Origin of the sequence: Streptomyces sp. NPDC092370 (genome assembly GCF_044755265.1) — a bacterium.
Classification (GTDB): domain Bacteria; phylum Actinomycetota; class Actinomycetes; order Streptomycetales; family Streptomycetaceae; genus Streptomyces.
This window is the reverse complement of record NZ_JBIVQO010000002.1, coordinates 730,060-787,730: the sequence shown is the minus strand read 5'-3', so window position 1 is coordinate 787,730 and position 57,671 is coordinate 730,060. Positions and strand designations below refer to the sequence as shown.

General features: G+C 72.4%; 48 protein-coding genes (1 of these 48 running past the window's edge). 29 read left to right on the top strand and 19 right to left on the bottom strand.

Features of this window, described 5'->3' with window-relative positions; translation table 11 throughout:
- Positions 1-34 precede the first annotated feature (34 nt).
- The 4 genes from ACIQHQ_RS10125 to msrB all read left to right on the top strand — a co-directional run bounded on the left by ACIQHQ_RS10125 (position 35) and on the right by msrB (position 3,518).
- Positions 35-838, top strand: coding sequence for a pyrimidine reductase family protein (locus ACIQHQ_RS10125; protein WP_402611347.1), 804 nt, complete (start codon positions 35-37; stop codon positions 836-838).
- Positions 839-1,088: 250 nt separating this feature from the next.
- Entirely contained in the window at positions 1,089-1,562 is a 474-nt protein-coding gene (locus ACIQHQ_RS10120; RefSeq protein WP_402611346.1) for an indole-3-glycerol phosphate synthase, read from the top strand.
- 142 nt (positions 1,563-1,704) lie between these two features.
- Entirely contained in the window at positions 1,705-3,096 is a 1,392-nt protein-coding gene (gene murC / locus ACIQHQ_RS10115; RefSeq protein ID WP_402611344.1) for a UDP-N-acetylmuramate--L-alanine ligase, read from the top strand.
- A 14-nt stretch (positions 3,097-3,110) separates the two neighbouring features.
- Complete coding sequence (gene msrB, locus ACIQHQ_RS10110; protein ID WP_352120283.1) at positions 3,111-3,518, top strand: peptide-methionine (R)-S-oxide reductase MsrB; 408 nt, start codon at positions 3,111-3,113, stop codon at positions 3,516-3,518.
- A gap of 8 nt (positions 3,519-3,526) precedes the next feature.
- Here the strand turns inward: msrB and ACIQHQ_RS10105 are convergent, their stop codons facing one another.
- The 4 genes from ACIQHQ_RS10105 to ACIQHQ_RS10090 all read right to left on the bottom strand — a co-directional run bounded on the left by ACIQHQ_RS10105 (position 3,527) and on the right by ACIQHQ_RS10090 (position 9,208).
- Positions 3,527-6,385: an ABC transporter substrate-binding protein gene (locus ACIQHQ_RS10105; RefSeq protein WP_402611342.1), complete on the bottom strand. Its 2,859-nt coding sequence runs from the start codon at positions 6,383-6,385 to the stop codon at positions 3,527-3,529.
- A 303-nt stretch (positions 6,386-6,688) separates the two neighbouring features.
- Positions 6,689-7,426, bottom strand: a complete 738-nt coding sequence (locus tag ACIQHQ_RS10100; RefSeq protein WP_402611340.1) for an FAD:protein FMN transferase — start codon at positions 7,424-7,426, stop codon at positions 6,689-6,691.
- 5 nt (positions 7,427-7,431) lie between these two features.
- Positions 7,432-7,854, bottom strand: a complete 423-nt coding sequence (locus ACIQHQ_RS10095; protein ID WP_402611339.1) for an FMN-binding protein — start codon at positions 7,852-7,854, stop codon at positions 7,432-7,434.
- A 13-nt stretch (positions 7,855-7,867) separates the two neighbouring features.
- Positions 7,868-9,208 (bottom strand): ferric reductase-like transmembrane domain-containing protein, encoded by a 1,341-nt coding sequence (locus ACIQHQ_RS10090; RefSeq protein WP_402611338.1) that lies wholly within the window; start codon positions 9,206-9,208, stop codon positions 7,868-7,870.
- Positions 9,209-9,360: 152 nt separating this feature from the next.
- Here ACIQHQ_RS10090 and ACIQHQ_RS10085 point away from each other — a divergent pair, with 152 nt between their 5' ends.
- The 7 genes from ACIQHQ_RS10085 (at position 9,361) to ACIQHQ_RS10055 (ending at position 16,476) form a co-directional block, all read left to right on the top strand.
- Positions 9,361-10,059 carry a response regulator transcription factor gene (locus ACIQHQ_RS10085; protein WP_402611337.1) on the top strand — a complete coding sequence of 233 codons (699 nt, stop codon included), beginning with the start codon at positions 9,361-9,363 and terminating at the stop codon, positions 10,057-10,059.
- Positions 10,056-11,513, top strand: coding sequence for a sensor histidine kinase (locus ACIQHQ_RS10080; RefSeq protein WP_402611336.1), 1,458 nt, complete (start codon positions 10,056-10,058; stop codon positions 11,511-11,513). The genes ACIQHQ_RS10085 and ACIQHQ_RS10080 overlap by 4 nt, the downstream gene beginning before the upstream one ends.
- A gap of 414 nt (positions 11,514-11,927) precedes the next feature.
- Positions 11,928-13,052, top strand: a complete 1,125-nt coding sequence (locus ACIQHQ_RS10075) for an ABC transporter ATP-binding protein (protein ID WP_402611640.1) — start codon at positions 11,928-11,930, stop codon at positions 13,050-13,052.
- On the top strand, positions 13,049-13,750 hold the full coding sequence (locus ACIQHQ_RS10070; RefSeq protein WP_402611335.1) for an ABC transporter permease: 702 nt from the start codon (positions 13,049-13,051) through the stop codon (positions 13,748-13,750). The genes ACIQHQ_RS10075 and ACIQHQ_RS10070 overlap by 4 nt, the downstream gene beginning before the upstream one ends.
- A complete protein-coding gene (locus tag ACIQHQ_RS10065) occupies positions 13,747-14,412 on the top strand; it encodes an ABC transporter permease (protein WP_402611334.1) in 666 nt (221 codons plus the stop codon). The genes ACIQHQ_RS10070 and ACIQHQ_RS10065 overlap by 4 nt, the downstream gene beginning before the upstream one ends.
- 78 nt (positions 14,413-14,490) lie before the next feature.
- The gene (locus ACIQHQ_RS10060) at positions 14,491-15,447 is read left to right on the top strand and encodes an ABC transporter substrate-binding protein (RefSeq protein WP_402611333.1); all 957 of its coding nucleotides are present in this window, start codon (positions 14,491-14,493) and stop codon (positions 15,445-15,447) included.
- Between the two features lie 123 nt (positions 15,448-15,570).
- Positions 15,571-16,476: a hypothetical protein gene (locus tag ACIQHQ_RS10055; RefSeq protein WP_402611332.1), complete on the top strand. Its 906-nt coding sequence runs from the start codon at positions 15,571-15,573 to the stop codon at positions 16,474-16,476.
- A gap of 11 nt (positions 16,477-16,487) precedes the next feature.
- Here the strand turns inward: ACIQHQ_RS10055 and ACIQHQ_RS10050 are convergent, their stop codons facing one another.
- The 7 genes from ACIQHQ_RS10050 to ACIQHQ_RS10020 form a co-directional block, all read right to left on the bottom strand.
- The gene (locus ACIQHQ_RS10050; RefSeq protein WP_402611330.1) at positions 16,488-17,072 is read right to left on the bottom strand and encodes a GTP-binding protein; all 585 of its coding nucleotides are present in this window, start codon (positions 17,070-17,072) and stop codon (positions 16,488-16,490) included.
- Entirely contained in the window at positions 17,059-17,418 is a 360-nt protein-coding gene (locus ACIQHQ_RS10045; protein WP_402611329.1) for a DUF742 domain-containing protein, read from the bottom strand. The genes ACIQHQ_RS10050 and ACIQHQ_RS10045 overlap by 14 nt, the downstream gene beginning before the upstream one ends.
- Before the next feature lies 1 nt (position 17,419).
- Positions 17,420-17,851, bottom strand: coding sequence for a roadblock/LC7 domain-containing protein (locus ACIQHQ_RS10040; protein ID WP_010034179.1), 432 nt, complete (start codon positions 17,849-17,851; stop codon positions 17,420-17,422).
- A gap of 14 nt (positions 17,852-17,865) precedes the next feature.
- Positions 17,866-20,379, bottom strand: coding sequence for a nitrate- and nitrite sensing domain-containing protein (locus tag ACIQHQ_RS10035; protein WP_402611327.1), 2,514 nt, complete (start codon positions 20,377-20,379; stop codon positions 17,866-17,868).
- 191 nt (positions 20,380-20,570) lie between these two features.
- Positions 20,571-21,575, bottom strand: a complete 1,005-nt coding sequence (locus ACIQHQ_RS10030) for a substrate-binding domain-containing protein (RefSeq protein WP_402611326.1) — start codon at positions 21,573-21,575, stop codon at positions 20,571-20,573.
- Between the two features lie 599 nt (positions 21,576-22,174).
- On the bottom strand, positions 22,175-22,621 hold the full coding sequence (locus ACIQHQ_RS10025) for a DUF6114 domain-containing protein (RefSeq protein WP_402611325.1): 447 nt from the start codon (positions 22,619-22,621) through the stop codon (positions 22,175-22,177).
- A complete protein-coding gene (locus tag ACIQHQ_RS10020; RefSeq protein ID WP_402611324.1) occupies positions 22,621-23,292 on the bottom strand; it encodes a DUF6230 family protein in 672 nt (223 codons plus the stop codon). The genes ACIQHQ_RS10025 and ACIQHQ_RS10020 overlap by 1 nt, the downstream gene beginning before the upstream one ends.
- Positions 23,293-23,951: 659 nt before the next feature.
- Here ACIQHQ_RS10020 and ACIQHQ_RS10015 point away from each other — a divergent pair.
- Positions 23,952-24,593: a Tat pathway signal sequence domain protein gene (locus ACIQHQ_RS10015; RefSeq protein ID WP_402611323.1), complete on the top strand. Its 642-nt coding sequence runs from the start codon at positions 23,952-23,954 to the stop codon at positions 24,591-24,593.
- Positions 24,594-24,611: 18 nt separating this feature from the next.
- Here ACIQHQ_RS10015 and ACIQHQ_RS10010 read toward each other — a convergent pair whose 3' ends face one another.
- Complete coding sequence (locus tag ACIQHQ_RS10010; RefSeq protein WP_402611321.1) at positions 24,612-25,538, bottom strand: lytic polysaccharide monooxygenase; 927 nt, start codon at positions 25,536-25,538, stop codon at positions 24,612-24,614.
- A 362-nt stretch (positions 25,539-25,900) separates the two neighbouring features.
- Here ACIQHQ_RS10010 and ACIQHQ_RS10005 point away from each other — a divergent pair, with 362 nt between their 5' ends.
- From ACIQHQ_RS10005 to ACIQHQ_RS09975, 7 genes are all read left to right on the top strand, one after another.
- Positions 25,901-27,700, top strand: coding sequence for a S8 family peptidase (locus ACIQHQ_RS10005; protein ID WP_402611320.1), 1,800 nt, complete (start codon positions 25,901-25,903; stop codon positions 27,698-27,700).
- Between the two features lie 290 nt (positions 27,701-27,990).
- A complete protein-coding gene (locus ACIQHQ_RS10000; protein ID WP_402611319.1) occupies positions 27,991-28,638 on the top strand; it encodes a ScbR family autoregulator-binding transcription factor in 648 nt (215 codons plus the stop codon).
- A gap of 56 nt (positions 28,639-28,694) precedes the next feature.
- Positions 28,695-29,885: a damage-control phosphatase ARMT1 family protein gene (locus tag ACIQHQ_RS09995; protein WP_402611318.1), complete on the top strand. Its 1,191-nt coding sequence runs from the start codon at positions 28,695-28,697 to the stop codon at positions 29,883-29,885.
- Positions 29,886-30,054: 169 nt separating this feature from the next.
- Positions 30,055-32,253 carry a germacradienol/geosmin synthase Cyc2 gene (cyc2, locus tag ACIQHQ_RS09990; protein WP_402611317.1) on the top strand — a complete coding sequence of 733 codons (2,199 nt, stop codon included), beginning with the start codon at positions 30,055-30,057 and terminating at the stop codon, positions 32,251-32,253.
- Between the two features lie 236 nt (positions 32,254-32,489).
- The gene (locus ACIQHQ_RS09985; RefSeq protein WP_402611316.1) at positions 32,490-33,050 is read left to right on the top strand and encodes a PDZ domain-containing protein; all 561 of its coding nucleotides are present in this window, start codon (positions 32,490-32,492) and stop codon (positions 33,048-33,050) included.
- Between the two features lie 792 nt (positions 33,051-33,842).
- Positions 33,843-34,970 carry a M24 family metallopeptidase gene (locus ACIQHQ_RS09980; protein WP_402611315.1) on the top strand — a complete coding sequence of 376 codons (1,128 nt, stop codon included), beginning with the start codon at positions 33,843-33,845 and terminating at the stop codon, positions 34,968-34,970.
- A gap of 46 nt (positions 34,971-35,016) precedes the next feature.
- A complete protein-coding gene (locus ACIQHQ_RS09975; protein ID WP_402611638.1) occupies positions 35,017-36,000 on the top strand; it encodes an aminoglycoside phosphotransferase family protein in 984 nt (327 codons plus the stop codon).
- 557 nt (positions 36,001-36,557) lie between these two features.
- Here ACIQHQ_RS09975 and treZ read toward each other — a convergent pair.
- Positions 36,558-38,303, bottom strand: coding sequence for a malto-oligosyltrehalose trehalohydrolase (gene treZ / locus ACIQHQ_RS09970; protein WP_402611314.1), 1,746 nt, complete (start codon positions 38,301-38,303; stop codon positions 36,558-36,560).
- 173 nt (positions 38,304-38,476) lie between these two features.
- Here treZ and ACIQHQ_RS09965 point away from each other — a divergent pair, with 173 nt between their 5' ends.
- The gene (locus tag ACIQHQ_RS09965) at positions 38,477-39,028 is read left to right on the top strand and encodes an FHA domain-containing protein (protein ID WP_402611313.1); all 552 of its coding nucleotides are present in this window, start codon (positions 38,477-38,479) and stop codon (positions 39,026-39,028) included.
- A gap of 176 nt (positions 39,029-39,204) precedes the next feature.
- Entirely contained in the window at positions 39,205-40,536 is a 1,332-nt protein-coding gene (locus tag ACIQHQ_RS09960) for a M14 family zinc carboxypeptidase (protein ID WP_402611636.1), read from the top strand.
- 58 nt (positions 40,537-40,594) lie between these two features.
- On the opposite strand, the gene ACIQHQ_RS09955 is transcribed toward ACIQHQ_RS09960, so the two are convergent.
- The 3 genes from ACIQHQ_RS09955 to glgX form a co-directional block, all read right to left on the bottom strand.
- Positions 40,595-41,848: a M14 family zinc carboxypeptidase gene (locus ACIQHQ_RS09955; protein WP_402611312.1), complete on the bottom strand. Its 1,254-nt coding sequence runs from the start codon at positions 41,846-41,848 to the stop codon at positions 40,595-40,597.
- A gap of 457 nt (positions 41,849-42,305) precedes the next feature.
- Entirely contained in the window at positions 42,306-44,672 is a 2,367-nt protein-coding gene (treY, locus tag ACIQHQ_RS09950; protein ID WP_402611311.1) for a malto-oligosyltrehalose synthase, read from the bottom strand.
- A 103-nt stretch (positions 44,673-44,775) separates the two neighbouring features.
- Entirely contained in the window at positions 44,776-46,908 is a 2,133-nt protein-coding gene (gene glgX / locus ACIQHQ_RS09945) for a glycogen debranching protein GlgX (protein WP_402611310.1), read from the bottom strand.
- A gap of 177 nt (positions 46,909-47,085) precedes the next feature.
- On the opposite strand from glgX, the gene ACIQHQ_RS09940 reads away from it, so the two are divergent.
- The 4 genes from ACIQHQ_RS09940 to ACIQHQ_RS09925 all read left to right on the top strand — a co-directional run bounded on the left by ACIQHQ_RS09940 (position 47,086) and on the right by ACIQHQ_RS09925 (position 51,492).
- The gene (locus ACIQHQ_RS09940; protein ID WP_402611309.1) at positions 47,086-47,916 is read left to right on the top strand and encodes a Tat pathway signal sequence domain protein; all 831 of its coding nucleotides are present in this window, start codon (positions 47,086-47,088) and stop codon (positions 47,914-47,916) included.
- A 58-nt stretch (positions 47,917-47,974) separates the two neighbouring features.
- Positions 47,975-49,294 (top strand): copper amine oxidase, encoded by a 1,320-nt coding sequence (locus tag ACIQHQ_RS09935; protein WP_402611308.1) that lies wholly within the window; start codon positions 47,975-47,977, stop codon positions 49,292-49,294.
- A gap of 73 nt (positions 49,295-49,367) precedes the next feature.
- Positions 49,368-50,639 carry an SAV2148 family HEPN domain-containing protein gene (locus ACIQHQ_RS09930; protein ID WP_402611306.1) on the top strand — a complete coding sequence of 424 codons (1,272 nt, stop codon included), beginning with the start codon at positions 49,368-49,370 and terminating at the stop codon, positions 50,637-50,639.
- Positions 50,640-50,769: 130 nt separating this feature from the next.
- Complete coding sequence (locus ACIQHQ_RS09925; protein WP_402611304.1) at positions 50,770-51,492, top strand: 3'-5' exonuclease; 723 nt, start codon at positions 50,770-50,772, stop codon at positions 51,490-51,492.
- 16 nt (positions 51,493-51,508) lie between these two features.
- Here ACIQHQ_RS09925 and ACIQHQ_RS09920 read toward each other — a convergent pair whose 3' ends face one another.
- Together ACIQHQ_RS09920 and ACIQHQ_RS09915 are read right to left on the bottom strand one after the other, a co-directional pair.
- Positions 51,509-52,372, bottom strand: a complete 864-nt coding sequence (locus tag ACIQHQ_RS09920; RefSeq protein WP_402611302.1) for a phosphotransferase enzyme family protein — start codon at positions 52,370-52,372, stop codon at positions 51,509-51,511.
- A gap of 173 nt (positions 52,373-52,545) precedes the next feature.
- The gene (locus tag ACIQHQ_RS09915; protein WP_402611300.1) at positions 52,546-54,798 is read right to left on the bottom strand and encodes an MMPL family transporter; all 2,253 of its coding nucleotides are present in this window, start codon (positions 54,796-54,798) and stop codon (positions 52,546-52,548) included.
- Between the two features lie 341 nt (positions 54,799-55,139).
- On the opposite strand from ACIQHQ_RS09915, the gene ACIQHQ_RS09910 reads away from it, so the two are divergent.
- Both ACIQHQ_RS09910 and ACIQHQ_RS09905 read left to right on the top strand, forming a co-directional pair.
- Entirely contained in the window at positions 55,140-55,685 is a 546-nt protein-coding gene (locus ACIQHQ_RS09910; RefSeq protein ID WP_402611298.1) for a DUF1697 domain-containing protein, read from the top strand.
- The gene (locus tag ACIQHQ_RS09905; protein ID WP_402611296.1) at positions 55,678-56,052 is read left to right on the top strand and encodes a DUF4440 domain-containing protein; all 375 of its coding nucleotides are present in this window, start codon (positions 55,678-55,680) and stop codon (positions 56,050-56,052) included. Before ACIQHQ_RS09910 ends, ACIQHQ_RS09905 begins: the two co-directional genes overlap by 8 nt.
- Here the strand turns inward: ACIQHQ_RS09905 and ACIQHQ_RS09900 are convergent.
- Positions 56,033-56,890 carry a transglutaminase-like domain-containing protein gene (locus ACIQHQ_RS09900; protein ID WP_402611294.1) on the bottom strand — a complete coding sequence of 286 codons (858 nt, stop codon included), beginning with the start codon at positions 56,888-56,890 and terminating at the stop codon, positions 56,033-56,035. The genes ACIQHQ_RS09905 and ACIQHQ_RS09900 overlap by 20 nt on opposite strands.
- A 156-nt stretch (positions 56,891-57,046) precedes the next feature.
- Between ACIQHQ_RS09900 and ACIQHQ_RS09895 the strand changes: the two genes are divergently transcribed.
- Together ACIQHQ_RS09895 and ACIQHQ_RS09890 are read left to right on the top strand one after the other, a co-directional pair.
- Positions 57,047-57,367, top strand: a complete 321-nt coding sequence (locus tag ACIQHQ_RS09895) for a GvpL/GvpF family gas vesicle protein (protein ID WP_402611292.1) — start codon at positions 57,047-57,049, stop codon at positions 57,365-57,367.
- On the top strand, positions 57,336-57,671 hold the 5' portion of the coding sequence (locus ACIQHQ_RS09890) for a GvpL/GvpF family gas vesicle protein (protein ID WP_402611290.1). 204 nt of this gene lie beyond the right edge of the window; the window shows 336 of its 540 coding nt (coding positions 1-336); it begins with the start codon at positions 57,336-57,338; its stop codon lies beyond the right edge, outside the window. Before ACIQHQ_RS09895 ends, ACIQHQ_RS09890 begins: the two co-directional genes overlap by 32 nt.

The window sequence follows — 57,671 nt, the reverse complement described above, 5'->3', positions numbered from 1 at the left end:
TCACCATGCTACGGCGCGTGGAACACTGCACGGCATGCGACGTCTGTTCCCTGTGACCGATGAAACAGCAGCTCCGGCCCCGGGTGGCGCGTCCGGTGGGGACGCCGGACGGGAGTGGAGCCTGGACGAACTGGCGGCCGCGTACGCCTACCCCGAGCCGGGGCCCGGGGGCCGGGTGCCGTGGCTGCGCGCCAACATGGTGTCCACGCTGGACGGTGCCGCCCAGCACGACGGCCGTTCGCAGCCCATTTCCAGCGCCACCGACATGCGGATCTTCGGCACCCTGCGGGCGCTCGCCGACGTCGTGGTCGTCGGCGCCGAAACGGTGCGCAAGGAGGGGTACCGGCCGGCCCGCGCGCGGGAGGACTTCGCGGCGATGCGGGAGGCGGCCGGGCAGCGGCCCGCACCCGCGATCGCGGTGGTCACCGCCGGCCTCGACCTGGACTTCTCGCTTCCGCTGTTCACCTCGCCCCTGGTGCCCACCCTGATCCTCACCGGTGCCGCGGCCGCCCCGGACCGGGTCGCCACCGCGGAGAAGGCGGGCGCCAGGGTGGTGACCGCGGGGGACGGCATCGGCGTCGATCCCGCCCGCGCCGTCCGGGCCCTCGCCGACCTCGGCCACACCCGCTTGCTGACCGAGGGCGGCCCGCGGCTGCTGGGCCAGCTGGTCGCGGCCGGTGTGCTCGACGAGCTGTGCCTGACCGTCTCCCCGATGCTCACGGCGGGCGACGCGCAGCGCATCGCCGGGGGGCCGGCGGTCACGGTCCCGCACCGCTTCGAACTGGTGTCGATGCTGGAGGAGGACGGTTTCCTGTTCACGCGCTACGGGCGTGCCTGACGCACTGAACCGCCGGTCGCGGGGTACAAGGTGTCGACGGTCGGACCATCACACCGGCTGGTGCGTCCGGAAACGGGGCCGAGGTCGCCGTCGGGCCGTTCGTGGCGGAATGTGCGATTCCGTTTGCTGTGCGGAGGGCACACTGGGTCCGCAGTACCCGTGGGAACACGGGGCAGGATGGTTTCCGCAGGGCCCGGCGCGGCCCGCGGAGGAGCGGGGCCACGGGCCCCCGGAGCAGAAGGGGCGCCTGGTGTTCACCAGCGTATTGATGATCGAGAAGGCGCTGACGTCCGCCGACGTGGAGTTCGTCACCACCTTGCACGGCGAGGAGCAGGTCTCCTTCCACGTGCTGCTGCAGCCGCGCGGAGAGCAGGCGGACCGCCTGCTGCGGGCCATCGACGACGTGGCGCTCGGCGAGCTCGACGAGGCCGTCCGCGAGGGGGAGACACCGGAGGGCGAGGAGGCGCTGACCGTGGGGCAGCGGGCCCTGGAGGTGTCACTCGCCGCGCTGCGCGCCTCGGGCAGTACGGCGGAGGGGCGGCTGATCGAGGATCACCCGCTGGACGCGCTGAAGTCCCTGGTGGAGGAGGTCGGGGCGGACGAGGTCATCGTGCTGACCGATCCCCACTACGTGGAGGAGTTCTTCCACCGCGACTGGGCCTCCCGGGCCCGGCACAAGGTGGGGGTGCCGGTGCTGAAGCTGTTCTCGCACAGCAAGGCGTAGTGCCGGGCTGTGATGTTCGTCGGGTGCGGGCCGCTCGTGGCCGCTCGCGCGGCTCCCCGCGCCCCTGATGGGCACGGCGGCCCCGCGCACGCAATAGGCTTGGCCCCGCTCACCCTCGTCACCCGAACTTGGAGACACACGCATGGCAGCCGGCCTTCCTCCCGCCATGGACCGACCGCACTTCATCGGGATCGGTGGGGCCGGAATGTCGGGGATCGCGAAGATCCTGGCGCAGCGCGGGGCCGCCGTGGCGGGCAGCGACGCCAAGGAGTCGGCCACGGCCGAGGCGCTGCGGGCGCTGGGTGCGACCGTGCGCATCGGGCATGCCGCCGAGCACCTCGCCGATGACGCCAGCTGTGTGGTCGTGTCGTCGGCCATCCGGCAGGACAACCCCGAGCTGGCCCGCGCGGCCGAGCTGGGCATCCCCGTCGTGCACCGCTCCGACGCGCTCGCCGCCCTGATGGACGGGCTGCGGCCGATCGCCGTCGCCGGGACCCACGGCAAGACGACCACCACGTCGATGCTGGCGGTATCGCTGAGCGAACTGGGCCTGAAGCCCTCGTACGCGATCGGCGGGGACCTGGACGCGCCCGGCTCCAACGCGCTGCACGGCGAGGGCGAGATCTTCGTCGCCGAGGCGGACGAGTCGGACCGCAGCTTCCACAAGTACGCGCCCGAGGTCGCGATCGTCCTCAACGTCGAACTCGACCACCACGCCAACTACGCGTCCATGGACGAGATCTACGAGTCGTTCGAGACGTTCGTGGGCCGGATCGCCGAGGGCGGCACGCTGGTGATCGCCGCCGACCACGAAGGCGCCCGGGAGCTCACGCGCCGCGTCCGGGCCCGCGACGTGAGCGTGGTGACGTACGGCGAGTCCGAGGACGCCGGCGTGCGCATCCTGTCCGTCGTGCCGCAAGGGCTGAAGAGCGAGGTCACCGTGGTGCTGCAGGGTGAGGAGCTGACCTTCACGGTCTCCGTGCCCGGCCGGCACTACGCGCACAACGCGGTCGCCGCGCTGGCGGCGGGCGTGGCGCTCGGAGTCCCGGCGGCCGAGCTGGCCCCGGCGATCGCCGCGTACACGGGCGTGAAGCGGCGGCTCCAGCTGAAGGGCGAGGCCGCGGGCGTGCAGGTCATCGACTCCTACGCGCACCACCCCACCGAGATGACCGCCGACCTGGAAGCCATGCGCGCGGCGGCCGGGGACGCCCGGATCCTGGTCGTCTTCCAGCCGCACCTCTTCTCGCGCACGCAGGAGCTCGGCAAGGAGATGGGCCGGTCCCTCGCCCTCGCGGACGCCTCGGTCGTGCTGGACATCTACCCGGCCCGTGAGGACCCGATCCCGGGTGTGACGAGCGAGCTGATCATCGAGGCGGCCCGGGCCGCGGGCGCGGACGTGACCTCCGTGCACGACAAGGCGGACGTTCCGTCGGTCGTCGCGGGAATGGCGAAGCCCGGGGATCTCGTTCTCACCATGGGAGCGGGCGATGTCACCGACCTCGGCCCGCTGATCCTGGACCGTCTGTCGAACTGAGGGGCTGGAGGCTCATGCCGTACGACGTGGAGAAGCCGGACGAGCAGTGGCGTGCGGAGCTGTCCCCGGGGGAGTACGCGGTCCTGCGGCAGGCGGCCACCGAACCCGCCTTCACCGGTGAGTACACCGACACCAAGACCCGGGGCGTCTACTCCTGCCGCGCCTGTGGCGCGGACCTGTTCACCTCGGACACGAAATTCGAGTCCCACTGCGGCTGGCCGTCGTTCTTCGACCCCAAGGACACCGACGCGGTGGAGCTGATCGAGGACCGTTCGCACGGCATGATGCGGACCGAGGTGCGGTGCGCCCGGTGCGGCTCGCACCTCGGGCACGTGTTCGCGGGCGAGGGGTATCCGACGCCCACGGACCAGCGGTACTGCATCAACTCGATCGCACTGCGCCTGGCCCCCGAGGAGGGCTGAGGCGCCGCTCAGCGGATGCGGCACTCCTTCTGGGTGAGGGGTGCCGTTTTCCCCGCGGGGCGCCGGCACACCACGCGCGGCGCGGAGGTGCCGTCGTCGGTGCGGCGGACCTCCTTGAGGACGATGCTGTGCCCGGTGCGGTCGCCGTACAGCGGGGCGCCGGTGAAGTCGATGGTGCCGGTGGCCATCCCCTCGATCTTGACGTTGCGCAGATTCACCCAGGTCGAGGCGCGGCTCTGCGGCCGGTCGTCGCGGGTGGCCGCCCAGAACAGGGCACGGGTCGCGTCGTGCGCGAGGGCGGTCTGGCCGCTGGCCAGGGCGGGGCTGTCGTAGCGCAGACGGCGGCCTCGCATCCCGGGCAGGTGCTTGGCGGCGTCCAGGTAGAAGCCCGTTGTGGTGGCGGCCGTGCGCAGCTCGGCGAGCGCCGCGTGGTACAGCGTGACCTTCGGCGCGACGGACTGGCCGCCGCCTGCGAAGTCGGCCTTGGACAGGTCGTCGCCGGTGAGGATGGCCAGGGGCTTGCCGGCGCAACCCGGCTCGGTGCCCAGCTGGGTCATCAGGGGGTCGATGTCCTCCACCCGGCCCGCGAAGTAGACCACGGACGGGACCCGTGCGCCCCGGCAGATCTCTTGGGCGTGCGAGCGCAGTTCGGGCTTGCCGCCCCGCAGGGTGTAGCGGCGCTGGCCGAGGAGGGTGAAGCCCTGCCGTCGCAGCATCCGCTGGCCGTAGCGCGCCTGCTCGTCGGTGTAGAGGTCGTCGCTCTTCGCCGTGTCACGGGCCAGCACGAGGGCGTACTGCCGTCGGCCGGGGGTGCGCAACTGGGCCGCGATCAGACCGAGTTGCCGAGTCTGCCACTCGTCCGTGGCGGCCAGGCTGAACCAGTTGGCGAACTCGCGGGGCAGATAGGTCGCGGAGTTGGTGCCGGAGACGATCGGCAGGCCGGCCTCCATCAGGATGCGGGTCGTGGCCCGGCTCGACTTCAGGTCACGGCCGGTGCCGACGACCCCCACCACCGTCGGATCGTGGGCGGCGTACGCGGCGATCGCCTCGGCCATCTCCTCCTGGTGGCCCAGGTCCACGCCGCCGTTGGCGACCAGGACGCGCAGCTTCACGCTGGAGTTCTCGTTGACGACGGCCTGCGCCAGGTACACGCCCGCCAGCTCCTCGGCGCCCTTCACGAGGGAGGAGCCGGCCGCGGCGTCGGCGCTGAGCGGACCGGCGTAGACGACGGTGACGTACCTGCCGGCGTGGTCGGCGAGGACGTCCTCGTTCTGCCGGGCGATGCGGTCCTCCAGGTCGGCCACCGTCCAGGGGGTCTGGTCGTCGACCGTGAGCGCCTTGACGTCGTCGCCGGGCTCGGGCGCGGGCAGCCAGTCGGCGAAGCGGACGCCGTCCGTCGCCACGCCGATGCACTCCGTGCGGCCGTCGGGCGCCGCCTCGCGCCGGGTGTCGCGGTTGGCGGTCAGCACGGACGCCGAGCAGTACCGGTCGTGCAGGGCGTCGGCCCGCATGACGGTGCCCGCGGCCAGCAGGGCGATCACCAGAACCAGGGTGTGCAGGGCCCACACCAGCCGGGCGGGCGTCGGCCGGGTGGAGGCCCGCAGATGGTGACGGCCCTCCTCGGCCGGGCCGAGCTGGTCGTGCGGCAGCGGGACCTTCATCACCCACGGCAGGACGGACCGCTCCCGGCTGGGCGACTGCTCGGCGCGCAGGTTGCGGCCCCACTCCCGGTACCAGGTGCGCAGCCTGGCGCCGAACGTGGGCGGCACCACCTCGGGCGCGGGCGCCGTCCGGACGACGCTGCGCTCCAGGCGCGGCACGTCGTGCGTGCGCACCGCGGCCACCACGAGCAGCGGGTCGAGCTCGCTGCGCCGGCTGCGGACGTCGCTGATGGCCCGGATCAGTTCGATGCCGCCGTTGCGGTCGTCGGCGTGCGGCAGGAACAGCATCGGCGGGCGCGGCCGTTTGAAGCCGCGCAGGTCCCAGCTCCAGCGGCGGTGGTTGTCCCGCAGGTCCTCGCGCAGCGCCAGCACGTACAGCTGGAGGTGGAAGTCGCCGCCCGCCGTGAGCGCCTCGGCCACGTCGTGGGCCCGGGCCGCGATCGCCTTCCAGGAGCGCACCGGCCGCAACAGCGAGACCTCGGTGGGCTCCTCCTGGTCCGCCGCCCTCAGGAAGGTCGTCGTCATGAACCAGCGGCTCTCGCGGCGCAGCCACAGGAAGATCGGCGCCCGCCCCGGCAGGGCGTAGTTGAGGACCGTCAGCAGCAGCAGGAAGACCAGACCGGAACCGACCGCCACGTACCACGCGCTGCGGGCCAGCAGCGCGGCGAGCACGGTCATGAGGCTCGCCGGGAAGATGTGCGCCATGTCGAACAGCGGCAGGCCCGAGCGCCAGCGCGCGGAGTTCTTCGGCCGCCAGCGCTGCTGCGCCAGCTCGTTCAGCAGCCGCTGGCGCTGGTCCTGCCCGGCCTCGGGACTGCCGGGGACGGGCGTCGGCCAGGTGTCGCCGAGAGCCGCCACCGCGTCGTCGATGGCGTGCACCAGCCGCAGCCGCGGGAACGCGTAGCGCCGGTAGACCGCCTTCGGGCCGCCCCACTTCCTCGGGTCGCCGAGTGCCCGCACCAGGGCCGCGGCCCGCCGCACCTCGGTGGAGCCCTCGTAGGCATCCTGCGTCACCGCGCAGCGCGTGCCGTGCGCCTCCTGTCCCGCGTACAGCTGCCGGACCAGCCCGGCCACCGCGTCGTCGTCCCGGTCCTCCTGTGCGTGCACGACGAACACCGGCATCGGCGGTTCGGCGCTCCGGCGGAAGTCCTGGATGAGGATCTCGAGCTGGTTCTGCAGGAGGCGCCCGGCGTCGCTCTCCGGCATGCCGTCATGCCCTCCGGGGCACTCCGGCGGTGTGCGATCGGCGTTCACCATGGGCAACCCCCGTTAACCTTCGGTGACCTACGAGGCTAACCGGTGCGAGTGGTGTGGGAGTGGGTGACGGACGAACTCCCGTTGCGTCCCGGTCGTTGAGCCGGCCGCGCGCGACCCCCCATGGGCCTGGATGTTCCTCGGGCTCGGGGCCCGACCCGCTGCCGGACTACGCGCGGGCCGTCACCGGCAGCATGTTCTTCGTCCCCCGGCGGGCTCCCCGGAGGACCTGCCCGGCAGCTGACCGGCGCCGGTTCACACCGCCGCGACCCCATCGGCCGCCGCCCGCGGGAACCCCGCACTGCGCAGTACCCGTCTTTTCGCGTCCACCGCGAACACCTCGCAGTTCTCGCGGGCCGCCGCCCACTCGACGCCCTCCGCGCCCAGCGCGAACGCGGCCGTGGCGACGGCGTCGGCCTCCGTCAGGGTCGGGGCCACGACGGTCATGCTGAGAAGGCCGGTCGCGGGGCGGCCGGTGCGGCCGTCTAGGATGTGGTCGCCGCGTTCGTAGCGGGCGGAGGTCGCCACCGCCCGGTCCGTGACGTCCAGGACCGCGCACAGCCGGTCGGCGTGCCCGGGGTGCCGTACGCCGACGCGCCAGGGGCCGCCGGAGGCGATCACGTCGCCGCCCGCGTTGAGGCAGAAGCGCCGCGCCCCGGACGCCCGCAGCAGCTCCGCCCCCTTCTGCACCGACCAGCCCTTCACCACGGCGCAGGGGTCGAGGCCGCGACCGGGCAGACGGACGTCGAAGGCGCCCCCGGTCGCGATCCGGTACTCCTCGCACAGCTCCAGGACCTCGCGGAGCCCGGGGCCGGGTTCGCGCACCTCCCGCCGGTCCAGTCGGCACACCTCGCTGTCCGGGCGGAACGGGCTGAACCGCGCGTCGACCTCGCGCAGCCAGGCGAACAGGCCGTCCACCGGTGCCTCGGGGAAGTCCTCGTCGTCGATCCGTACCGACACCGGGAACCCCATCACGTGCTCGACGCGCCGCACGTTCCTCAGCCCCTCGCGTCGATGGCGGCCTGGAGCGACTCCTTGTAACCGTCACTGGTGATCGTGGCGCCGGACACCGTGTCGATGCCGGCGCTCTGTGCCCGCAGGGTCTCCTCGATCAGCTTCGGCACGGCGGCCGTGGTCTGCGGATGGTCCGGCCGGCGCAGCATCCGCACCGAGGCGATCTCGTCGCCCTCGAAGGTGACCTGGACCTGCACCGGTCCCTTCTCGGTGTCGACGGTGGACCCCGACACGACCGTGGTCGTGGTGCCGCCGGGCCCCGCGGACGACGAGACCGAGGGCGTCGACGCCAGCGCCGCGGCCCCCGTGGCGGCCGACGACGGCCCCGTGTCGTGCGACGGGGCGTAGCGCCAGACCGGGATCAGGCCGGCAACGCTCAGAACGAGGACGGGCAGGGCACGCTTCACGACAGTCTCCTCGTCATCCGGCCAGGCTGAAGCGTTCGAAGTGGGTCTGCGACGACGGCACGCCCAGCTCGCGCAGGCTGCCGAGCACCGCGTTCATCATCGGCGGCGGACCGCACAGGTAGACGTCCCGCCCGGCGATGTCCGGCACCAGCCGGATCAGCTCCCGCGGCGCCAGCCGGTCCGGCACGGGCGGACCCGTGACCAGGTGCAGCTCGGCGCCCTTGGCGAGCGCGAGATCGCGCAGTTCGTCGTGGAGGACGGCATCCCCGTCCGTGGCGACCCGGTGGATCACGACCGCGTGGCCGTGCAGTTCCTCCAGCAGGGCCCGGATCGGCGTGACACCGACGCCACCGGCGATGAGCACGGCGTCCGGGCGGGTGCGGTGCAGGGCGGTGAAGGCGCCGTAGGGGCCCTCCGCGAACACGCGCGTGCCGACCTCGAGGTGCCGCAGGGCCGCGCTGCCGTCACCGGCCCGCTTGACGGTCAGGCGCAGCGTACGGCCGTCGGGGGCGGCGGACAGTGAGAACGGGTTCGCCTGCCACCAGCGGTCCTTCGTCAGGAATCGCCACAGGAAGAACTGCCCGGCGCGGGCGGGCAGCCGGTCCAGGTCGCGGCCGGTGACGTAGACCGACACCACCTGGTCGTTCTCGGGAACGACCGCCGTCACCCGCAGCCGGTGCCGCAGGTTGCGCCACAGCGGCAGCACCAGTCGGCCGGCGAACACCGAGGCCAGGGCCACGCCCCACACGCCGTACCAGTACGCCGTCGCCACCGGTGACGAGGTGAACGTGGTCCCGGCCGCGACCTGGTGCGTGAACGCCAGGACCACCGCCACGTAGGTGTACAGGTGGATGAAGTGCCAGGTCTCGTAGGCCAGCCGGCGTCGGGCGTAACGGGCCGAAACCGCGCCGACCACGATGATGACCGCCAGGGCGACGATCGCCCGGAGCACGCCCTCGACCGTCTCGGCGAGGTCCACCAGCTGGTTCACCGGGTCCAGCGACGAGGCCCGCGCATAGCCGAAGACGATGAACACGCCATGCGCCAGCAACAGCCACAGCACCGAGAAGCCGGTCCAGCGGTGCCAGGACGTCAGCCGGTCCATGCCGATCCGCCGGTCGAACCACGGCAGCCGCGCCACCAGCAGCAGCTGGAACGCCATCAGCAGCGCCGCGTACAGCCCGGCCAGCCGGCCCAGCACGATCAGCGCGTTCGAGGCGAAGCCGGCCTGCGCGAAGAAGACGGCCACCACGACCGCGTTCGTCAGCAGCACCGCGTTCAGGCCGGTGCGGCCCACCACTGCGGGCCGCACGCCCGGGCGGGTCGCCTCGGGAGGTTGCTGGAGGGTCGTCACGGTCGGCAGCTCCTTGATCGGATCCTGGGACACCGAGCTTGGCGCGGGGGAGCTGTCGGGAAGCTGTCGCTCAACTTTCAAGTGTTTATCGATCGCGCGGTGAAGGGATGCGCGGCTATGGCGGCACGGGACCCGTGCAGCACTATGAGCTCGTGGAAAAGGTACGACTGCTCGTCGTCGACGACGACCCGCCCATCGCCGACCTCGTCGCGACCGTCGCCCGCTACGAGGGCTGGGACGCGGTCACGGCGTACACCGGCGAGGACGCGCTGCGGCGGGCCGCCGAGTTCCATCCCGACATCGTGGTGCTCGACCTGATGCTGCCCGGTGTCGACGGCTTCGGTGTCCTGGACCGGCTGCGCGCCTCCGGCACGATGGTGCCGGTGGTCTTCCTCACCGCCCGCGACGGCGTCGCCGACCGGGTCGCCGGCCTCACCCGGGGCGGGGACGACTACCTGGTCAAGCCGTTCGCCGTGGAGGAGCTGATGGCCAGGCTGCGGACCGTGCTGCGGCGCAGCGCCGGGCCCGCCTTCCAGCGGTCCGTGCTCCAGGTCGGCGACCTGACGATGGACGAGGACACCCGCGAGGTGCGGCGCGGCGACAGGCTGCTGTCGCTGACCCCGACCGAGTACGAGGTGCTGCGCTACCTCATGCGCAAGTCGCCCACCGTGCTCACCAAGGCGCAGATCCTCGACCACGTGTGGGAGTACGGTTTCGGTGGCCGCTCCAACGTCGTCGAGCTGGTCGTCAGCAGGCTGCGCCGCAAGCTCGACGAGACCGACGACGGCGGCGCGCCGCTCATCCACACCGTGCGCGGATTCGGGTACGTGCTGCGCCAGGCCGCCGAGTGATCGCCCGGCTGCGAGGGGCCTACCGCAGGATGCGGCTCGGCACCCGGCTGGCCCTCGGCCTCGGCGCCCTGTCCCTGGTGGTGTTCGCCGTCGTCGGCACGGCCATGACCACGTACATGCGGGACTATCTCTCCGCCCAGCTCGACACGCAGCTGGCGCAGGCCCAGATCGCGCAGTCCAAGAGCATCGCGGACTACGGCACCCTCTCCGGCAAGAAGTACTACAGCTGGTTCTACGCCGTGTACGACGTGCGGGACGGTACGCCCGAGCTCCGCAGGCCCGAGGACCCCGCCGATCTGCCCGAGGACGTCGACGACTTCACCTCCCTGGCCCGGGCGCAGACCGCCGCGCACACCGAACTCCTGCGCACCGAACACCTCAAGGGCGCCGGTTCCTACCGGCTGCGCGCCTGCCAGGTCGAGCGCGGTGTGGTCCTGGTCAGTGCCGCGCCCCTGGAGGACATCGAGGACACCGTCGGGCAGCTGATCACCCTTCAGGTCGTCACCTTCGCGCTCGCACTGCTCGCGCTGGTCGTCTTCGGCCGCCGTATGCTGCGCCGCGGCCTGAAGCCGCTCAGCGACATGGCCTCCACCGCGCACGGCATCGCCTCGCACGACCTGACCGAGTCGGCGGCCCGGCTGCCGCTGCGCGCCGACGGCCGGGACGGCGGGCCCGAGGTGGACGAACTGCGCACGGCCTTCAACACGATGCTGGAGCACATCGACGACTCCCTCGCCGTGCGCGCGGAGGCCGAGCAGCGGCTGCGCCGCTTCGTCGCGGACGCCTCGCACGAGCTGCGCACCCCGCTGATGTCGGTGCGCGGTTACGCCGACCTCTTCCAGTACGCCGCCGCCAACGCCCCGGAGGAACGCGACCGGCACCTGGCCAGGCTGCGTGCCGAGGCCGCCCGCATGGGCATCCTCCTGGACGACCTGCTGCTGCTCGCCCGGCTGGACGCGGCGGAGGTGGAGGCGCCGCTGCGTCTGCAGGACGCCGATCTGGTGGAGCTGGTGGGCCAGGCCGCGGACGCCTTCCGGGCGGGCCGCCCCGACCATCCGCTGACCGTCCTCGTGGGCTCGGGCCCGGTGCGGCTGCCGATGGACCCGCTGCGCATCCGGCAGGTCGTCGACAATCTCCTGACCAACGCCGCCGTGCACACCCCGGCCGGCACGAAGGTGTCGGTGGAGGTGACTCTCGCGCCCGGCGCGGCCGAGGTGCGGGTCGCCGACACCGGACCGGGCATCCCGCCCGGCGACCTGGCCCGCGTCTTCGACCGCTTCTACCGCGTCGACAAGGCCCGCAGCCGCGACCGCGGCGGCAGCGGCCTCGGTCTGGCGGTCGCCCAGTCCCTGGTCCGCGCCCACGGCGGCCGCATCGAACTGAACAGTGCGCCGGGAGCGACGGTGTTCACCGTGCGTCTGCCCGTGGCGGCGGCACGCGGTGCGGGCCGGTGAAAGGGGCCTCCTGGTGCCCCACGGTGGCCGCATCGAACTGAACAGTGCGCCGGGAGCGACGGTGTTCACCGTGCGTCTGCCATGGCGGGGGCACGTCCTGCGGGTCGGTGAAAGGGGCCCTCTGGTGCCGCGGCAGGCAACGGTCGCCCCGTCGCGACGCCCGGCACGCTCCCCCGAGCTCTGCGAGCAGGGGGTACCCCCACGCGCCGCACCGGCCGAAAGCCCAAGTGCGTCCCGTACGAGGACGTCCGGCCGGCACTCACCCAAGCTCTTCGAGCAGGAGGCACCCCCAGAGCACGCACCGGACGCCGCTCCTCAACGGGCAAACGCTGCCTGCCGCGGCACTAGACTCGTCCGGAAACAGCCCGTACGACCATGGCCAACGCTTCCGCCAACCCGAAGGGCTCCGGCGCCTTGATACGGATCGAATCAGTCACCAAGCGCTATCCGGACGGCACGGTGGCTGTCGACCGGCTCTCCCTCGAGGTACCCGACCGCTCGATCACCGTCCTCGTCGGACCCTCGGGCTGCGGCAAGACCACCACCCTGCGGATGATCAACCGGATGGTCGAACCGAGCGAGGGAACGATCCTCCTCGACGGCGAGGACATCCGGCGCCGGCCCGTCACCAGCCTGCGCCGGTCGATGGGGTACGTCATCCAGAACGCCGGTCTCTTCCAGCACCGCACGATCATCGACAACATCGCCACCGTGCCGCGCGTGCTCGGCTGGGGCAAGCGGAAGGCCCGGGCGCGGGCGGCCGAGCTGATGGAGCGCGTGGGCCTGGACGCCGCGCTCGCCAAGCGGTACCCGTACCAGCTGTCCGGCGGCCAGCAGCAGCGCGTCGGCGTGGCCCGGGCGCTCGCCGCCGACCCGCCCGTGCTGCTCATGGACGAGCCTTTCTCGGCGGTCGACCCGGTCGTGCGCAAAGGCCTCCAGGACGAACTGCTGCGCATCCAGGACGAGTTGGGCAAGACCATCGTCTTCGTCACCCACGACATCGACGAGGCGATCAAACTCGGCACGATGGTCGCCGTGATGCGCGAAGGCGGTCACCTCGCCCAGTACGCACCCCCTGCCGAGCTGCTGTCCAGCCCCGCCGACGGCTTCGTCGAGGACTTCCTCGGAGCCGACCGCGGCATCCGGCGGCTGTCGTTCTTCCCCTCCGCCGAACTCCCCCTGACGACCGGCCCGGTGATCCCGGTGGACGCCACCGCCGAGCAGATCGCCGCCCCCGCCGCCGCCTGGCTGCTCGTCACCGACGGCCAGGGAAGGCCCCTCGGCTGGGCCGAGCCGCACGACCTGACCGCCGGCGACCTCGACCCCGGCCGGCTCCTGCCGCACGGACGGCCGTTCGTCCCCGGCACCGACTCCCTGCGGGCCGCCCTCGACTGCGCCGTGCTCTCCCCGGCCGGCTGGGCCGTCGCCGTGGACGACACCGGGCGGGTGACCGGCGTGGTCTCGCAAGCGGCCATCGGCGAGGCGATCCGCAGCGCCCATGCCGCCGGCCGGGCCGACGAGGCCAAGGCCGCGTCATGAACGGCTTCTTCGACATCCCGAGCGACCTCCAGCACAGCTACGCCGGACTGATCGGACTGCATCTGCGCGAGGCCCTGCTGCCGGTGCTCGCCGGGCTGCTGCTCGCGCTGCCGCTCGCCCAGCTCTGCGTCCGGTTCCGCTGGCTGTACCCGCCCGTGCTCGGCGCCACCACCGTCCTGTACGCAGTCCCGTCGCTGGCGTTCTTCGTGGTCCTCATCGACTACACCGGCCAGACCGAGCTGACCGTGATGATCCCGCTGGCCGTGTACAGCCTCGTGGTGCTCGTCCCGGCCATCGTCGACGGGGTGCGGTCCGTGCCCCGGGAGACCCTGGCCGCGGCCACCGCCATGGGGTTCGGACCCGTACGCCGTTACCTCCAGGTGCAGTTGCCGATCGCGGTGCCCGCCATCATCGCCGGGCTCCGGGTCGCCACCGTCTCCAGCATCTCCCTGGTCAGCGTCGGCACCCTCATCGGCAACCAGGGCGCCCTCGGCAACCTGCTCGCCGACGCGCAGAAGTACGACCGTCCCGAACTGGCCGTGAACTCCGTGATCACCACGGCCGTCCTGGCCATCGCGTGCGACGCCCTGCTGGTGCTGCTCCGCGTCGCGCTGACCCCCTGGATGCCGAGCGGTACCCGCGGGCGCCCGAAGACAGCGCGGCGGCCGCTGCCCGCCCCCCAGGACGTGACCCGGTGAACGTACTGAACTTCGTCAACGCCTTCTTCAGCGACAGCGCCCACTGGCACGGCTACGACGGCATCCCCCAACGCCTGCTCGAACACGTCCAGTACTCGGCCCTGGCCCTGGCCCTGGCCGCCGCGATCGGCCTGCCCGTCGGCCTGCTGACCGGGCACACCGGGCGGGGCGGCAACGCCCTCGCGTTCATCGCCACCGCCGCCCGCGCGCTGCCCAGTTTCGGGCTGCTGGTGCTGATCGTCATCGTCATGGGCTTCGGCCTGCTGCCCGTGATGATCCCCCTGGTCGTGCTCGCCGTGCCGCCGATCCTCGTGACCACCTACGAGGCCGTCCGCGCCGTCGACCCGTCCCCGGTGGACGCCGCCCGTGGCATGGGCATGCGCGAGTCGCGGATCCTCTTCCAGGTCGAACTGCCGGTCGCGCTGCCGCTGATCCTCAGCGGTCTGCGCTCGGCCGCCATCCAGATCGTCTCGACGGCCACCATCGCCGCGTACGTCAGCCTGGGCGGACTGGGCCGCTACATCGTCGACGGGCTCTTCCAACGCGACTACGAGAAGGTCGTCGGCGGCGCCACCCTGGTCGCCGTCCTGGCGCTCGTCACGCTGGCGCTGTTCTGGGTGGCGGGCCGGGTGGCCGTGTCGCCGGGGGTGCGCAGACGCTGAGACCCGGCCTCGACTCCGTAACAAACCGTGACCAAGACACTCTTGACTGATCATAAAGCGGCTGGATTGGATCGTTGAATGACTTCTACCGCGAAGAGCAGCAGGTCCAGGACGAGGCACACCGGCGCGGCGGCCGTCGCGCTCACCGCCGCGACGGCGCTGCTCGCGGGCTGTTCGTCCGGCGACACCTCCGGCAACCCCCTGGCGGGCGAGAAGGCGAAGGCAGGAACCGTCGTCGTCGGCTCCAACAACTTCGCCGAGAGCACCCTGCTCGCCGACATCTACGGCGAGGCGCTCAAGGCCAAGGGCCTCAAGGTCACCTACAAGCACAACATCGGCAGCCGTGAGACGACGTACGGCCTGATGAAGAACGGCTCCGTCACCGTGCTGCCGGAGTACAACGGTTCGCTGCTGGCCTACCTCGACCCCAAGGCCGAGCAGAAGTCCGCCGAGGCGGTGAACGCGGCCGTCAAGGCCAAGCTCGACAAGAAGCTGACCGTCCTTCAGCCGTCGCCCGCCGAGGACAAGGACTCGGTCACCGTCAACGCCGAGACCGCGAAGAAGTACAAGCTCACCTCCTCGTCCACCCTCGCGGACCTCAAGGAGGCCGCACCGGACCTGGTGATCGGCGGTTCGCCCGAGTTCCAGACCCGGCAGCAGGGCCTGAAGGGCCTGAAGTCCGTGTACGGGCTGGAGTTCAAGTCCTTCAAGGCGCTCGACGCGGGCGGCCCGCTGACCCAGGCGGCACTGGCCAGGAACACCGTCCAGGCCGCGGACATCTTCACCACGGACCCGACCATCGTGAAGGAGAGGTTCGTCGTCCTGAAGGACCCGGAGAACCTCTTCGGGTTCGCGAACGTGACCCCGCTGGTCAACAAGAGCGGCCTCTCCCAGAAGGGTGTCGAAGCGCTCGACGCGGTCTCCGCCGAGCTGGACACGAAGACGCTCCTGGAACTCGACGCGCAGGTGCAGCTCGAGAAGAAGGATCCGCTGGACGTGGCGACGGCCTGGCTGAAGTCGGCCGGCCTGGCCTGAGCCGGCCGCCCGTCACGACGGGACAACGGGCCGGGCCGGATTCACAGGGGAACCGAACGCGGGCCGGTGGTGGGGCGTCACAGGGACGCAACCACCCCGGCACCGCGACTCCCTGGGAGAGCCATGCGTACCGACAGCACACGAACCGCCCGTCTTCTGCTCGTCCTCGCCCTGTCCGTCACCGGAGCCGGTGCCGCCGCGGGCTGCGGCTCGGCCGAGGCCGGCGACCCCGAGGCGGACCCGCCGTCACCGGACCGCGCCCATCGGGTCGCCGAGTCCTGGGACGGTTCCCGGGCGGCCGCCCGGTGGCACGAGGGCTACCATCCCGTCGCCCCGGTCGTCCAACCGCCCGCGGAGGGCCTGCGCGGCGACGATCGGCGCGCCTTCGCGACCGGCACCTTCGACGTGCGGGCGCCCCTTTCCTCCGCCCGGGGCAAGAGCGGCCGGGTGACGTGGCAGGACGGGAAATCCCTCACCAGGCCTCTCATGACGGCCGACCGGGCCTACCGTGCCCTGGACCGCAACAGCGGCCCGGGCCCTCGACCGACCGTCACCGGCGCCGAGTTGGGGAACATGACCGTGCTCACCGCCCGCGGGCCGGCGACCGTCCCGGCCTGGCTGTTCACCCTGGAGGGCTACGCCGGTCCGCTGAAGAGGGCCGCGGTGAGCCCCTCCGAACTGCCCGAGCCGCCCATCGGGCCGCTCGGATCCCACGTGCCCAAGGACGGACCGGTGCCGCTCGCCGGCCTGGTGAAGGTGGCGCCGGACGGCCGGTCCGTCACCGTGGTGGCGCACTACGGCTCGTGCGACGACGGCCCCGTCGTGACGGCGCTCGAAACGAACGGCAGCGTGGTGCTGTCCGCCGCAGTGGCGGGCGCCGAGGACCGTCCCCGCACGGCCGATCTGCGCGGCGCGAAGGTGACGGTGACGCTGGACCGGCCGGTCGGCGATCGCATCGTCCTGGACGCGTTCACGGGCCGCCCGGTGCCGTACACCGAGCCGCCCGGCGCCGCTCCCCGCCGCAGCTGAACCGTTCCGCCTCAGGCCTGTACCGCCGACGCGATCAGCTGGTCGATCAGGGCGATCAGCACGTCACGGCACGACTCGCGGTCCCGGGCGTCGCACAGCAGCACCCGCACGTGCTCGGGCACCGCGAGCGCCTCCCGGATGTCCTCGGGCGGATACGGGTGCTCACCGTGGAAGCCGTTGACCCCGACGACGAACGGGATGCCCCGGCGCTCGAAGAAGTCGATCGCGGCGAAACTGGCCTCGGGTCTGCGGACGTCCATGAGGACCACCGCCCCCAGTGCGCCGAGCGCCAGGTCGTTCCACATGAACCAGAACCGCTGCTGCCCGGGCGTGCCGAACAGGTACAGCACCAGCTCCCGGCTGATGGTGATCCGGCCGAAGTCAAGGGCCACGGTGGTGGCCCGCTTCTCCTCGATGCCGTCCAGATCGTCGATGCCCAGACCGGCCATGGTCAGGGGTTCCTCGGTGCGCAGCGGGACGATCTCGCTGACCGACCCGACCATGGTGGTCTTGCCCACGCCGAAGCCCCCGGCGATGAGGATCTTGACCGTGTCGGGCGCCGAAGGCGCGTCAGTGGCAAGGTCAGAGCCGGCCAAGGCCGTCCCTCACTTTCTGCAGCAGGTCCAGGTCCGGAGTGGCGCGGGAAACGAGGCGCGGTGGGCGGACGGTGATCCGGCCCGCCTCCAGCAGATCGCAGAGCAGGATGACGACCACGCTCACCGGCAGGTCGAGCCGGGCGGCCAGCTCCGCCACCGCGAGCGGCTCGGCGCACAGCCGGAGGATTCGGGTGTGCTCGGGCTGGCACCGTGCCGCCGAGGCGGGCTGCGGGTCGACCGCCGTGACCGTCGAGATGAGCGTGAAGTCGGCGCGGCTGGGCCGGGTGCGGCCACCGGTCAGAGCGAACGGCCTGACGAGCCGGCCCGCCGCATCACCTCCGCCCACCTCACACGCCTGGGTCGACGACGGGGCCGGCCACGCCCCGCGGTGCCGCGCTCAGGTGCTCGCCGATCTTCTTCACCAGCATGTTCATCTGGTAGGCCACGACTCCGACGTCCGCGCCGGGCCCGGTCAGCACGACCAGATGCGCGCCGGGACCGGCGGAGGTCAGAATCAGATAGCTGTTGGCCATCTCGATGAGCGCCTGGCGCACCGGACCGCCCCGGAAATCCATGCTGACGCCCTTGCTGAGGCTCATCAGCCCGGACGCGGTCGCCGCGAGCCGCTCGGCGTCGTCGCGCAGGAATCCGGTGGACTTGCTGACCACCAGGCCGTCCTCGGAGAGCACCACGGCCTGGTTCACGTCGGCGACCCGCTCCACGAGTCCGGTCAGCAGCTGGTCGAGCTGGGTGTGCGTGGCGGGGATGGGGCGTGTCATTGCGGTGTCCTTCGTCAGCGGTCGGCGGGCGGAGTCGGGGGGACGGGACCGGCGGCGGCCTGCCGGGGTGCTGCGGCCGTCTCCGCGTCGTACGACGGCTCGGTGTCGTCGTCACGGGCCCGGAGCGTGCCGCGCTGGAAACCGGCCAGGGAGGACGCGGCGGCCTCCGCGGTGAAGTCGTCGAGGGAGCCGTCGTCACCGGCGGGCGGCGCCTCCTCGCGCAGTTCCTCCACCAGGCTGGTCTGCGGCACCCTGCGGGGGAGCGGGGCGAGACCGTCCCGGCGGGGGATCACCTCGCGCGTGGCGGACGGGACGGCGGAGGCGGTGCGGGCCGCGACGAGGGGACGGGGCTCACGGGCGGCCCCGCCGGCGCGTCCGGTTGCCCCCGGAGCGTCGGAGCGCTGCGGCGCCTCACTCGGCTCGGCGTCCACCGCACCCCGTCCTCCCACCGCCACCAGCGTGTCCTCAGGGGGGCCACCGTCCTTCGCGCCACCGTCCTTCGTGCCGCCGGCCGGGCCTGTCGGGCCGGCCGGGACCGCGAGACCGTCGGCACCGGCTCCGGCCTCGGCGGACCGTGCGTGCGGTGCCCCGACGCCCGCGATCTCCCGCACCACGATCTCGTGCGGAATCAGCACGATCGCCGTGGTCCCGCCGTACGGCGACGAGCGCAGGGTGACGGCGATGCCGTGCCGGTGGGCCAGCCGGGCGATCACGAACATGCCGAGGCGCAGGTCGTCGGCGAGCGCCACCACGTCGAACTGCGGAGGTACGGCCAGCTGTTCGTTGAAGGACGCGTAGTCCTCCTCCGGCATGCCGAGGCCGCGGTCCTCCACCTCGACGGCCAAGCCCTTGGCCACCATCTGGGCCCGCACCGTGACGGGACTCGGGGCGGGGGAGTACACGGTCGCGTTGTCGATGAGCTCGGCCAGCAGATGGATGACGTCCGCCACCGCGGGCGGCGCGACGTACACCTCCTCCTCGGTGAGCACGTCGACCCGCTGGTACTCGGCGACCTCCCCGACCGCGCTGCGCAGGATGTCCATCAGCGCGACCGGCTCACTCCAGCTGCGGCCGGGCCGTTCGCCGCTGATGATGACGAGGTTCTCCTCGTAGCGGCGCAACTGGCTGGCGGTGGAATCGAGTTCGTACAGGCCCTTGAGGATGTCGGGGTCGGTGTGCTCACGCTCCAGCGTGTCGAGTTTGCTCAGCTGGAGGTTGACCAGGTTCTGGCTCTGCCGCGCGATACCCAGGATGATCTTCTGGAAGCCGCGCCGGGTGTCGGCGAGTTCGACGGCGGTGTGCACGGCCGTGCGCTGCGCGGTGTTGAACGCCCGGGCCACCTGGCCGAGTTCGTCGTGGCCGTAGTCGAGCTCCGTCGTCGCCGACTCCGGATCGACCGTCTCGCCCCGGTCCAGCCGCGCCACCACGTCGGGCAGCCGCTCCTGCGCCAGGCTGACGGCGGCCCGGCGCAGCCCACGCAGCCGCCGGGACAGCGAACGGGTGATCCGCCAGGACATGCCCACGCACACCAGCAGCGCGAGCAGCCCGCCGGCACTCAGCAGCGCCGCCTTGAGCAGCAGGGCGTCCGCCTTGTCGGCACTGCGCTCCAGCAGCCCCGTCGTCTGCTGCTGGATGAGGCCCTCGTAGTCCTCGGACAGCTTGTCCATGGCGGTGCTCCACCGCTTCCGCGCGTCCGGCAGGGCGATCCGGTCGGCGGAGGCACCTGAGTTGCGCGACGCCAGCACCTCGTCCTCGACGGACTGCAGCGCCTGCCACTGCGGGCTGGCCAGGATGCGCTCCGTCTGCGCCTTCGCGTCGCCCGTCAGCTGCGGCACGACCTGGTCCTGGACCAGCCAGCGCCGCGTGTTCACCAACTCCGTGAACTGCGTCCACGCCTTGTCGTCCAGATGCCCGGACGGCCAGGCCAGGGTCAGCTGTGCGTCCTCCTGGGAGACCAGTTCCGCCGCGTGCTCGAGACCGACCAGCGGGCCGGCCTGCGAGGTGAGGTCGCCGTCGTCGACCTGGGACAGCTCCTGGAAGGCGTGGATCTGGTCGTCGATGATCGAGGAGTACTGGTCCAGCGCCTGTTGCGCGGTGATGTCGGTCGGGTCGTCCACCTGGTCCCGGTAGTACTCCAGGCTGCCCACCGAGCCCAGCACCGAGTACAGCCGGTCGGAGACGCGGGAGGGCGCCTTCTCGATCACGTCCGCCTGCCCGACCAGCTTGGCGACCGCCTTGTCGGTCTCCTCGCGCTGCGCGTCGAGGGCGGCGCGGGAGCCCTTCGGCGAGGCCAGCCACGCGGCCGACAGACTGCGCTCCCGCTGCAGCGCGAGCGTCGCGTCGGTGCCCATGGCGCCGGTCGACCGGCTGAGGTCCGTCTGGTCCCGCAGCCTGAGGCCCTCCGAGAACATCTGGATCGTCGTCACGCCCCACATGGCGGCGAGAGTGATGCTGGGCACGAGGGCCAGGAGCACCAGGGAGAGGCGTATGGAGCCGAGACGGCGCCGGGCACCTGTCCGTCGAGACATCGTCGTCCTAGGGCGATCAGCGGGGGGTGGGGAACGGGGAGGCGGAGCGGTCGGGGAGTGTGGGGAACGGGCGCGGGTGTGGTGCCTTCCCCGGCACGGCACATGGGATGCGCAGGATGTTATCCGCACAAGTGGACGTATGGGCCGGGCCTGACCGAATCTTTGGCGACACCGTCACAGGAAGTATCCGGTCACCGGGTCCCGGCGGCCGCGAACCGTGCCACGGCGGACACATTCGATCTGGTCACGAAGGCGGGGCCGGTGAGGACCGGCGCCGTCCCGCCGCCGCTGACGTTGCCGTTGGTCCGGTACAGCCACAGGGCGTCCACCGCGAGATAGCCCTGCAGATACGGCTGCTGGTCCACGGCGAACTGCACCTCGCCGCCCTGGATCGCCTTGACCAGGTCCTTGTCGAGGTCGAAGGTGGCGACCTCGGCCCTGCTGCCGGTCTGCCGCACCGCCTTGACGGCGCTGAGCCCGTACTGGGCGCCCAGCGTGACGACTTCGTCGATGCTCGAGTCCCGCCGCAGCCGGGCCGCGATCGCGGCGGTCACCGCGTTCATGTCACTGCCGTCCACGTACAGGTTGTCGGTGGCGCCGCGGAACGTCTTGCGCACACCGGCGCAGCGGGCCTCCAGCGCCACGTTGCCCCGCTCGTGCACCACGCACAGGGCGTGTTCGGCATTGAGGTCGTCCAGCTTGTCGCCGACGGCCCGGCCCGCGACGGACTCGTCCTGCCCGAAGTACTCCAGGAGCCCGGTCGGGCGCCAGGCGTCGATACCGGAGTTGAGCCCCACGACGGGGATGCCGGCCGCCTTGGCCTGGGCGACCGGGCCGCGCATCGCCGCCGGCTTGGCCAGGGTCACCGCGATGCCGTCGGCCTTGTCGCGGACAGCCTTCCGCATCAGGTCGGCCTGCGCGGCCGGGTCGGCGTCGCTGACGTACGTCAGGTCGACGCCGTCCTTGGCGGCCGCCGCCTCGGCGCCCCGGCGCACCAGATCCCAGAAGGCGTCCCCCTCGCCGCCGTGCGTCACCAGGGTGACCCTCATCCCGCCGTCCGGCCCGCCCGCCGTGTCCGGCCCGTCGTCGGCCACGCCGAAGGCGGAGCAGCCGGACACCAGCAGACACAGAGCGGACACCAGGGTCGCGAGACGCGTGCGTCTCACGGAAGGGCGCGGCGGGGGAGGAGTGTTCATGAGGGGCGGACCTCGCTGTGCGGCCGAGCAAGAGCAGGGTGAGAGTGCAGGCGGGCCGCAGGGTGTGCCCCGACCGGATGACTCTCGCTGGCCCGGAGCCAATCGTGTGTGACCACCGATCGTCAAGTGAGCGGACACATGCCGTGAGGTGATGCTGCCGCATCGTGATGATCTGTGCGACTGGTCGAACAGTGGCGCCGGGAAAGGCTCTCACCTCGGCCTTCCGTACCGTCCGTGCGGTTCGGCCGGCACGCGCGGACAGAGATGACGCCGGGCTGACCGCTCATGATCACCGCCGACGCGGCCGGCTCCGGCTCGGGGTGCCCGCCTGCCACTGGTGCGGCACGCGGCACGCGGGACGGCGGACGCGGCGGAAGGGGCGGTGACGGTGGGGCAGGCGGGGGCTTCGAGGACGCGAGGCCCTCGGCCCGGCCGGGCGGGACGACCCGGAGGTGCCGTGCCGGGCCGCCACGCGAGAGTGCGGGCAGGCCGGAGGGCAGGTCACCGATCGGCTGGGCCGCCTCCGGATTCCCGTGGACGCCGGACAGGGCCGGCCATGCGGCGGGTCCCGCGTGCCGGGAGCCGCTTCGCGGCAGGGCTCAGGGCTGCCCCACCGGCGCCGGGGGCACGCCCTTCGCCGTCCGGGCCTCCTTCCGGCGCCGCCTGCGGCTGACGCGGGGTTCCTGGTCCGGGAGCCAGCCGAAGGCGAGGCAGCTGCCGATCACGCCCAGGAGCAGGCCGATGAAGAAGCCGCCCAGGTTGGAGGTCAGCCAGGTGCCCAGGGAGACCAGCACCCCGATGAGCGAGTAGAACAGGCGCTGAGCGGGATTGAAGAGGATCAGCACGCCGCACAGCAGCATCACGGCCGGGAGCAGATAGCCGGCCAGGCCCTGCATGCCGACGTGCAGGATGACGTCCAGCGACGCCTTCAGGGTGAGCAGGACCTCCGCGCCGCCCAGGGCGAGCAGCAGCCCGCCCCAGAACGGCCGGCCGGCCCGCCACTGCCCGAAGGCGGGCCGCAACCCCTCGCGCGGACCGCGCGGCATCAGCAACCCGATCCGCTGAAGCCCAGCTTCAGTCCCGGCAGCTTGAACACGCCGGCCGTCGTGGCGTAGTTGGTCTGCCGCAGGTTGGCGATGTGCACCGTGTCGGACTGCTGGCTGAACACGCCCTTGGGTCCGCGGCCCTTCGGCCCGGCCTTGTCGAGCATGCTGGCGTCGTTGCCGATCTCGATGTTGTTGAACGCCGCGTCGCCGGTCAGCTCGGTGGAGTCGGTCGTCAGATCGCTGGCGGTGACCTTCTGCGCCCCTTGACCCGCCCTGATGACCAGGTTCGTGCCGCCCAGGTCCACGCTCTGGCACAGCTTGGTGAGGGTCGCGTTCTTGATCACGGACGTGACGACCAGCACCTGACCGCCGGTGTCACCCGCGTTGGGACTGCCCTCGGCCATCTCGTCCAGGCCGCCGAACTGTGCGAATCCGGTGCCGTTCAGCTCGGTCGCGGTGACCGTGAACGGCATGCCGGAGATGGCGAACTGCACGCCCAGCGCCCCCTCGGCGGTGAGGACCGCGAGACCGGCGGCGACCAGCGTGGCCGGCACCGCCATCACCGCGGCGCGGCGTGCCCGGACCCGCCCGCGTCGCGCGGGAACGTCACCGGCGTCCGGGGCGGCGGCGCCGTCGGCTCTCTCGGGGGTGTGCTCGGCGGAGGAGGTCATGTCTGCTCCAGGTGCGTGTGGGTGCGGATCGGGACGGCGGTGGCGCATTGCCCTGGCGCGGACATCGACGGCGTACGCGCATCCCCGCAACTCCCGGCGGTTGCAAGGGCTTTCCGTTACGCCGCAGTAGCCATCGAGGAAGTTACCGGCGGTTACATCAAGGGTCAAGGGAAGTGTGAACAAAGAGTGTCGATTCTGCGCCGCAGGTGAGTCGCCGGTGTCGCGAAAGACTCAGCCCGCGCACAACTCCCCTGCGAAGCCTTGACGTTGATGGAGAAGCAGGTCTACAACTCTCCTCGTCCCACCGGATCCGTGGCGCCGGATCCGCCGCGCGGCACCGTCCGCGTGCCCCGGACCCGCTCGTCCCCGTACGGGCAGCTCGTCACCCAGTGCGTCCGTACGGGCAGCTCGTCACCCGGTGCGTCCGCACGGGCTTTCCCTCGCCCGAGTCCCCCGCCACGGCACGGCCGCTTCCCTGGAGCCGTGCCATCAGCCACCACACCCCGCCCGGCCCCGCCGCAGGTCCCTTCCCGTGTGAGCCTCCGGCCGGTGACCGGCGGGCCGTTGCCGGCCCGTCACGTACGGAGAAGACGCGACGAGCCGGCAACGGCGGACGCCCGGCCCACTCCCCACCCCCGCTATGAAAGAGGTACACCCGCATGCGTACACGCACCCTCCTGGCCCTCACCGCCGCCGTCGCCGCCCTGGGTCTCGCCGCCCCCGCCTCCGCGGCCGACACCCCCGTCCTGACCACCGCCGACGGCGCGGCCGTCGCGGTCGGCGACGTCCTCGACGCGTCCCTGGCGAGCGGCACCGCCGCCACCTTCTACTCCAGCGCGACCGGCACCAACGGCATCTCCTGCACCAAGTCGGCGTTCTCCGCCACCGTCACCGACAACCCGGCCGCCCCCGGCACCGCCACCGAGTCCCTGACCAAGCACAGCTTCGACACCAGCGGCTGTACCGCCAACGTCGTCGGAGTGCTCGGGGTCAGCGGCATCACCGTCGACAACCTGCCCTACACCACCAGCGTCTCCTCCGACGGCACCGTCTCCGTGACCCCGGCCGCGGGCTCCACCGTCCAGTCCACCGTCAAGCTGCGCACCCTGCTCGGCACCATCACCTGCGTCTACCAGGCCCCCGGGCTGACCGGCACGTCGGACAACGCCGACAACAGCATCTCCTTCAGCAACCAGCAGTTCACCAAGGTGTCCGGCTCGTCGCTGTGCTTCGCCAACGCGTTCTTCACCGCCAAGTACGCCCCGGTGACCGCGGGCGGTGTCGCCGTCAACGTCAACTGACCTCTGCGACGCGTCAATTCAGCGTCGCCGTAGCCGTACGGCCAGGGCGGCGCCGCCGGTGAGCAACAGCACCGCCGCGGCGCCGCCCGCCAGCATGGGCGCGGACGGGCCGGAGGCCGGGCCGGAGGTACCGGCCAGTGGCGTCCCGTCGCCCCGAGGGCGCGAGCCGGGGGTGGGCGCGGCAGGGCCGGCCGCCGGCTCCTTCTTCGCCGCCTCCCTCCTCCGCTCGGGCATCGCCCCCTCCCGCTTCCTGCGCTCCCCCTCCTTCTCCTTCTCCTGCGCCGGCTGCGGCTCCTTCTTCTCCGTCTCCGGGAACACCACGTCCGAGCACGAGTAGTAGGTGTCCGGCGTGCTGCTGTTCTGCCAGACCGTGTACAGCACGTGCCGCCCGGCCCGGTCGGACGGCAGGGTCGTCTCGAAGCGGTACGCGCCGTCCGTCAGGGCCGGGTCCGTCACCTGCGCGAACGGCTTCCCGGGCAGGTCGGACCAGGACAGCGGCCCGGACGGGTCGTAGCCGGGCTTCGTCAGATACATCCGGAACGTGCCGGTGTGCGGGATCGTCGAGACGTACCGCATCGTGAGCGTCGCGCCGGGTGCCACCCGCGTCGAGGGCCAGTCGGCGCGGACGAGATCGAGGCCCCGGTAGGCGGGCAGACCCCCGCTGCACAGCTTCCCGTCGGGGACGACGTCACGGTCCCGGCCGTTCACGTTCGCCACCCGCAGGTTGTCCCACGCCGTGAAAGGCGCTCCGTTCGCGGCGACGGCCGCACGGCACGCCGCCGAGCCGGCGCGGTCACCGCCCTGTGGGGAACAGGCCACCACCCGGCTGACCGGGTCCGTCGGCGCGCCGTGCGCCCGGGCCGGCCCCGCCGTCCACAACGGCAGCAGCAGCGGGGTCACGAGAGCGGTCGCAAGTGCGGTGCGGTGTGCGGGTCCACGAGACATCCGTCTGCGTCTCCTCGGCCTGGGCGGCGACGTTCGGTATGCAGTACGGGAAATCGGCCCGGTGCGTTCATCACGCCACGACCTGCGCGAAAAGGGTCCATTGAGCCCTCAACTGCCCGTCATAGAGGGTCGCGTGCCGACCGGATCGAGGGTTTCCCCCGTATCCCGGTGACCTTCCCTTTGCCTATCGTTCGAGCACAGCTGACCCACAGGTAACCCCGAACGGGTCCGCGGCTGTCTCGCGCCTGGCCGGCCATCGCGTCGCTCTTCGCTTTTCGAACCACCCCCCCTCCGCTTCGAGGACGAAGCGACCCCACCGCCGCTCCGCCCAGCCCGGAGTCCGGCCACGAAAGGCAACGACCGTGCGTATCTCCCCAGAGCTCAGACGGAAGCTGATATCCGTCGCCGTCGTCTCCACGGCCCTGCTGACCGCAGCCCCCGCCTCGGTCGCCGTCGCCCGGGAGTCCGCCCCCACCCCGGCCGCCGTCCCGGCCGCACAGACCGAGGCCGCCCCCGGCACCACGGCCGAGCGCCTCATCGTCGGCTACAAGTCCGGCGCCACCGAGGCCAAGTCCAACAAGGCCGCCGCCGCCGACGCCGCGACCAAGGCCGAGAAGACGGGCGAGGATGTCGACTTCCAGCGCCGCCTCGGCACCGGCGCCGCCCTCGTCGACCTGGGCACCGACTCCACCCGGGCGTCCGTCGCCGACGTCGTCGCCGCGTACCAGGCCGACCCGCAGGTCGCCTACGTCGTCCCGGACCGCCTGAACAAGCCGACGGCCGTCACCCCGAACGACACCGAGTACGGCAAGCAGTGGGACCTGTTCGAGGCCACCGCGGGCATGAACGTCCCCGGCGCCTGGGACACCACGACCGGCACCGGCGTCACCGTCGCCGTCATCGACACCGGCTACGTGGCGCACTCGGACCTCGCCGCGAACATCGTCGGCGGCTACGACTTCATCTCCGACACGGCCGTCTCCGTCGACGGCAACGGCCGTGACAGCAACCCGGCCGACCCGGGCGACTGGTACAACGACAACGAGTGCGGACAGGGCATCGCCGCGTCCACCTCCTCCTGGCACGGCACCCACGTCGCCGGCACCATCGCCGCCGCCACCAATAACGGCAAGGGCGTCGCCGGTGTCGCCTACGGCGCGAAGATCTCCCCGGTCCGCGTCCTCGGCAAGTGCGGTGGCTACGACTCCGACATCATCGACGCCATCACCTGGGCGTCCGGCGGCACCGTCTCCGGTGTCCCCGCCAACAGCAACGTCGCCAAGGTCATCAACATGAGCCTCGGCGGAGGCGGCGCCTGCTCCACCGCCACCCAGAGCGCCATCAACGGCGCCGTGAACCGCGGCACCGCGGTCGTCGTCGCGGCCGGCAACGAGAACCAGAACGTCTCCAACGCCTCCCCGGCGAACTGCAACAACGTGATCACGGTCGCCGCGACGAACCGCGCCGGCAGCCGGGCCTCGTACTCCAACTACGGCTCCCTCGTGGACATCTCCGCCCCCGGCGGTGAGACCCGCACCTCCACCGCCAACGGCATCCTGTCCACGCTGAACTCCGGCACCAAGACGCCGTCGACCGAGAACTACGCCTCCTACCAGGGCACCAGCATGGCCACCCCGCACGTCGCGGGCCTCGCCGCCCTGATGAAGTCGGCCAACTCCGCCCTCACCCCGGCGCAGATCGAATCGGCCATCAAGGCCAACGCCCGTCCGCTGCCCGGCACCTGCTCCGGCGGCTGCGGCGCGGGCCTCGCGGACGCCGCCAAGACGGTCCAGGCCGTGAAGGGCGGTTCGTCCACCGGCACGACCTTCTCCAGCACCACCGCCGTCGCCATCCCGGACAACGGCGCGGCGATCGAGTCGCCCATCAGCGTCACCGGCCGCAGCGGCAACGCTCCCTCGGCCCTCCAGGTCGGCGTGGACATCACCCACACCTACCGCGGTGACCTCGTCATCGACCTGGTCGCACCGGACGGTTCGGCGTACCGCCTGAAGTCCGCCGCGTCGGACTCCGCCGACAACGTGAACACCACCTACACGGTGAACGCCTCCGGCGAGGTGGCCAACGGCACCTGGAAGCTGCGCGTCCAGGACACCGCGGCGCAGGACACGGGCACCCTCAACGGCTGGAAGCTGACCTTCTGAAAACTTCGATCCTCTTCGGGGAACGCTGAACGAGGCAGGCCACACAGCGGGCGGGCCGGCCGGTGCGGATGGGGCACCGGCCGGCCCGCCTTTACGTCCGGCCCCGCATCTCCCACAGTTAGATACCGAACCCGCTGTTTTTGCTCACGAGTTGCGCTTGTTTTGCCGGATGTGCACCCGCACTCCGGCACACTGGCGTGATGAGGGCCGTCTCAGGGTGAGTTATCGTGTACGGGGGGTAAAAACAAACGGCATGACCCGTTCATTTCCGTCCCGGGAGAGTTCAGTCGATGGCGAGGCAGTTGCGAGCCGAGCAGACCCGCTCGACGATCATCACGGCCGCCGCTGACCTGTTCGACCGTCGCGGCTACGAATCGACCAGTCTCAGCGACATCGTGGAGCACGCCCACGTCACCAAGGGCGCCCTGTACTTCCACTTCGCGGCGAAGGAGGATCTCGCCCACGCGATTCTCGAACTCCAGTCGCACACCGCCCGCCGGCTGGCGACGGAGACCGACCGGCGCGGCCACACCTCCCTGGAGGCGCTGATGCGCCTCACGTTCGGCATCACCCGCATGTCCGTCGAGGACCCGGTGCTGCGGGCCGGTCTGCGGCTCGCCACGGGCGGGATCCGGCCGCGGCCGCCCCTGAGCCACCCGTTCACGGAGTGGCTGGACATCGTCACGGCCCGGCTCGTCGGCGCCGTCAAGGAGTCCGATGTCCACCCGGACATCGACATCGACGTCGTGGCCCACTCGCTGGTCTGCTTCTTCGTCGGCACCCGTGTCGTGGGCCGCTCCCGTGAGCCGGTGGCGCGCCAGCCCCGCCGGACGGCCGAGATGTGGAACATACTCATCCGTGGCCTGGTCCCGGTGACCCGCCGCGCCCGCTATCTGAGCCTGGCTGCGCGTCTGGAGCGGGAGATCGCACCGGTGTGAGCGGAGCGCCGGGCGGCTCGTCCGGTGCGCAGGGCACGCGCGTTACGGTGAGGCCCATGCCCGACATCCCCTCCGCCCCCGTGCTCCTCGGCAACCAGCCGGGCTCCTTCCCCCACAGTGTGCTGGCCGAGCGGCATCCCGCGATCATCAAGCAGGTCCGCGAGGCCTTCCCGTACGAGCCGGCGCAGCACCGCGCCCTCGACGAACTCCTCGCCAACTGCACCGAGGGCGCGATCGAACCCCTCCCCGCCGACGCGCACGACCGGGATCACTGGGAGAGCTGGGGACTGCGCGCGTACACCGGCCGGTCCTGGTTCGACGTACCGTGGCTCTGGTCCGAGAGCTGGTTCTACCGCCGACTGCTCCAGGCCGTCGGCTACTTCGGCCCGGGCCCCTGGCAGGGCATCGACCCCTTCCGCCCCTTCAAGCGCGCCGAGCTCGACTCCGCCGAGACCGACGAGGAACTCGCCGCACTCGACGACCTCACCGGCCGGCCCGCCGCCGAACAGGCACAGGCCCTGCTGCACGGCTCCCTCTGGGGCAACCGCGCCGACCTCGGCTTCCGCCTCTCCGCCGAGGGCGCGCGGGACGCGGACGCCGCTCCCGGCCTGGTCGCCGACGACAGCGACCGGCTCTGGTCACTGCTCGACACCACGGGCCCGGGGGCCGGCACCCTGTGCCTGGTCGCCGACAACGCGGGCCGCGAACTCGTCCCCGATCTCCTCCTCGTCGCCCACCTCCTGGCAAGCGGCCGCACCGAACGGGCGGTCCTGCACGTCAAGCCGTACCCCTATTACGTCTCCGACGCCACCACCGCCGACGTCGTCGACGCCCTGCGCCGGCTGACCGGTGCCGGGGGAGCGGCCGCCGCGTACGGGCGGCGGCTGTGGTCCGCCCTGGCCGACGGCCGTCTCACCCTGCGCGCCCATCCCTTCTCCAGCGCCCCGCTGCCGTACGAGGAGATGCCCGGCGACCTGCGCGCGGAGTTCGCGTCGGCCACGCTGACGATCGTCAAGGGCGACCTCAACTACCGCCGTCTGGTGGGCGACCGGCTCTGGGCCCCGACCACCTCCTTCGCGGACGTCACCGGCTACTTCCCCGGCCCGGTCGCCGCCCTGCGCACCCTGAAGTCCGATGTGATCACCGGCCTCGACACGGACACCGAGGCCGCCCTCGTCGCGGCGGAGGACCAGCGCTGGCGCACCAGTGGCACGCACGCGCTGATCCAGGTACGGGACGCCCGGTAGAGATCCGGGTACGGGACGCCGGGTGAAGGGAGACGGAGGCGACTTCCGGCTGGGGGAGGAACGCCACAACCCTCCGACGGGAGGCCCGTATTCGCCTCTGATTCACGCGATGGTGTGATCATGTCCGGCCCGGCGGATGCCGCCGCGGGGCGCCGGGTAGGGCCCGGCCATGACGCAGCCGTTCGAACTCCCGCACTTCTACCTGCCGCACCCCGCGCGGCTGAACCCGCACGTCGACGAGGCCCGTGCCCATTCGACCGAGTGGGCGCGCGAGATGGGCATGCTGGAGGGATCCGGCGTCTGGGAGCAGGCCGACCTCGACGCGCACGACTACGGCCTGCTCTGCGCCTACACCCACCCCGACTGCGACGCCCCCGCCCTCTCCCTCATCACCGACTGGTACGTGTGGGTCTTCTTCTTCGACGACCACTTCCTGGAGATGTACAAGCGCAGCCAGGACCGCGCCGCCGGCAAGGCGCACCTGGACCGGCTGCCCCTGTTCATGCCGCTGGACCTGTCGGCTCCCCTCCCGGAACCCCAGAACCCGGTCGAGGCGGGCCTCGCCGACCTGTGGGCGCGCACGGTACCGAAGATGTCCGAGGACTGGCGCCGCCGCTTCGCCGTGGCCACCGAGCACCTGCTGAACGAGTCGATGTGGGAGCTGTCCAACATCAACGAGGGGCGGATCGCCAACCCCGTCGAGTACATCGAGATGCGCCGCAAGGTCGGTGGCGCCCCCTGGTCGGCGGGTCTCGTGGAGTACGCGACCGCCGAAGTGCCCGCCGCAGTGGCCGCAACCAGGCCGCTGCGCGTACTGATGGAGACGTTCTCCGACGCCGTGCACCTGCGCAACGACCTGTTCTCCTACCAGCGTGAGGTCGAGGACGAGGGTGAGAACAGCAACGGCGTGCTCGTCCTGGAGACCTTCTTCGGCTGCACCACGCAGGAGGCCGCCGACACCGTCAACGAGGTCCTCACCTCCCGCCTCCACCAGTTCGAGCACACGGCGTTCACCGAAGTGCCCGCGGCGGCTCTGGAGAACGGGCTCGGACCGGACGAGGTCGCGGCCGTGGCGGCGTACACGAAGGGGCTTCAGGACTGGCAGTCCGGCGGCCACGAATGGCATCTGCGCTCCAGCCGCTACATGAACGACAACGCGGTGCGCGGCGGCGGCCCGTGGCCGGGATGCACCGGCATCGGCACCTCCGCCGCCGACGTCCGCGCCCTGCTCGCGACGGCGGGAGCCATGGGGGCACCTCCCACGCCTTTCGGGCAGTGGGGGAGACTGCGCTCCTACACGCACGTGCCCTACCAGAAGGTCGGGCCGTCGCGGATCCCCGACATCCGCATGCCGTTCCCGCTGCAGCTCAGCCCGCACCTGGACACCACCCGCCGCAGCCTGCGCGCCTGGGTGGAACGCATGGGCATCCTCGCCGAGGGCGTCTGGGACGAGGACAAACTGCGGGCCTACGACCTCCCGCTCTGCTCGGCCGGCCTGGACCCGGACGCCACGCCCGAGGCCCTCGACCTCAGCGCGCAATGGCTCGCCTGGGGCACCTACGGTGACGACTACTATCCCCTGGTCTACGGCCACCGCCGCGACCTCGCCGCCGCCCGCCTGACCACGGCCCGCCTGTCCGACTGCATGCCGATCGCCCAGGAAAAGCCGCCGACCCCGGTCAACGCCATGGAGCGCGGCCTGGCCGACCTGTGGGCGCGCACCACCGCAGAGATGACGCCCGAGGCCCGGCGTACGCTCAAGGACGCCATCAACGCCATGACCGAGAGCTGGGTGTGGGAGCTGTCCAACCAGCTCCAGAACCGTGTGCCCGACCCGGTCGACTACCTGGAGATGCGCCGGGCGACCTTCGGCTCCGACCTCACCCTCAGCCTGTGCCGGATGGGACACGGCCCGGCCGTCCCGCCCGAGGTCTACCGCAGCGGTCCCGTCCGCTCCCTGGAGAACGCCGCGATGGACTTCGCGTGCCTCCTCAATGACGTCTTCTCGTACCAAAAGGAGATCGAGTTCGAGGGGGAGATCCACAACGCGATCCTCGTCGTGCAGTCCTTCTTCGGCTGCGACTACCCGACCGGGCTCGGCATCGTGCACGACCTGATGAGCCAGCGCATGCGCCAGTTCGAGCACGTCGTCGAGCACGAACTGCCCGTCCTGTACGACGACTTCCAGCTCACGGGGGAGGCACGCGCGGCGATGGGGACGTATGTGGCGGACCTGCGGAACTGGATGTCCGGCATCCTCAACTGGCACCGTGAGGTGGACCGTTACAAGGACGCGTGGCTGTCCCGGCGCGCCCACGGCTTCCTGCCGGACCGCCCCCCGGCCGTGCCCGTGCCCGCCCTCCGCTGAGGCGGGGGCGCCGCCCGGGGTGCGGGCCGGCCCTCCCGCTCCCGCGGCTCGTACCGCACCCGGCGACCGGGCGCGGTACGAGCCGTGTCCCCGTTCTGCGCTTCCCCGTGACCGCGCCGGGCCCCGTTCAGTCTCACTCGTTCGTGACTCGTCGGCCGCCGATGTGCCGGGTAGAGCACCTGCCGTGATCGCTCCGGGATCCGCCGGAGGCGATCGGCACCATCGGGAGGCGAGCCATGGAACAGACCGCGCTGAGACCCAAGCCGATGCCGGGTCGGGAACCCGAACCGGCCGTGCCGGCGACGGGGACCGGCCCGTCACGGATCCGCCCGCACGCCGCCCGGCGACGTGGACGGCGGGTCCTCAACGTCCTGCTGGCGGGGTTCGCCGGCGCGGTCCTGGTGCTGTCCGGGATCGGCCTCGGGGCGATGGGCGTCACCGTGGCCGGCAAGGGCGGGCGGTTCGACCCGCGGGCATGGCACACGCCGTCGCTCCCCGGCCCCTCGCCCTCCGCCGCTCCCGTCAGGCCCGCCGCCGCGACCCTCGGCGTGCAGGTCATGGACGCCCGCAAGCCGGGGGCCGTGGTCGTGGGGCTGCACGTCCCCGGGCCGGCCCAGGCCGCCGGTCTGGTGCGCGGCGACGTCCTCCTCGCCTTCGGCACGATTCGGATCGACACCGCCGCCGATCTGGTCCGGGCCGTCGCCCGCGCCCGCCCTGGTTCCGAGGTCAGGCTGACGGTCCGCCACCGCGGCGGCGGTTACGAGCAGCTGACGCTCGTACCGGCTGTCGCCGCCTGAGGCGCGCCCGCACGCCCCGACCCTGAAGTGGCTCGTGGGCGGCCAGGCCGGTCAGGAAGGCGCTCTGGACGGGGCCGAGCGAGCAGGTGAAGGGGAACTCGACGACGCGGGGGGCTTTGAGGCCACACTGGCGCTCACGCTCAACAGGCCGGAAGCCGAGAACGCGCTCTGACTGCCGATGCTCGTCGGCCTGCACGACGGGCCCGACTCGTCCAGGACATGGAACGCGTACCCGGGCGGCGCGTCCCGGTCCGTGATCCGCCCGCCCTCCCCACGCAGCCGCCGCGTCCTTGCCGCCCCGGGGCCCGACGGCCGACGGCCACCCCGCGAACGAGGTGGCGGCGGGGGTGTGGGCGTGGCCGGTGATCAGCCGCGCGACCTCGGGCCGGCCAGCCGCCCCGGGTGCCGTAAGGGGGGAGTCGGGCAGGGAGTGGCGCAGGGGGCACCGGCGGGCGGTGGAACGCCCGCACGGCCGGAAGGCCGTCGTCGAGGGCCGTCTCGATCCAGTCGTACGTCTCCTCGTCCGGTTCCCCGTCGTCGCGCCCGGCACGCTGGAGTCGCACATGAGCACCGCGCCGCCGTCGAAGAGGTGCACGCGTCGACCGGCCCCCGGCCCCGGGCCGGCCCAGCAGCGCCTTGCGGCAGGCGGTACACCTGTGCGGCCGCCGGGGCAGGTCCGTACCTGACGTTGGTGCAGGATGCCAGGGTGAATGCCCGCAGACGGCTCGCGCCGCCCCCTCCGGGCGGGCAGGATGCTGCCCGTAGCCCCTTCGTCCGTCCTGGGAGGCCCGGATGACCGGAAGCACGGCCGCGTCGTTCACCGCCGACGACTACCGGGCCCGCATGGAGCGCGCCGCGCGCACGGCCGCCGAGGCAGGCCTCGCCGGCCTGCTGGTGGCTCCGGGACCGGACCTGGTGTGGCTCACCGGCTATACGCCCCCGGCGGTCACCGAACGGCTCACCCTGCTGGTCCTCGCCGCCGGGCAGGACCCCGTCCTCGTCGTCCCCGCCCTGGAGGCCCCGGACGCGCGCCGGGCGGCCGGCGCGGCCGCCCTGAACCTGCGCGACTGGACCGACGGCAAGGACCCCTACGCCGCCACCGCCGCACTCCTCGACTCCAAAGGCCGGTTCGGCATCAGCGACAACGCCTGGGTCCTGCACCTGCTGGCCCTCCAGCAGGCCCTGCCCGGCAGCACCTACGCCTCGCTCACCGAGGCCCTGCCGATGCTGCGCGCCGTCAAGGACGAGGCCGAAATGGACCTCATGGCGGCTGCCGGCGCCGCCGCCGACGCGACGTTCGAAGAGATCCGGAACGTGCCCTTCGCCGGCCGCCGGGAATCCGAGGTGGCCGCCGACCTCGACCGGTTGTTGCGCCGGCACGGCCACGAGCAGGTCGACTTCACCATCGTCGCCTCCGGCCCGAACGGCGCCGACCCGCACCACGAGGCGGGCGACCGCGTCATCGCCCGCGGCGACATGGTCGTCCTCGACTTCGGCGGCCTGCGCGACGGCTACGGCTCCGACACCTCCCGCACGGTCCACGTCGGCGAACCCACCGACGAGGAACGCCGCGTGCACGACCTCGTGCGCGAGGCCCAGGAGGCCGGCTTTCGCGCGGTGCGGCCCGGGGCCGCCTGCCAGGACGTCGACCGGGCCGCCCGCGCGGTCATCGCCGGCGCCGGCTACGGCGAGTACTTCATCCACCGCACCGGACACGGCATCGGCGTCACCACGCACGAGCCGCCCTACATGATCGAGGGCGAGGAACGGCCCCTCGTGCCCGGCATGTGCTTCTCCGTGGAACCCGGCGTCTACCTGCCCGGCCGGTTCGGGGTCCGCATCGAGGACATCGTCACCGTCACCGAGGACGGCGGCCGGCGCCTGAACACCACCACGCGCGAGCTGGTCATAGTGGAGTGAGGCCCCGATGTCCCCTGCCCGCCTCCCGAACGGCAACGGCGCGACCATGACCCAGGCACCCACACCCACCGCGGACACCGTCCGCCGTCTCGTCCTCTCCCTCCTCAAGAACGGCAGGGACGACAAGGACGCCCAGGACGGCCGGGGCGGCAAGGACACCCGCCCCGGCGGGAGCGGCCCCGGCCCCGACGTCCGGCCCGCCACCCCGGGCGCCGACCCCGTCACCTGGTGGGTCGGCACCCGCCACGTGCTGCGCCTGGCCCCCGACCGCGAGGCCACCCTGCGCCAGCGACGCGAGCTGCGCCTGCGCGACCTCGTCCGCCCGCACGTCCCGATGGCGGTGCCGGCCAGCGTCGCGCACGGCGAGTGGGCACCCGGGCTGGCCTACACACTGGACACCAAGGTGCCCGGCGGCTCGGGGGAGGAGCACGACGTGTCCGCCGTCGGAGAGGCCGACCTCGCCGCGCTCCTCACGGGCCTGCGCGAGGTACCGGTGCGGCAGGCCGAGACGCTCGGCGTGCCGCGCGCCGCGCCGCGCTCCCTGGAGGCCCTGCGCCGGGCCGCCGTGCGCGCCGCCGAACGCCTCGCCGCAGCCGACGAGTTCGACGCCGCACGCCTGAACCAGCTCACCCCGCCCGCCGCCTCCCAGCTCGCCGCCCAGCCCGGCACGGCGGTCCTCACCCACCACTCCCTGACCGGCGGCCACCTCGTGATCAGCGCCGACGGCCGGGTGCGCGGGGTGCTCGGCTGGGCCGGCGCGGTCGTCGGCGACCCGGCCGAGGACATCGCGGGCCTCGCGCTCGCCGTCGGCTCACCCGCCGCCGTCCGCGCCGCCACCCTCGCCGGGTACGGCGCCCGCCCCTGCCTGCGCGGCCTGTGGCTCGCCCGCTGCGACACCCTCGTCCATCTCGCCGGGGCCCTCACCGGCAAGGACACCACCCTCCTGGGGACCCGGCTGCGCCGCGCGTGGGAGCCGATCCTGCTGGAACGGGTGACGGACCTGGGGGACGCGGACGACGACACCCTGTAGCGGCCGGTGCCGCACGGTTGTCCTCCGCTCATGAAGAGCACCGTCGCGACCGGGTCGCTGCTGGCGGCGGCTGCCCTCACGTGCCTGGCCGGCTGCTCGGGCACCGCCGCGCCCGGTGCCACGGCCCTTCCGGCGCGGCAGCGGACCCCGACGACACCCTGTAGCGGCCGGTGCCGCACGGTTGTCCTCCGCTCATGAAGAGCACCGTGGCGACCGGGTCGCTGCTGGCGGCGGCTGCCCTCAGGTGCCTGGCCGGCTGCTCGGGCACCGCCGCGCCCGGTGCCACGGCCCTTCCGGCGCGGCAGCGGACCCCGGCGGAGCGCCTCGCCACGCTCATGGTCACGGCAGCCGACGCCGGCCACGGCTACTGCGCGCGGACGTTCGATCCGACCGAGGGGAAGTCCGTCTTCGCCCGGTCCGCGCAGGAGATCACCGGCAGCGCCCGAGGAGGCGCGCGGTACCCGGATCCGCGTCACCGTCCCCACCTACGCCCAGGGCACGGCGGTGACGACGATGGACGCACCCCTCGCGAGGCGATGCAGGGCCCCGCCGGGCGCTCACTCACCCAGCAGCACCACGCCCGACTCCCCGGGCAGCCGCACCACCCCGTCCGCCCCGGGCGGGTCCACCGGCTCCCACGCGGCCAGCACACGCGCGTGGGGTACGCCGAGCGGCAGCTCGGCCGCCTCGGGGGCCAGGTTCACCGCCACCAGGACGTCCCCGCGCCGGAAGGCGAGCCAGCGGCGCTCCTCGTCGTAGGCCACCTTGGTGTCGGCGAGGTCGGGGTCGGTCAGGTCGGGCTGCTCGCGGCGCAGGGCCAGGAGCCGCCGGTACCAGGCCAGCACGCGCGCGTGCGGCTCGCGTTCCGGCTCGGACCAGTCGAGGCAGGAGCGGTCCCGGGTCGCCGGGTCCTGCGGGTCGGGAACGTCCTCCTCCTTCCAGCCGTGCGCGGCGAACTCCCGCCGCCTTCCCCGCCGTACGGCGTCCGCCAGCTCCGGGTCGGTGTGGTCGGTGAAGAACTGCCAGGGTGTGCCCGCGGCCCACTCCTCGCCCATGAAGAGCATCGGCGTGAACGGCGCCGTCAGCACCAGCGTGGCCCCGCACGCCAGCAGCCCGGGGGAGAGCAGGGCCGAAAGCCGGTCGCCCTGGGCGCGGTTGCCGACCTGGTCGTGGGTCTGGCTGTAGCCGAGCAGCCGGTGCCCGGCCACCCGCGTGCGGTCCAGCGGGCGCCCGTGGTGCCGCTCGCGGAAGCTCGAGTACGACCCGTCGTGGAAGTAACCGCCGGTGAGGGTCTTGGCGATCCCGGCCAGCGGGGCACGCGCGAAGTCGGCGTAGTAGCCCTGCGACTCGCCGGTCAGCGTCGTGTGCAGGGCGTGGTGGAAGTCGTCGTTCCACTGCGCGTGCAGCCCGAGGCCGCCCTCCGCGCGCGAGGTGATGAGCCGCGGGTCGTTCAGGTCCGACTCGGCGACCAGGAACAGCGGCCGGTCCACCTCCTCGGCCAGGGCGTCGACGGCAGTGGAGAGCTCCTCCAGGAAGTGGTGGGCGCGCGTGTCCACCAGCGCGTGCACCGCGTCCAGGCGCAGTCCGTCGAGCCGGTAGTCCCGCAGCCACGCCAGCGCGCTGCCGATCAGGAAGGCGCGCACCTCGTCCGAGCCGGGAGCGTCCAGGTTGACCGCCGCGCCCCAGGGGGTGTGGTGGGTGTCCGTGAGGTACGGCCCGAAGACGGGCAGATAGTTGCCGGACGGCCCGAAGTGGTTGTGCACCACGTCGAGCACCACACCCAGGCCGAGCGCGTGGGCCCGGTCGACGAAGCGTTTCAGCGCCTCGGGACCGCCGTACGGCTCGTGCACCGCCCACAGCGAGACGCCCTCGTAGCCCCAGCCGTGCGTACCCGGGAAGGGGCACAACGGCATCAGTTCCACGTGGGTGACGCCCAGTTCGGCGAGATGCCCGAGCCGCTCGGCGGCCGCGTCCAGGGTGCCCTCGCGGGTGTACGTCCCCACGTGCAGCTCGTACAGCACCGCGCCGGGCAGCGGCCGCCCCCGCCACCGCGCGCGCCACACGTACCGCTCGTGATCGACGACGGCGCTCAGCCCGTCCGGGCCGTCCGGCTGCCGGCGCGAGCGCGGATCGGGCAGCACGGGCCCGTCGTCCAGCGCGAAGCCGTACCGGGAGCCGTCGCGCGCCTCGGCCTCGCCCTTCCACCACCCCGCCCGTTCCGGATCGCGTTCCAACGCGCGTGTGACGTCGTCGCACCGGAGCGTCACACGGCCGGCCTGTGGTGCCCACACCTCGAACTGCACGGACGGTTCCCCTTCGTCTGCTCACCGTGATGTAGCCCGTCCATGGTGCGTCAAACGAGATCAATCCGCTGGTGCATCCACCCATTTGCGGCGGGTCTCACCGGGTACGCGCGCGTGGCGGCGGGTTTCCCGTTTCCTGGACAGCCCGGCCGCGCTGCCCGACAATCACCAGCGTGACGTCGTCCTTCGAGTTCAACACGTTCCCCGCGCGGCTCTCCGACGCGGAGCGCGACCGGGCGCTGAAGGCACTCCGTGACGGCGTCGCCGTGGGCCGCCTGTCCCACGACACGTTCGTCCGCCGCATGGAGCTGGCGCTCGTCGCCCGCCAACCGGACGAACTCGCCGTGCTCACCGCCGACCTGCGCACCGAGAGCCGGTTCTCGCGCCTGGTGTTCGGCACCGTCGAGGCGGTCTCGGGCTTCACCGTACGCATGCGCAGGGCGTGGCAGTCCGAGCGGCTGCCCAAGCTGCTGCTGCCCCATCCGTCGCACGGACATCCGCTGCGCATAGGCCGCGACCCCGCCAGCGGACTGCGCCTCAACCACGAGACGGTCTCCCGCGTGCACGCCGAACTCCGTCACCAGGGTGGCCTGTGGGTCCTGCGCGACCTCGGTTCCACCAACGGCACCACGGTGAACGGACGGCGTGTCGTCGGCGCGGCCGTCGTCCGCGAGGGAGATCAGGTGGGCTTCGGCCGGATCACGTTCCGGTTGTCGGCCGGCTGACCGGAAACGGAGCCACGCCTCGGTCCTGGCCTGGGCACAACCGCATGCCGGTCGCGGAAGCATGGCCGAAATGCCTTTGCCGTCCACGGTGTTGACGTACCTCTGAAGTCGTGACTGACTGTGCGTACGCCATCTACACCTGGTGAACCGTTGGCACCGCATCGGGGAGGTGTGCCCTGCCGCCCCTCCCGCGCTACCCGACCGTCGACGAACTGGGCGCCCGGGCCACCGTCCTCGTCGCCCGCCACCCCCGTGACGCCCGGTTGCGCCGGGTCGGCACGTCCCGCGCGGGCACCCCCATGTGGCTGCTCTCCATCGGCCACGGCAGCCGCCAGGCGCTCGTCGTCGCCGGCCCCCACGCCAACGAACCGGTGGGCGGCGCCACCGTGCTGCGCCTGGCCGAGCGGACCCTGGCCGACCCGCGGCTCACCGAGGGCGCCGACGCCACCTGGAACCTGTTGCTGTGCCTCGACCCGGACGGTTCGCGCCGCAACGAGGGCTGGCTGGCCGGCCCCTACACGCTCGGCCAGTACGTCCGTAACTTCTTCCGGCCCGGCTTCGTCGAGCAGCCCGAGTGGCTGCCCGACGGCGCGGCCGGCGCCGCCCTGCCGGAGACCCGAGCCCTGCTCGGCCTCCAGGACGAACTGCGCCCGTTCCTCCAGTGCTCCCTGCACGGCGTGGACATCGGCGGCGGCTTCGTCGAGCTCACCCACGACCTCCCGGGCTTCGCCCAGCGCCTCGCCCACATCGCCGCCCGGCTCGGCATCCCCCGCGAACTCGGCGCCTACGACGCCCTGTACTGGCCCGGCCTCGGGCCCGCCGTCTACCGCATCCCGCCGCCGCGCCGGGCCGACCTGGCCGCGGCCATCACGGAGGCCGCCGTCGAGTCCACGTGGTTCCACCCCTACCGGCACGGCACCGTCACCGCGGTCGTCGAGTCGCCCATGTGGGGCGTGACGGCCGTGGCGGACGCCTCCCCGCCCGCGGACCGCGACGCCGTGCTGCGGGCCGTCAGCCGCACCCTGCGCCACGACACGGGCCTCCTGCGGCACCTGCTGGCCCGGATCAGGCCGCACCTCGCCGGTGTGCCCGACGCGGCCCGCCTGCTCGCGCCGGTCGACGACTACCTCCTGGTCTGCCCCGGCCTCGCCGACGCCTGGGACCCCGACACCGGCGACAGCCCGGCCCACCCCCTCCCTCCGCTGAGCACCGCCCACCTCGTCGCCCTGCGCATCTCCGGACGGCGGCTCGCGCTGCGCACGGCGGGACTGCTGCACCAGCTCGTACGGGCCGCCGGCAGCGACCCGGCCGGGGCGCTGCCGGAGCTGGACCGGCTGATCGACGCCTGGTGCGCCGACTACCGCGACGGCTGCCGGGCGCGCTGGATCCCGGTGGCCCGCCAGGCCGAGTACCAGGCCCGCGTGGTGCTCGCCGCGTTCGAGCTGGCCGGACGGCACGCGCCCGCGCGCTCCGGCTCGGGGGAGACCGTACCGACGCAGCGGGACTGAGACGCGGGACGGCCGGGGCGCCCGGGTGTCCGGAGCGGAGCAGCCCTCTGCGCAGGCCCTACGAAGCCCTCTCCCGGGCGTGCAGCGCCGCCGCGAGGACCGTGCGGGACTGGTGCTCCACCTGGTGCTCCAGGGGCACCCAGCGGGCGCGGAAACGCTCCGCGAAAGCGTTGCTCCAGGCCGAGACGAGCCCCTCCAACTGCTTCGCCGCCTCGTCGTCGGTCCCGCGCAGCACCCGCAGCAGCATGGCCGCCGCCCGCAGCGGCACGCGGCGCGCGAAGGCGTCCACGCTGCCGACGTACGCCCGGGTGAGGTCGGCGGGGGGAGTGTGGACCAGGTCAAAGGCCAGACCCGGCACCAGCTCCAGCCCCCACCGGGCGGCCCGCAGCAACGGCGCGTCCACGTCCGTCAGCCGGGGCAGCGCCGCCCCGTCGAGCACCCGCGTCACCTCCCGCGCGTCGCTCTGCAGCCGACGCGCCAGCCGCTCGATCGCCGCCGCCGGAGCAGGATGCGGAGCCGGGTCGTCGACCAGGTCGCTCGCCCACATCGGCACCTCGACCACCGCGGTCAGCCCGCCGTACCGGTGGGCGTGGTACCAGGTGCTGTGCCGCGCGTCGTCGGGCAGGCTCGGGTACGCCGGCCCGATCTCCGGCGCGGGCATGACGTGCACGCCCGGCCCGGACGCGGGCCAGCCCGCGGCGTCCGACGCGCCGGTCTCCACCGGGATGTGCAGCTCGGCCGCCGACTTCGCGAACGGCTCGGCGAGCCCCGGCACGTCCTTCGTCAGCTGCACCCAGCTGCCGCCCAGGTCCGTGCCGTGCAGCGTCACCTGGAGGTAGGGGCGCAGCTCGTCGATGACGCCCGTCAGGGCCCGGGTCTCGGGCGGCAGCCGGTCCGGCGGCAGCAACGACGGCGCCCACTCGGGCTGCTCCGGGCCCGCGGGGCGGAAGAAGCCGAGGTGGTAGTCGAAGAGGCTGCGCGGCGCCGGCGTCACATGCAGGCTCGCCCCGTCGGGGTCCGCGCACAGCAGGAAGTGCCAGGAGACGCCGTCGCGCAGCTCCCGCCGTTCCAGGACCCGCCGGGCGAGCGCGAGCAGGGTGCAGGAGCCGGTCGGCTCGTTGGCGTGGGCGCCGGCCACCACCAGAACCGCGCGGTGGGCGCGGCCCACGGACAGCAGGTGCAGAGGTCTGCCGGCGCGTGAGGCACCCACCTGCCGCAGGGTGCACACTCCGGGGCGCTGAGCGGTCAACGCCCGGGCAGCAGAGACCTGTTCGGTCACCGTCGGGTAGCGCAGCTCCGGCAGGACACCCACCCCCGTCACATCCGCCCGAGTTCGCAATCGCAGTACCCCACGGCCATGGTGCGGTGTCAAGGGCGCGAGCGGGGGAGGCTCCACGGGGCGCCCGGAGCGCCGGCAGCCCGGCTACTGCCGGTGCAGCCCCGCCACGCCAGGGTGAGGAACGCCTCGCCGACCGACTCGAACGCACCGCCGTGCTCACCGAGCACACCGCGGCGGTGGTACGGATGGCCGCGGCCGGTGTCGGAGTCTGCGCGGCCCCGCCCACCTCGTCGGCGACGCGGTCGGCGGGGCTGCGTCGTCCTCACTCCCGACCCGGGCCGGCGGCGCACCGGCGGTCTTCTCGCGCCTTCCGCGGACCGGAGCGGCGGAGAGGGTCGTGGACCTGCCGCGCGCAGCCTGGCCGCGCCCCGCGAGCCCCCCTGCCCGCCTACGAGGACCGCCCCGAGGACGACCCCGCCGTCGCCTGAACTCACCCCACCCTTTCCAGCAGCGCCACCGGCACCCCCGCGAACAGCTCCGCCACCCGCGCGTGCCCCGTGAACTCCCGCCCGGGCTCCAGCACGTCCGCCCAGCGGCCCGGCGGAAGCGGAAGCCGCGTGTCCCGCCAGCCGCCCGCCTCCGCGAGCCGCAAGGACAGGCGCGTCACGGCCGTCAGCACCTCTTGGGAGCGGGCGAACGCCAGGCAGTGCGCCGCCGCCGGTCCCTCGGCGGGCAGTGCCGTGTACGTCGCCCTGTCGCCGAAGGCGCCGGGCCGCCGGGCCCGCAGTCCCAGCGCCGCCCGCGTCACCGCCGTCTTCTGCGCGGACGTGCCGCCGGACTCCTCGGGCGGGAAGTCCACCGCCCGCCGGTTGTCCGGGTCGACCAGCGCCCGGTACTCGGCCTCCGTGCCCTGGTAGACGTCCGGGACGCCGGGCATCGTCAGCTGCACCAGGGCCGTGCCCAGCACGTTGGACCGGATGTGCGGCGCCAGCGACTCCCGGAAGGCGGCGACCCGCTCACCCGGCGCCCCGCACGGCCCGGCCGCCACGAACCGCTCCACCGCCTCCTCGTACGGCGGCTGCTGCTCGGTCCAGCTCGTGTACAGGCCGGCCTCCCGCACATGCTTCAGCAGCGCCCCCCGCACCCGTTCCAGCACCCCCGACGCCGGGCCCAGCCCGAACACCGTCTGCCAGGCCGCCCACGCCAGTTGCGCGTCCGGCACGCCCTCCCCGGCCCGGGTCACCTCCGCGAGCACGTCCGCCCAGCGGTCGGGGCACTCGGTGAGCACGTGCAGCGCCGCCCGGACGTCGGCACTGCGCTTGGTGTCGTGCGTCGACGCCACGGTGCCGGACACCGGCCAGTCGCGTTGCAGACGGGCGCAGTACGCGTGGAACTCCTCCGGCGACAGCGCGGGTGCGCCCGGATTCCCGCCCACCTCGGTCGCCGACAGCAGCGGCACGTACCGGTAGAACGCCGTGTCCTCCACCGACTTGGCCCGCAGCGCCGACGAGGTCTGCGCGAACCGCGTCCGGAACTCCAGGTGCGCGGGCCCGTCGCCGTACCGCCCCAGCACGAGGTCCCGTACGACGTCCACGGCACCGGCCTCCTCGGGCACCGCGAAGGCCTGCCGGGCCTCGGCCGCCGCCGCCTCGGTGACCACGGACGCCGCGTCGACGGACTCGTAGGGCCGGTAGACCTCCATCCGTACGAGGAGCTCCTGGAGAGCGGTGCGCAGCGCCCAGGGCGCGCGGTCGCGCAGGGCCGGTTCCGGTGAGGTCGCGCAGAGCCGGGTCGCCACCCGGGTCAGCCGGTCGGTCTCGGTGGCCAGCTCGTGCGTGAGGACCTTGTACGCCGCCCGCCGCACCGTCGCCTCCCACTGCCCGCCCCGGTCCGTCTGCGGGGCCGCGAAGCGCCGGTACTGCCCCAGGAGGTCCCCGAACCCGGCCGGGTCCGTGAAGACCCCGTCCACGTGCCGCAGGGCGTCGTAGCCGGTGGTCCCGGCGACGGGCCAGGACGCCGGCAGGTGCTCACCGTCGGCCAGGATCTTCTCCACGACCGTCCAGCGGCCCCCTGTCGCCTCGTGCAGCCGCGTGAGGTAGTCGTCGGGGTCGGCGAGCCCGTCGGGGTGGTCGATGCGCAGCCCGTCGATCACCCCGTCGTGCAGCAGCTGGAGGATCTTGCCGTGGGTGGCCTCGAACACCTCGGGGTCCTCCACCCGGACCCCGATGAGCTCCGAGATGCTGAAGAACCGCCGGTAGTTGAGTTCGGTCCGGGCCAGCCGCCACCACACCGGGCGGTACCACTGCGCATCCAGCAGATGCGGCAGCGGCAGGTCCTCGGTGCCCTCGCGCAGCGGCAGGACGTGGTCGTAGTAGCGCAGGACGTCACCGTCGACGCGCAGCTCGTCGAGCACCTCGCCCAGCGGCCCGCCGAGGAGCGGCAGCAGCACCTGGCCGTCCTTCGCCTCCCAGTCGATGTCGAACCAGCGCGCGTACGGCGACTTCGGGCCCTCGCGCAGCACCTCCCACAGGGCGCGGTTGTGGCGCGGGGACATGGCCATGTGGTTGGGAACGATGTCCACCACCAGGCCGAGCCCGTGCTCGCGTGCGGTGCGCGCCAGTGCCCGCAGCCCCTCCTCGCCGCCCAGCTCCTCACGCACGCGCGCGTGGTCGACGACGTCGTAGCCGTGTGTCGAGCCCGGGACCGCCTCCAGGACGGGGGACAGGTGCAGGTGCGAGACGCCGAGCGAGGCCAGGTACGGCACGGCGGCCGCGGCTGCTCCGAACGGGAAGTCGGGCTGCAGCTGCAGCCGGTACGTGGCCGTGGGCACCACCGGGTCAGGTCGCTCAGGTGTCATGGAAACGTACGTACCCGCCCCGCGGCGGTTCGTGCCCCCGGGGCCCTCCGGGTGCGCCGCGCGTCGCCCGGACGAGTGGCTCTGTCCGGGCGACGCGGTGCGGCTACACGGGCCGCTGGAGCACCGTCATGCTCCGGTCCGTGAGGGTCAGCCGGTCCCCGGCCTGCACCTTCGGGCCGGTGTCTGAGGGGAGTCCGTTCGCGCGGGCCGTGTCGACCACGACCTCCCACTGCCGCCCGTGATTGACCGGAACCACGAACTCCAACGGCTTCGGCGAGGCGTTGAACATCAGCAGGAAGGAGTCGTCGGTGATGCGCTCCCCGCGTGCGCCCGGCTCGGAGATCGCGTTGCCGTTGAGGAACACCGTCAGCGCCGAGGCCTGTGCCGAGTCCCAGTCGCGCTGGGTCATCTCCCGGCCGTCGGGAGTGAACCAGGCGATGTCGGACAGGTCGTCGTGCGTGCCCTCCACGGGCCGTCCGTGGAAGAAGCGCCTGCGGCGGAAGACCGGGTGGTCCCGGCGCAGCCACACCATCGCCCGCGTGAAGGCCAGCAGCTCCCTGCTCAGCCCGCCCTCGGCGTCCTCCCCCTCCTCGGGCCACTCGACCCAGGACAGCTCGTTGTCCTGGCAGTAGGCGTTGTTGTTGCCGTGCTGGGTGCGGGCGAACTCGTCGCCGTGGCTGATCATGGGCACGCCCTGGGACAGCATCAGCGTCGCGATGAAGTTCCGCATCTGCCGGGCGCGCAGCCGCAGCACCTCGGGATCGTCGGTCTCGCCCTCGACACCGCAGTTCCAGGACCGGTTGTGGCTCTCGCCGTCCCGGTTGTCCTCGCCGTTGGCCTCGTTGTGCTTGTCGTTGTAGGCCACCAGGTCGTGCAGCGGGAAGCCGTCGTGGCAGGTCACGAAGTTGATCGAGGCCAGCGGGCGGCGCCCGTCGTCCTGGTACAGGTCGGACGAACCGGTCAGCCGGGAGGCGAACTCCGCGAGCGTGCGCTGCTCGCCCCGCCACAGATCGCGCACGGTGTCGCGGTACTTGCCGTTCCACTCGGTCCACAACGGCGGGAAGTTCCCCACCTGGTAGCCGCCCTCGCCCACGTCCCACGGCTCGGCGATCAGCTTGACCTGGGAGACCACCGGGTCCTGCTGCACCAGGTCGAAGAACGACGACAGCCGGTCCACCTCGTGGAACTGCCGGGCCAGCGTCGCCGCCAGGTCGAAGCGGAACCCGTCCACGTGCATGTCCGTCACCCAGTACCGCAGCGAGTCCATGATCAGCTGGAGGACGTGCGGGGACCGCATGAGCAGGGAGTTCCCCGTCCCGGTCGTGTCCATGTAGTAGCGGGGGTCGTCCGTCAGCCGGTAGTAGCGCGAGTTGTCCAGGCCCTTGAAGGACAGGGTCGGGCCCAGGTGGTTGCCCTCGGCGGTGTGGTTGTAGACCACGTCGAGGATCACCTCGATCCCGGCCTCGTGCAGCGCCTTGACCGCCGACTTGAACTCCAGCACCTGCTGACCCCGGTCGCCCCAGGACGCGTAGGCGTTGTGCGGCGCGAAGAAGCCGATGGTGTTGTAGCCCCAGTAGTTGTTCAGGCCCATGTCGACCAGCCGGTGATCGTTCACGAACTGGTGTACGGGCATCAGCTCCAGAGCCGTGACCCCGAGCTCCGTGAGGTGCTCGATGATCGCCGGGTGCGCGAGGGCCGCGTAGGTGCCGCGCAGCTCCTCCGGGAGCCCCGGGTGGCGCATGGTGAGGCCCTTGACGTGGGCCTCGTAGATCACCGTGTGGTGGTACTCGGTGCGCGGGCGCCGGTCGTCGCCCCAGTCGAAGTAGGGGTTGACCACGACCGACGTCATCGTGTGCGGCGCCGAGTCGAGATCATTGCGCCGGTCGGGATCGTCGAAGTGGTAGCCGTAGACCTCCTCGCCCCAGTGGACCGAACCGCTGATCGCACGCGCGTACGGGTCGAGCAGCAGCTTCGCGGAGTTGCAGCGCAGGCCGCGCTCCGGGGCGTACGGGCCGTGCACCCGGAACCCGTACCGCTGTCCCGGCATGATGCCCGGCACATACGCGTGCCGCACGAACGCGTCGCTCTCCCGGAGCTCGATCGCCGTCTCCGAGCCGTCGTCGTGCAGCAGACACAGCTCTACTCGGTCCGCGGCCTCCGAGAAGACCGCGAAATTGGTACCGGCGCCGTCGTACGTGGCACCGAGTGGATACGCCTCGCCAGGCCAGACCTGCATGAATACGACTCTTTCAGGTGTGCGGCGCCGGTGGGGACGCCTTGGTCCCGAGTCTCCCCGAAAGTGAGGGAACCTCCTATGACTTATCTCCCTCTTACCGAGTGACCAGTGCATACGCGGTATGCCAAACCATGGGGCAACACATACTCCCGGTGCTTGGGGGAGTAGGGGGAAGACGTGCGCAACATAGTGCACCGCCATCTGGGCAAGGTGGTGGCGGGTACGGCCATCGCGGTGGCCGGGACCGCCGTGATGATCGGGATCACCCTGCCGGGCACGGCGGGGGCGGACGACACGGGTACCCGCGCGGGGCAGTCCGTCCCGCAGGAGACCGGCGGCCCGGCGGGCGGCGGCCCGGCGGGTGGCGGCCGGGCCGTGGCGCCGGGGGTCGTGGAGGAGGCGCCGGCCGAGGGGCAGCAGGGCGAGGGCCGTGATCCGCTGACCGACGACGAGCTGAAGCGGGTCGAGAAGATCGCTCTCAGCCGGCAACTGTTCCAGAGCGGTGAGAGCGTCGACGGGGACCGCGGCCCGCAGCGCCTCAGCGTCGACCTCGCCGAACCCGAGGCCGACGAGGTCGGCAAGCCGGACGCGCCCCGGCGTGCCGACGTGACGTTCTACGACTACCGGGACGACACTCTCGTCACCCGGACCGTCGACCTCGGCACCGGCAAAGTGGTGAGCACCGGCACCCAGCACGGCGTGCAGCCGCCGCTCAGCCGCGCCGAGAAGGCCGAGGCGGCCGAACTCCTGATCGCCGACCCGCTGGGCGCGGACCTCAAGGCCGACTACAAGGACGCCACCGGCAAGGCGCTCACCTCCCCGGACCAGCTCCAGCTGAGCGGCGCCGTCTACCGGGCAGCGCCGGGCGCCCAGCCCGCCGCGCTCGACCGGTGCGGGGAGCACCGCTGCGTCCGGCTGTTCCCGAAGATCAAGAACGGGCCGTGGGTCGACGCCAGGTCGCTGGTGATCGACCTGAGCGCCCGCAAGGTCGCCCGGCTCGGCCGCTGACCCACCCTCTTCGCTCACCCGTCCACCTCGCTCCTCCTCGTCAGGGAGTCATCTCGTCATGCGCGTGAACAGCAACACCAAGGTCCGCACCCGGGCGGCCGTGGGCCTGACCGTGGCCGCGCTGGCCGCCGGCGCCACGGCCGGCGCCGGACCGGCCACCGCCCAGCCCAAGGCCGCCCCCGCGGCACCGGCCGCCGACTGCAGCGCCGCCTACCGCATCGAGCAGAAGCTCTCCTCCGGCACGACCTGGCGGATGTGCTGGCGCTACGACGGCAAGGCCGGCCTCGTCCTGGAGAAGATCTCGTACCAGCCCAAGGGCGAGCCCAAACCGATCAAGGTCCTCAACAGCGCCCGCCTGGGCCAGATCCACGTCCCCTACGACGACGGCTCGGTCGAGTACGACGACCTCACCGGCTTCGACTTCGCCCAGGGCCTGATGAACCTGGCGCCGGGCGAGTGCCCCGGCGGGGCCATCAAGACCGTCAAGGTCCCCGACTCCTGGAACGACGACCCGAACGTCAAGGGCCTGTGCACCACCACCCGCTCCCGCGGCCACGCCTACCGCATGCAGGGCGACACCGCGAACAAGGTCTTCCAGGCCGACGGCAAGGACCTCCTCGTCTACACGGTGAACCAGGTCGGCTGGTACGAGTACATGACCGAGTGGCGCTTCCAGGACGACGGCACGATCACCATGAACGTCGGCGCCACCGGCAGTCTGTCCTTCGAGGACTACGACGCCGGTGACGGCCGCGGCTGGCCCATCGGCAAGGGCGCGAGCGCCAAGGCGACCAGCCACAGCCACAACGCCTTCTGGCGGCTCGACTTCGCCCTGGACGGCTCCACCAAGAACGGCGTCGAGCAGTACGACTCCGCCGTCACCGCGCCGGTCCGGGGCCAGCGCGCCCCCACCACCAAGACGACCCGCACCAAGGTGACCAAGGAACTGGCCGGAGACAGCAAGAACTACCGCTGGTGGCGCATGGTCAGCGCGACCGGCAAGAACAAGGACGGACACGCGCGCTCCTACGAGATCGTCCCCGGGGTCACGACCAAGTACCCGGGCCGTAGCTTCACCAAGCACGACCTGTACATCACGCAGTACAACAAGTGTGAACTGTTCGCCAGTCACAACCCCGGCAACTGCGGGGCCGGAGCCGGAAAGTCCGTCGACAAGTGGGTGAACGGACAGACCCTGACCCACCCGGTGGTCTGGATGAACATCGGCTTCCACCACATCGCCCGGGACGAGGACCAGCAGCCCATGCCCGTCCACTGGCAGGGCTTCTCCATCGCCCCGCGCGACGTCACCGCCATGAATCCGCTCACTCCGGCCGAGCTCGCCTGGCAGAACGGGCACTGGCGGCCGCGCGGTTGAGAACCAACCCTGCCCATCCGGCTGCACCGCCGACCGCTCCCGGAGTACCCTTCCTTGATCGTTGACAAGGGCGGTGCCCGGGGGAGCGGAAGGCGGTGCGAGGGTGGGCTCGGGAGGGCTGGAGCTGCCCCCTGGTGACGAGGGTCACGAGGGGAACTCCGCAGATGTCCCGACCGGTGCCGTGTCCCTGGCGCGGCCGATGGACGCGACGGGCTCGATCGGCCCGGAACTGGACTGGGACGCCGACGCCTGGCGCGAGGTGCGCACCCGCGCCCAGCGGGCCGGGCGGGCCTACATCTGGCTGAACCTCGTCGAACAGCGGCTGCGCGCGGTGGTCGCCGCCGTCCTGCGGCCGGTCTACGAACCCGTGCACGGCGAGGACTGGGTGGTGGCCGCCGCCGGGCCGGCCGGCCAGGAGTGGGTGCAGCGCGCGGTGGCCGTGCGCGAGGTCAGCCGCCGCAAGGGCTACCTGCTCGACCCGGCCGACGACAACGTGCTGTCCTTCCTCACCCTGCCGCAGCTGCGCGAGTTGATGGTGCAGCACTGGCCCTGCTTCGAGCCGTACTTCGACGACCGCCGGGACGTCGAGCTCGCCTTGGACGAGCTGGAGGTCACCCGCAACGTCGTCTCCCGCAACCGTGCCCTGTCCGAGGCCGTGCTGAGCCAGGCGGAGCGGGCCTCGGCGCGGCTGCTGGAGATGCTCGGCGCCGGCGGGGACGTGCCGTCCGCGCGCCGGTTGCCCATCGACGCGGTCGAGGACCTGGTCGGCGACCGGTACGCCGACGTGGTCGCCGTGCACTCGGACCGGGTGCGGCTGATGCGGCAGTTCCCGGCCGAGGACCTCTTCGGCGGCGCCCGCCGTCTCGACGCCATCGGCATCGGCCTGAACCTGCTCGTGCAGAACTTCTCCGGCCGGCGCCTGGTGCGGCTGGCCGAGTCCGGCTGCCGGGTCAGGCTGCTGTTCCTCAACCCGGCCTCCAGCGCGGTGAAGCGGCGCGAGCGCGAACTCGGCATCAAGCGCGGTGAACTCGGCCGGGCCGTCGAGATGAACATCCTGCACATGCGCCGGGTGCGCGCCCGGCTGCGCGATCCGGGCGCCTTCGAGATCCAGGTCTTCGACGAGACGCCCCGCTTCACGGCGTATCTGGTGGACGGCGACGGTGCGGACGGCATCGCGGTCGTGCAGAGCTACCTGCGCCGCACCCGGGGCATGGAGGCACCGGTGTTCGTGCTGCGCAACAGCGGCAAGGTGGTCAAGTCGGGCGAGGTGGACGAAAGTGGCCTCTTCCCCACCTACCGCGAGGAGTTCGAGGTGATGTGGGCGGATTCGCGGCCGGTGTCGTGAACTGTGCCCCCCTGAGCGGTGGTGCCCGGTCCGCCGCCGGGCGTCGGCGGAACGCGGCCCTCTGATTGTCAGTGGTGCGTGGGAAGGTGGAGATCACTGGGGGAACGCACCACAAGAAGGGGGACCGCCCATGAGCTGGCACCGGGAGCTGCTGGTCGGCTTCGACCTGGAGACGACGGGCACGGATCCGCGCGAGGCGCGCATCGTCACGGGGGCCGTGATCGAGGTCAGGGGCGGAGAGCCGATGGGGCGCCGGGAGTGGCTCGCGGACCCGGGAGTGCCGATCCCCGAGGACGCGGTGGCGGTGCACGGCATCAGCAATGAACGCGCGGCGGCCGAGGGCAGACCGGCCGACCAGGTGGCGGAGGCCCTGGCCGACGTCCTCACCTCCTACTGGAAGACGGGCGTGCCGGTCGTCGCGTACAACGCGACCTTCGACCTCACCCTGCTCTCCGCGGAGTTGCGGCGCCACGGTCTGCCGTCCCTGCGCGACCGCCTGGGCGGGGTGGACCCGGCCCCGGTCATCGACCCGTACACCATCGACCGCTGGGTCGACCGCTACCGCCGCGGCAAACGCAACCTCGAAGCCGTCTGCGCCGAGTACGGAGTCGTCCTCGAGGCCGCCCACGACGCCACGGCCGACGCCCTGGCGGCCGCCCGCCTGGCCGGCGCGATAGCCGACCGCCACCCCAAGATCGCCGCCCTCGGCCCGGCGGCCCTGCACCACCGCCAGATCGAGTGGTACGCGCAGTGGGCGGCGGACTTCCAGAGCTTCCTGCGCGGCAAGGGCGACGCGACGGCGCTGGTCGACGGGACATGGCCCGTGCGGGAGTTGGCGGACGAGCCGGTCTGACAAGGCTTGCCGGCCGTCAGAACGGATACCACCGCACCGTCTCGTCCCCCTCCCGCAAGGACCTCACCCGCCGCTCGAACTCGGCCAGCGCCTTCGGGTTGCTCGGCGCGTGCTGGGCGACCCACGCACAACTGGCCGTCTCCCGGGCCCCGCGCAGCACACCGCAGCCCTCCCACGCGCGTACGTCCCAGCCGTAGGTGTCGGCGAACGACGCGTACGCCCCGTCCGACACCCCGTACCGGTCGTGAGACAGCACCATCACCACCAGGTCGTGCTCCCGCAGATCCGCGGACACCGTCTCCAGGTCCACCAGCACGGGCCCGTCAGGTCCGACATGCACATTGCGCGGCAGCGCGTCCCCGTGGATCGGCCCCGGCGGCAGATGCGGGGTGAGCGCGGCCGCCTGCGCGGCGAACCCGTCCCGCCGCTCGCGCAGATACGCCGCGTCGGCGGGGTCGATCGCGTCCCCCGCGAGCCGCAGCCAGCGCTCGACACCGCCCAGCAGATCACGGCCCGGAAGCTCGAACGGAGGCGGAGCAGTGGCGTGCACGACCCGAAGGAGTTCGGCCAGGTCCCGCGGCTCGGCGGGCCGCACGGCATCCGGCAGCCGATGCCACAGCGTCACCGGATGCCCCTCCACCAGCAGCGCCTTCGGCTCGGCCGCCCGTACCGCCGGCACACCCGCCCCGGCGAGCCACACCGCGATGTCGAGTTCACGGCGCGCCCGGCCGAGGAGTTCGGCGTCCCGGCCGACCTTGACGACCAGGTCACCGACGGCGAACACCGCGTTCTCGCCCAGGGCGAGCAGTCGCGCCTCCCGGGCCGCACCGGGCAGCACATCGGCCGCTGCCAGTACGTCGCGCGCCCGTGCCTCGTCCATCGTCCGCCTCCGTCGTCCGCGCTTCGGCCGTCGGGTTGCGGCCATGCACCGGTCAGTGTCGCATCGGCACAGGCCGGGCGGCGTGCGCGGTGCCTTGACGAGACACACGGCCGTGCGCGGACACGACCGGGCCGGTCCCGGCAACCAACGGGCCCTGCGCACCACCGAGGCGGTCAGACCTTGAGGGGCTCGCCCTCGTCGTCCCGCGCCGCCGGTCCGGCGATCTCCTGCGGTGCCTCGTCGTGCGTGAGGTCCGGCAGCCGGTGCAGCCACTTCGGCAGGTACCAGTTGCGCTCGCCGAGCAGTGCCATCACCGCCGGCAGCAGCACGCCCCGGATGATCGTCGCGTCGATGAGCACCGCGGCCGCGAGACCGACGCCCATCTGCTTCATGGACTGCATGGACAGTGTCCCGAAGATCGCGAACACGGCGACCATGATGACCGCGGCGCTGGTGACCACCCCGGCCGTGGTGACCACGCCGTGCCGGATCGCGTCCCGCGTCGTCAGGCCCCGCAGCCGCGCCTCACGGATCCGGGAGACCACGAACACGTGGTAGTCCATCGACAGGCCGAACAAGATCACGAAGAGGAACAGCGGCAGCCAGGTGATGATGGCGCCGACACCCTCCGCGCCCACCAGGGACGCGCCCCAGCCGTGCTGGAAGACGGCGACGAGGATGCCGTACGCGGCGCCCACCGACAGCAGGTTCAGCACGATCGACGTGACCGCGATGGTCAGCGAGCGGAACGACAGCAGCATCAGCGCGAAGGCGAAGACCACGACGAACGCGAACACCGGGACGACGGCGCCCGCCAACTGGTCGTTGAAGTCCTTGGAACCGGCCACCTGCCCGGTGACGGGCGCCTCGATGCCGTCGACCTTGCCGAGCGTGGCCGGACGCACCTCGTCGCGCAGCTTGTCCAGGCTCGCGCCCGCCTTGTCCTGGTCGGAGCCGCCGACCAGCGGGACGTAGACGAACGCGACGTTCTGCGCATCGTGCAGCTTGATCTCCACCGGGCCGCGCGAGGCTCCCGAACTGATCGCCCGCTCGCGGAAGTCGGCGAGTGCGGACTTCACCTCGGGCGCGTTGATGTCGTCCGCCTTGACGACCACCTCGGCCGGCTCGGAGCCGCCCGGGAAGGCGTCGTTGAGCCGGTTGTACGTCTGCACGATGGGCAGGGAGTCGCCGAACTCCTGGTCCAGGGTGAACTGTTGGGTCTTCATGCCGAGCGCGGGAGCCGTGATCGCCAGCAGCGCACCGGCCGCCACGACGACGGCGATCACCGGCTTGGCGAGGACGCGCCGCAGCACGGCCGTCCAGAACCGGCTGTCCTGGCTGCCGCCGCCCCGCTTGCGCCGCCGCAGGAACGGGATGCGGCCCTTCTCGACGCGCTCGCCCAGCAGCGACAGCAGTGCGGGCAGCACGGTCACGGAGCCCACCATCGCCACGGCCACCACCATCAGCGAGGCCAGACCCATCGCCTCGAACTCGGCGAGCCCGGTGAACAGCATGCCCGCCATCGCCACGCACACCGTGACACCCGAGACGACGATCGCCCGGCCACTGGTCGCGGCGGCGATCCTGAGGGCAGTCAGGGCGTCCCGGCCGGCCTCGCGCTCCTCACGCTCGCGGCGCAGATAGAACAGGCAGTAGTCGACGCCGACCGCCATGCCGACCAGCAGCATCACGGAGTTGGCGGTCTCGCTCATCGGCATGACGTGGCTGACGACACCCATGAGGCCCATCGTCGCCATGATCGCGGTGACCGCGAGCGCCACCGGCAGCAGCGCCGCGACCAGCGCGCCGAACGCGATGAGCAGAATGCCGAAAGCCACCGGCACCGCGGAGTACTCGGCCTTCTTGAAGTCGTCGCCGAACGCGTCGTCGAACGTCTTCATCATGCTGGCGCCGCCGATCTCCTCGATCCGCAGCGACGCGTGGTCCTGCTGGACGCCCTCGACGGCCTTCAGTACCGGCTCGATCCGCTCGCCCGCGGTGTCCGGCTCGCCCCGCACGTCGAACTGGACGAGCGCGCTGCGGCCGTCCTTCGAGATCGTCTTCGTGTCGTAGGGCGAGGTCACCTCGGTGACCCGGCCCGTCCCCTCGACGGCCCGCACGACGGCGCCGACGGCGTCCCGGAACTCGGCGTCCGTCGCCTTCAGGCCACTGCCCTTCGCCTGGATCAGGACCGTCTCACTGGCCGGCTCGTCGATCCCGGCGTCCTCGGTGATCCGCGCGGCGGTGTGCGTCTCGCCCTTCAGCTGGTCGCTGTCCTTGACGTCGACCCGGCCGGCTGCCGAACCGAGCCCCGTCGCCAGGACGACGAACAGCACCCAGATGCCGACGGCGGCCCATCGGTGCCGGGCGCTCCAGCCGCCGGCCCGGGCGGCGAGTCCCCGTACCCGTATGTCTCCGTTCCCCATGACGGGCCTGCCCCCTCGTGATGCGGTGGCGACCCCCTGCCGCCCCCTTTCGTTTCGAAGGTATGGGCCGGATAAAGCCATCTCGTCGTGCTGCCCGGTGAAGTGGCGGGGCCGCACCTCATCCCCACGGACCGAGCCCCCTCCCCACTGGGGAGGACCCTCGCGGACTGTGGCCCCTTACACCTATCGGGAGACAATCTCGGGCTCCCCGGGTGTGTGGATCCTGGGCAGACGGTTGTGCCCCGCGAAGACCGGTGAGTAATTTACGGGGCCGGGCAGTTGCCCGCCGCGGCCGTCGTGCCCACCCCCACGGGGCACGACGGCCGCTTTATCGTGAGCGGATGACGACATACGCAGCGCTGCTGCGCGGAATCAACGTGGGCGGCAGCAGGAAGGTCCCCATGGCCGACCTGCGCACGCTCCTGGCCGGCCTCGGCCTCGACGACGTCCGTACGTACCTGCAGAGCGGCCAGGCCGTGTTCTCCTGCGGCCAGGGGGACGAGGAGTCCTTGGCCGGGGAGATCGCGCGGGCCGTCGAGAAGCGCTTCGGCTTCGCCGTCGACCTGATCGTGCGCGACCACGCCTATCTGCGGGCGATCGCCGACGCCTGCCCGTTCCCGGCCGCGGACCTGGAGCCCAAGCAGCTCCACGTCACCTACTTCTCCGCGCCCGTCACCCCCGTCCGCTTCGCGGAGATCGACCAGGAGGCCTGTCTCCCCGAGGAGTTCCGCCTCGGCGACCGGGCCCTGTACCTGTACGCCCCGAACGGCCTGGGCCGCTCCAAGCTGGCCGAACAGCTGTCGAAACCGCGCATCAACCAGGGCGTGATCGCCACGACCCGCAACTGGAACACCGTCGTCAAGCTGGTGGAGATGACAGGTGCCTGAACACAACCAGGCCGTCGAGTCGGCGATGGAGGGCGAACTGGCCCTGCTCACCCCGAAGGTCCGCCGTTCGCCCGAGCGGGTCGGGGCGCTGCTGCACCCCGACTTCCACGAGTTCGGCGCTTCCGGCCGGCACTGGAGCCGGGCCGCGATCATCGCCTCCCTGGCCGCGACCACCGAGCCGGGAGGCCGGCCCGTCACCGTCTCCGCGCTGAGAGGCGTCCAGCTCGCCCCGGACCTGGTCCACCTCACCTACGACACGGAGTACGACGGCGCCCGCGCCCACCGCAGTTCGCTGTGGCGGCGCACGGAGGGCCGCTGGCTGCTCTGGTTCCACCAGGCGACGCCGTTCAGCGAACGGGCAACATGACGCGGCGCTCCCCGAGGTAGGGCGCGTACGACGTGATCTCGGCCGGCACGGTCAGCCGCGGATCCGCGAAGAGCCGCCGCCGGTCGTCCTCGGAGCGGGCCGCGGCGACCGCGTCGGCCGCCGCGAGGGCGTCGTCGGTGAGGGGCGCGCCCTTGCGGAACCGCGGGTCCCAGCCGTCCCAGGGGAGCAGCTCGACGCCGTTCAGCGCGGCCAGGTCGCGCAGGACGTTGCCCCCCACGAACCACAGGCCCCGCAGTTCCTCGACGGAGCTCACACCGCACGTCTCGGGGTCCACGCGCCCCTGCCGGCAGGCCCGCCAGACGTCACCGGCCACCAGGAAGGCGTCCCGGGGCACGTCCATCGGGTCGAACGGCACGCCGTAGCCGTCGTGGACCTGGGCGTCGGCCAGCCGCCAACCGCCGTCCGGCGCCCGGTACTCCGTGACCCAGTGGTCCTCGTACCAGCCGTCGGCGAAGTAGGAGGCGAACCCGCAGCGCGCACGCGCCGGTGTCCCCGTGGCCCGCAGCAGCGAACACAGCAGGAGCGAGAAGTCCCGGCAGGTTCCCACGAACCTCCCGGCGGGCGCCCGCCGTTCGGTGAGCGGGGTGTCACCGCGCTCCCGCAGGATCCGCAGGATCCGCGTGACGTACCGGGACTCGGCGTCGTGGTGCAGCCGTTCCTCGGGCACCGCGTACCCGAAGAGCCCGCCCTCGCCCCGGTGGACGATCAGGCCCCTGACCATCGCGGCCAGCCGGCGCGGCTCGTGGGGCAGCGCCCCCGTGCCGAGGTCCCCGGGATCGCTGTACGGCGTCTGGCGCAGAGAGAAGTCCTCGTTCATGCCGGGACCCTCGGCCCTGCCCCAGGGGCAAGGTCAACCCGGTCGCCGTTCATGTGAACACCTCCGCCGCCACCTCCGTACCTAGGGACGGAGGGACGGCACGAGAACGGAGTCTCGCGAGAGGAATCGCACGGCCACCGACAGGAGCCCGCAGTCATGAGTGACACGAACCTCGTCTACGCCTACGCGGTCCTGCGCCGCACCCCCGAGGCCGCGGCGGCGACGGCCCGCCTGCGCGGTGTCGCCGGAGAGCCGATCCACCTGGTCACCCCGGCGGTCACCAGCCCCGAGCTCGCCTTCGCCGTCGGCCACGTCCCGCCCGCCGACTATGCCGACGCCCCCCTCCAGGCCCACCTCGACGACCTGGACTGGCTGGAGTCCACGGTCCGTTCCCACCACGCCGTGGTGGCCGCCCTGGTCGCCTCCGGCGCCGCCGTGCTTCCTCTTGCGCCTGGCCACCGTCTACCGCGACGATGACACCGCCCGGCAGGCCCTCGACACCCGCCGCGGCTACTTCCTCTCCCTGCTCGCCCGTCTCACGGGCCACGTCGAACTCGGCGTCAAGATCTACGCCACCGCGGACATCACCCCGCCCGAAGCCGGCACCGAGCCCGAACAGGGCCCGATCACCGGCCTCGGAGTCGGCCGCGCCTACCAGGTGATCCGCCGCCGCAGACAACGCCGGAACGACGACGCCTGGCACACGGTCGCCCTGGCCGCCGCCCGCCTCACCGAAACGGCCCGCGCCCTCGCCGTCGACCGCGTCACTCACACCCCCGAA

What these genes read in the sequence shown, in the direction of transcription:
- ACIQHQ_RS10015 (WP_402611323.1), top strand. Translation starts at nt 23,952, where the DNA reads ATGCGTACACGCACCCTCCTGGCCCTCACCGCCGCCGTCGCCGCCCTG.
- ACIQHQ_RS10060 (WP_402611333.1), top strand. Translation starts at nt 14,491, where the DNA reads ATGACTTCTACCGCGAAGAGCAGCAGGTCCAGGACGAGGCACACCGGC.
- ACIQHQ_RS10030 (WP_402611326.1), bottom strand. Translation starts at nt 21,575, where the DNA reads ATGAACACTCCTCCCCCGCCGCGCCCTTCCGTGAGACGCACGCGTCTC.
- ACIQHQ_RS10125 (WP_402611347.1), top strand. Translation starts at nt 35, where the DNA reads ATGCGACGTCTGTTCCCTGTGACCGATGAAACAGCAGCTCCGGCCCCG.
- ACIQHQ_RS09920 (WP_402611302.1), bottom strand. Translation starts at nt 52,372, where the DNA reads ATGGACGAGGCACGGGCGCGCGACGTACTGGCAGCGGCCGATGTGCTG.
- ACIQHQ_RS09995 (WP_402611318.1), top strand. Translation starts at nt 28,695, where the DNA reads ATGCCCGACATCCCCTCCGCCCCCGTGCTCCTCGGCAACCAGCCGGGC.
- ACIQHQ_RS09895 (WP_402611292.1), top strand. Translation starts at nt 57,047, where the DNA reads ATGAGTGACACGAACCTCGTCTACGCCTACGCGGTCCTGCGCCGCACC.
- ACIQHQ_RS10035 (WP_402611327.1), bottom strand. Translation starts at nt 20,379, where the DNA reads ATGTCTCGACGGACAGGTGCCCGGCGCCGTCTCGGCTCCATACGCCTC.
- ACIQHQ_RS10010 (WP_402611321.1), bottom strand. Translation starts at nt 25,538, where the DNA reads ATGTCTCGTGGACCCGCACACCGCACCGCACTTGCGACCGCTCTCGTG.
- glgX (WP_402611310.1), bottom strand. Translation starts at nt 46,908, where the DNA reads ATGCAGGTCTGGCCTGGCGAGGCGTATCCACTCGGTGCCACGTACGAC.
- ACIQHQ_RS09975 (WP_402611638.1), top strand. Translation starts at nt 35,017, where the DNA reads ATGACCCAGGCACCCACACCCACCGCGGACACCGTCCGCCGTCTCGTC.
- ACIQHQ_RS09925 (WP_402611304.1), top strand. Translation starts at nt 50,770, where the DNA reads ATGAGCTGGCACCGGGAGCTGCTGGTCGGCTTCGACCTGGAGACGACG.
- ACIQHQ_RS09910 (WP_402611298.1), top strand. Translation starts at nt 55,140, where the DNA reads ATGACGACATACGCAGCGCTGCTGCGCGGAATCAACGTGGGCGGCAGC.
- ACIQHQ_RS09900 (WP_402611294.1), bottom strand. Translation starts at nt 56,890, where the DNA reads ATGAACGAGGACTTCTCTCTGCGCCAGACGCCGTACAGCGATCCCGGG.
- ACIQHQ_RS10025 (WP_402611325.1), bottom strand. Translation starts at nt 22,621, where the DNA reads ATGCCGCGCGGTCCGCGCGAGGGGTTGCGGCCCGCCTTCGGGCAGTGG.
- ACIQHQ_RS09980 (WP_402611315.1), top strand. Translation starts at nt 33,843, where the DNA reads ATGACCGGAAGCACGGCCGCGTCGTTCACCGCCGACGACTACCGGGCC.
- ACIQHQ_RS10070 (WP_402611335.1), top strand. Translation starts at nt 13,049, where the DNA reads ATGAACGGCTTCTTCGACATCCCGAGCGACCTCCAGCACAGCTACGCC.
- ACIQHQ_RS10055 (WP_402611332.1), top strand. Translation starts at nt 15,571, where the DNA reads ATGCGTACCGACAGCACACGAACCGCCCGTCTTCTGCTCGTCCTCGCC.
- ACIQHQ_RS09915 (WP_402611300.1), bottom strand. Translation starts at nt 54,798, where the DNA reads ATGGGGAACGGAGACATACGGGTACGGGGACTCGCCGCCCGGGCCGGC.
- ACIQHQ_RS10020 (WP_402611324.1), bottom strand. Translation starts at nt 23,292, where the DNA reads ATGACCTCCTCCGCCGAGCACACCCCCGAGAGAGCCGACGGCGCCGCC.
- ACIQHQ_RS10105 (WP_402611342.1), bottom strand. Translation starts at nt 6,385, where the DNA reads ATGCCGGAGAGCGACGCCGGGCGCCTCCTGCAGAACCAGCTCGAGATC.
- treY (WP_402611311.1), bottom strand. Translation starts at nt 44,672, where the DNA reads ATGACACCTGAGCGACCTGACCCGGTGGTGCCCACGGCCACGTACCGG.
- ACIQHQ_RS09935 (WP_402611308.1), top strand. Translation starts at nt 47,975, where the DNA reads ATGCGCGTGAACAGCAACACCAAGGTCCGCACCCGGGCGGCCGTGGGC.
- msrB (WP_352120283.1), top strand. Translation starts at nt 3,111, where the DNA reads ATGCCGTACGACGTGGAGAAGCCGGACGAGCAGTGGCGTGCGGAGCTG.
- ACIQHQ_RS10040 (WP_010034179.1), bottom strand. Translation starts at nt 17,851, where the DNA reads ATGACACGCCCCATCCCCGCCACGCACACCCAGCTCGACCAGCTGCTG.
- ACIQHQ_RS09985 (WP_402611316.1), top strand. Translation starts at nt 32,490, where the DNA reads ATGGAACAGACCGCGCTGAGACCCAAGCCGATGCCGGGTCGGGAACCC.
- ACIQHQ_RS10000 (WP_402611319.1), top strand. Translation starts at nt 27,991, where the DNA reads ATGGCGAGGCAGTTGCGAGCCGAGCAGACCCGCTCGACGATCATCACG.
- cyc2 (WP_402611317.1), top strand. Translation starts at nt 30,055, where the DNA reads ATGACGCAGCCGTTCGAACTCCCGCACTTCTACCTGCCGCACCCCGCG.
- murC (WP_402611344.1), top strand. Translation starts at nt 1,705, where the DNA reads ATGGCAGCCGGCCTTCCTCCCGCCATGGACCGACCGCACTTCATCGGG.